Here is a 57671-nt window from a genome sequence, read left to right as displayed (position 1 = left end):
TCCAAAACCGTTCGTCAAGGTTCGAGTCCTTGATCCTCTGCCAAATATAGAAAGGAGCTTTGTTTAAAGTTCCTTTTTTTATTTCTGCATTTTTTCATTTGTATATGAAAAAAGCATTAGCGTTCAGATGCATGTTTTTTTTATAAAAAGGACTTGTCAGCAAGAAAGTTTATCACTAATATACACATCCATTGGGGGCGTGGCGAAATTGGTAGACGCACTGGATTTAGGTTCCAGCGCCGCAAGGTGTAAGAGTTCGAGTCTCTTCGCCCCCACCAAATTTAAAAAGTAAGTATTCTTATTTTTTATGATTAAGTCAGAGATGAATTAATCATGCCGTTATAGAGGATTGGTGTAATGGTAGCATGACGGTCTCCAAAACCGTTCGTCAAGGTTCGAGTCCTTGATCCTCTGCCAAATTAATAAAAAAACCCTTGTATTTACAAGGGTTTTTTTATGTTTGAATTTTTCACCATTATAGTAAATGTATAAAAATAAACTAAATTGCGTCACTAAATAATTGCTAAAGTAAAATATTAAATCTTTGCTGTTAACGATAATTTTTATCATGCAAATGTAGAGGAAATTTCTTTAATTAAAAACAACTAATTTCTGACTAGTTATATCAACTGGTTCATTTAAATTGCTGATTAATTTTTAATATTAGTAATTGCTAATCAAATGTCAATTTTTAAATCATTATTGTCAATATATCCTTTATAAATTTTGTTAGATTAAGCCAAAGAACGTGTTTTTTATCACATTTTTTTATGTAAATGTTAATTTCGTTTAATATTTCAGGTTGTAGCACGACAGCTGATGATGTTGCTGTACGTTTTGCTGCTCATAATCCCGATGGTGCAAATCTTGGATTAACACCTGCATCAACTGCAACGGGTGTTTCGGTTCAATTATTAAGTGGTAGCGCTGGTAGCTCACCGATTGTATTTAACACTGGCATTGCAACTTCAGCTACAGCAACCACATCTGGCGGATCAGCAGCATATAATTTGACTGCTCAATATTATGCGAAAGCTGCTGCTGCTGCGGGGAGTGTAACTGCTGTTACTGATTATGAAGTTATTTACCCATAATAATTTTTATCAGCTATATGCTTGTTTGAACAAGCATATAGCAAATCTTTTTCTTTTAAGGAAATAAAGAAGGAAAATACTGTGGTCATGACTTCAAGATTTTGGACTGGTTTGCTGTATTGGTGTGGTGCATTGTGCAGTGTTCAACTTTCCCATGCTGATGTTGTTATGACGGGAACTCGTGTTATTTTTCCTGCAGAGACGCAGCAAAAAACACTTCAATTTAGTAATAATAGTAATCTAAGTTTTTTGGTTCAGGTTTGGCTAGATAAAGGCAATATTGATTCAACCCCAGAAACAGCAGATGCTCCTTTTAGTGTAAATCCTCAAGTATTTCGTGTTAACTCCAATACTGGGCAAATGGCACGTCTAACCTATATTGGCGATGACAAATTACCAAAAGATCGAGAATCAATTTTTTATTTGAATTTCAAGCAAATTCCAGCGATGGATAAAAAAATGATTGATGAGAATAGGTTGGTATTACTCGTTAAAAATCGTCTCAAAGTTTTTTATCGCCCAAATACGATTGTAGGTAAAGTTCAAGACCTTCCTCAGGAATTGAATTTTAATATATCGAATAATCAGCAAGGTTCATGGCTGGAAATTCAAAATCCAACAGGGTATTACGCTAATTTAACTCGAGCGACAGTCAAAATAGGCCCAAAAGAAATTAAAACGAAAAGTATTTCAATGATTGCGCCGAAATCAAGCGAAAAGTGGTTATTAGAGCAAAATATCTCTGCACCTGATCAAGCGAAAGTGACAGTGCGTTTGGTGAATGATTATGGAGCTTATATTCACTACGATATCAAAGCACAAAAATAATCATAAGCATGGAAAGACGAATATGGCTAAACATATCCATTTGGTACAGCGTTCTTTTTTGTCTGTTATTGTGAGTGGTCTTTTTTTGCAAACAGTGTATGCAGCGCAAACAGAAGTTGTAAATACTAAAACCGAGAAATCAGAAGAGCTTTATACCTTTGATCCTAATTTATTTAAGGGGGGTGGTTTAAGCGCTCGGCTTATTGAGCGTTTTAATCATCCAGATCAGTTAGAGGAAGGATCTTATACTGTTGATATTTATGTGAATGAGCGATTCACTCAACGACAAAGTTTATATTTTTCTAAAAATGAAGATGCCAAAGAAAGTGTACAAGCATGCTTACCAATAAATTTACTTGAAACAGCAGGAATTCTCGGTGATCTTGAGTTTCGACAATTACGTGAGACCAATCCTCAGGCAATTAGCGATATCAAATGCTTAACTTTAGCGCAGGTTGCTAAAGGGAGTAAAAGTGTTTTTGATTTTTCATTATTACGTTTGAACCTTACTGTACCACAGAGTTTGATGAAAAATATTCCGCGTGGTTATGTAAATCCAGCAGAATTGGATGCAGGATCAAGTATTGCCTTTATTAATTATACAGGGAACTACTATCAAACTGAAAATCGGATCAATAATAGTAATTATGAATCTGCATTTATCAGCTTAAATGGTGGGATTAATTTTGGTAAATGGCAGTATCGACAACAATCTAATATTTCGATGAATAATCAGCATGATACAACAGTTGATCATATTCGAAGTTATGTGCAACGCCCGATAGCTTCTCTGCAATCTCAATTGGTCTTAGGGCAACAGTATACTTCTGGTCGGTTCTTATCAGGCTTGTCATTTAAAGGCCTAAGTTTGATGACAGATGAGCGTATGCGCCCTGATTCTATGCGTGGCTATGCACCTGTGATTCGAGGGATGGCTCAAAGTAATGCAAAAGTATCAGTTGAGCAAAATGGTCGAGAGATCTATCAATTGACGGTTGCTCCTGGTCCATTTGAAATCAGTGATTTGTATCCAACAAATTTTGATGGAAACCTGACTGTCATTGTAACTGAGGCGGATGGTTCTAAACATTCAACAGAAGTTCCTTATGCCGCCGTTCCAACGTCACTTCGATCTGGTCTTTCGAACTATAGTATTGCTTTGGGTAGAACCGATCTTGATCGCAGTGAGAATGCTTTTTTCTCTGATTTAAATTATGAACGTGGTCTGAATAACAATATCACCCTCAATGGTGGTCTACGTCTGAGCAATGATTATCAAGCTGTGGCTTTAGGCAGTGTATATGGAAGTAACCTTGGTGCGTTGGGTTCCAACTTGACCTATTCAAGAGCGCGCTTACCGAGTGAAACAGGGCAAGAGACTGTAGACGGATGGATGGCGAACATCACTTATAGTAAAACCATTCAACCAACCAATACCACAATTGCCATCGCTGGTTATCGTTATTCTACGATAGGCTATCGTGAGTTTAGTGATGTCTTGGGTTTACAGTATGCCTCAGAAAATGGAAGTGCATGGACTTCGAATAGTTATCTGCAACAATCACGATTTCAAGTCAATGTCAGTCAACAGTTAGGTCGGTATGGGACGTTTTATCTCGCAGGCGCAACGCAGAGTTATCGTGATGGGCGAGATCGAGATACCTCTTTTCAAGCAGGATATAACAAAAGTTTTGGAGTGGTCAGTTTAAGCCTAAATTATACTCGTCAAAAAACTTATTCACTGAATGGTGGTGAGATTAAAGAGGAGCGTTTTGATAATTTTGGTGGCTTGAGTTTACACATTCCTTTGGGACGTGAACGTAATCCTCGAACTCCGACTCTGAGTGCACATTATAACCGGAGTAATGATAGTGATAATTATCAACTTGCTGTCAACGGAGCATTAGATCGTGACTACAGCCTAAATTATAACCTAGGTGTAGGAGGCAACTTTAATGGTGATCAAACACTTAATGCTGGACTATATAAGCGGTTTTCAAATGTTCAGTTGGGCTTCAATACATCATATAACGATCAATATTGGCAAAACTCTTTCAATGCAGCGGGTGCAATCGCACTTCACTCAGGAGGGGTAACTTTTGGTCCTTATTTGGGTGAAACATTTGCATTAATTGAGGCAAAAGGTGCAAAAGTTGTAAGTTCACCTTATAGCAAGGTTGATCGATTTGGTTATGTCTTAGTACCCAATATTAACCCATTCCGGTTTAATAATCTTGCACTCGATCCATCCAATATGGCGAATAACATTGAGTTAGAGGGTGGAGAGCAACGAATAGCGCCTTATGCAGGTGCGATGGTTAAACTGAATTTTAAAACTCGAAAAGGCTACAGTGTTTTCATTCAAAGTCAGTTAAATAATCAGCAAATTATTCCAATGGGCGCTGATGTACTGAATCAAGACAATGAGGTGATTGGTATGGTTGGACAAGCAGGTCAGGTTTATGTACGTGTTCCTAATCAAGAGGGGATTTTAACCCTGCGGTGGGGAGCTGAAAATGATCAATCTTGCCAATTACCGTATCACATTGAAAACCATCAACTTGAGCAAACGCTGATTAAGTTAAATGCAGAATGCAGAATGGAGAACGAATATGAAACGAATAAATAATTTTCTACAGTTCGGCATTTTTATATTTTCGATTTGTGTTGGAACAGACGCATGGTCAGCATGTCGTTCGGTTCGATATTTTGATGGGCAATATGCTGGAGTGACCATTTCAGGGAGTACGATTACAGAAAGTGCTTCTAATACAAATGGCAGTTGGGGGGATAATAATACCACTCAAACAGAGGATAATAACTCTGCACGTATCCCGATTGGTAATATTCATCTAATGGATGTCGCAATACAACCTGATGGGAGTTCTTTGGCGATAGCGAGCGTTCCGCCAACGGACTATAGAATCCGTAATACCAATGCAGAAAGCTTATTATGGGCATGTTCACCTGCAACTGATATGAGCAAGATCCGTTTTTTAGTTTCTGTAAATGGTGATGATCGGGTTGGTGGATATTTTCCTGTTTCAACTGTGGATGCAGGCGGGGAGCAGAATGTATTTTATACATGGTATAAATATGTAGGTATTCGACAATATATTGATGGTGAAGTCCTTGGACGGCAATATAAAGCTGTTCCGATTCAATATGAAACAGGCTCTGGTACAGCAGGTTGGGCAAAAGATAAGTGCCAACCGGGGTGGCGTTGTATTCGACTGAAGCATCTGCCTACGATGCAATTTGAATTAATACGCGTTGCTGGGCAACCCCCTTTTTCAAGTGCTGCAAATACGTTTTGTAATGGTCTTACCGTACCAGCGGGTGCAACAGGTAATGACCGAGGTATGGGACAATTTGGCAATTACATTTGTAATCAACCGATTTCTTATATTACTTTGGGTGACAGTGAGCATAATGGAGCTGGAAATACAGGAGATCAATATGTGGCTTTTCCACATGATGCGATTGGGGTAACTCATGGTGTTGCTTCGAATACATGGTATTTTTGGGGGGCTGATAATGGTTTTGGGTATACCTTATATAACTCTGTGAATTTAAGTAATAATGCGACAGCATGTAAATTAAATATGGTCACTCCAAATGTGAATTTTGGGACAACAACGATAATAAATCTCAATAATAATGGTATTGTGAGTCAGAATTTTCAAGTGCAAGTTGACTGTAAAAATGGGGTAAATTCAGGAACTGGCAGCGGTCAAATTGCGATAGGAATTCAACCTTCACAAGGTGCATATAATGCAGCAAAAGCATTTTCACCTACATTGGTAAATGCAAATAATGGTGTTTCGGCTTTACTTTCAGATGATTATTTGACCAATATTTTGAGAGCTAAAAATGCAGCAATTTACATTAAATATCAGGGTGCTAGTAGTTATATTAACTTACTCGGTCAACCAGGTGGTAGTGGGACGACTGTTGGAACAACAGGTAACCATAGTGTAACGTGCGGTGCAGCCAATAATCAGCAATGTTATCCTGCGGTGACTTTTCCACAAGGTAATCTAGCAGGTTGGTATCCAATTTTGAATAATGCAACGAATATTGGAACACCATTGACGGGTTATACCCGATATAACATTAATTATACTGCTGATTTGAAGAAAATCGTGGGTGCGCCAGATGTAACAGTTGGGTCTATATACTCTACAGCAACTGTGGTGGTTAAAATTCAATGAGAATTATAATCAAGTTTCTATGTTTATTAATGCTATTGTCACACAATAGCATTATTTATGCAGGGTTTGCGATATCATCAAACCGTGTGATTTATAATGAATCAGAGCGCGAGCATTCATTAATTTTAGCAAATATTAATGAGTACCCAATTGTTGCACAAACATGGGTTGATAATGGTGCTGGATATCCAGATCAGAGTACAGCTCCTTTTGTTGTACTTCCAGCTGTTTTTAAAATGAATCCTAAAGGTATTCAAGTAGTACGTATTATTCATAATGGTAATACCATGCCACAAGATCGAGAATCTGTGTTCTGGCTTAACCTCTATGAAATTCTGGGTAAAACTCAACAGCAATTAAATCTTTCTGAAGAAAGCAGAGTTAGACTAGATTTAGCAATGAATACTCAATTAAAAGTTTTTTATCGTCCTAAATCTTTAAAACCTATGGATATTGAACAAATCTCAGAAAAAATAAAGTTCTTTATTAAGGAGGTGAATGGTAATCAGGTTCTAGTTTGTAATAATCCGACACCTTATCATCTTTCATTTATAAATATTGTTTTAAAACAAAAAGATAGGAATTTTGAAATAGAAAATCAGGTTGATCTAATGGTTGCACCATTTTCGGAGAAGGTTTATGAACTAGATTCATCCCCTGAGTTACCTTACTCATACCAAGTGAACTTCACTTTAATCGATGATCAAGGTTATACTTTTAATAGTTATTTCATGGGTAAATAAGCTTAAGTTGTAGTGCTTTATAAATAGTGGATATTGTTTCAAATGTATCGTTCGCAGTATGTTGGATCTGTTAGTACCTCCTTGTTAATGATGATTGTTGATTTCTGTATGTCTCATAAGTTGAATATTCCTAGGGGATGTTTAATGTATTTAAACAAAAATACACTTCAGCCAAATGATCTTACGGAGCGTATTCCATTTCAAATTTGGAGTGATGTTTTAGAAAATCTCTATGATCAGCATCCTATTGATGGTTTAGGTTTAGAAATTGCAAAACATATTCAGTTAGCTCATGCTGGGATTTTGTCTTATCTAGCATTTTCGAAGTCTAAATTATCAAAAGCTATTCCTGATTTTGTTGAATATAATCGTTTAGTATATGATTTTAATTTAATGCATTTTCATATTGAAAATGATCATGTTGAGTTGAGTTGGGGAGATTGTCGAGGACGTCCAGGTTTATTGGTTGATGAAACTGCAATAGCACTATTTTATAATATTATTAAGCAAGCTGTTTATCCTTTAAAAATTTCCTTAAAATGTTTGAATTTTATCTATTCCATACCAAAAAATATAAAGGTCTATGAAAAATATTTTGAATGCCCTGTTTTTTTTAATGCTCAGTCTACATCCATCACTTTCTCTTTTTCAGAAATTGAAAAAATATATTTGAGCCGAGCTGATCCTATTTTATATCGGCTTTTAAAAAAACAAGCTGATCGATTAATAGGTCAATTGGATGTGTATGATGATTTTGAACAAAGACTATATACAAGTATTCATTATTGTATTAAACAAAAAATTATAAGTTTAAATGCTGTAGCAAAATACATGGGAGTTTCTGACCAAATATTACGTAAAAAACTGCTTGATACAGGAATTAGTTTCAATAAAGTATTAAATAAAGTTAGAGAAAGTTTAGCAAAAAGATATTTGAGTGATCAACGTCTTAATATAGCTGAAATTGCAGATTTGCTAGGGTATTCTGAGCAAAGTGTTTTTCAGCGTGCTTTTAAAAATTGGACTGGAGAAACTCCTTTAAAATTCAGGAATAAAATTAAATGAGTTTAATTTTTAATCGTGATGTGGGATTTATTTAATATTTTTGTCGTTAAGTAAAATACAGGTTGATTTTTTTGCTATATTTAACCTGAAGCTTGGATAAGTAAGTGACTTGAAAAAGAGAAAGACTATAGCCATCAGTTGAGTTACCACAGGCTTTGTTGCACAAACTTATAATTGAAGTCTTATTCAGCAATATCATTTCTCAATGAAGAAGCCAGCACCTAAATTCTATCGTACAATCAATTGGTCTACATATAACTAAGCTCTCATTAATCGTGGGAATATTGCCGTTTGGTTTGATCACCAAACGCAGTGGTACGAGCAGCTACAAAGCAAGCATGGTCGAAATCAAACTTATTCCGACACAGCCATCCAATGCTGTTTAATGATCAAATCCTTATTTCGTCTTTCGTTACGTATGGTCACAGGCTTTGTACAAAGCCTCATTCATCTTTGCGGATTAGATTGGATAGCGCCAGATTATTCCACCATTTGCAGAAGACAAAAGCATATTGATATTCAAATTAACTATGAAAAGAGTTGCAACGGATTACATCTACTCGTCGATTCCACAGGCTTGAAGTTTTTAGGGGAAAGTGAACGGAAACGCAAGAAACATCAACCTGAACATGGTTGCCTATGGTGTAAACTGCATATCGGTATAGATCTAAAACCTAGCAAATACGGGCAAGTTCAACTCACTGCGAACAATGTCAGTGACTCACAAGCCCTTGGGGGTTTACTTGATCAAATCCCGTTAGATGAGCAGATTGATTCAGTGTATACAGATGGGGCTTATGATACAAAACAATGCCATCAGGTCATTGCAGATCGGCAAGCACATGCAATTATTCCACCCACAGAAAAATGCAAAGTCTTGGAAAGATAAAAAGACGAGCTCACGAGAGAGAAATGAATTACTTCTGACAGTTAAGTATTTAGGCAGGACACTATGGAAAAAATGGTTAGGCTATCATCGGCGAAGTTTGGCCGGAACTAAAATGCATTGTATCAAGTTATTAGGAGATAAACTCAGTGCTCGTAATTTTGACAGTTAGGTTAATGGTGTTCATGCTCGCATAGCCGTCTTAAATAAATCTATAGAGTTAAGTAGTCGTCATACCCAAGTTGTCACTTAAGTTGGAATAACCAAGGGAAATCCTATCTTTAAAGGCTTTGTGCAACAAAGCCTAATGGTTATGAAAAAAATATTACAAAGAAAATTGATGAAAATAATTAAAGTTTTGACGAAATGCCAATTGTTCTAATCCTAGATATTTTGTTGAATTAATATTGGTTCTGCAGCTAATTTTTCCGCCAAATATTGAATGAAGACACTCAATTTAGGTGGAATATGTCGTGTTGGTGGGTAGAGCAGCCATGCGCCACCACTGTAATGGGTTTTAAAATGCCAATCAGGTAAGACCTGTACCAAAGAACCTTGTTCTAAGGCATGTCTTGCCACGAAGTAAGGCAAACTTGCAATGCCTAGATGCTGTAAAGCGGCACTGAGACGCACGCCGGTATGATTGGCGGCATAACGACCACGGATTGGTACCGTAATGGATTTCTGTTCTTGCTGGAATTTCCACTTTGAGTCATTAGGTTGTTCACCCAAATAAATACACTGGTGCTGCTTTAAATCATGAGGATGTTGCGGTATGCCATGTTGCTGTAAATATTCTGGTGTGGCACAGATTAAATGATCAATATCAATCAGTTTTCGTCCCATCAAGCCACCCGGTGGCTGTTCGGTAATACGAATCGCCAGATCTACACCATCATCAATCAAGTCAATATAGCGGTCTTCCAATAGCAGTTGAATATCAATTTTTGGATACAGTGCCAAGAATTCGGGTAAATGAGGATGCAGCATAAAATGCCCAACGGCTTTGGGCACACTGATCCGAATAATGCCCTGTGGTTCAATATGAAACTGACCTGAGCTTTCCATTACTGCCTGTGCAGCATTGACCATGTCGACACAGCGTTCATACACCTGTTGACCACTTTCACTTAAGCGCAGTTTACGTGTGGTGCGATGCAATAAGCGTGTACCTAAAGCTCGTTCTAAACGCGCAATGGCACGGCTCACGGCAGACGGGGTTGAACCGAGCTGTCGTGCCGTTTCAGAAAAACTTTCCGTTTCGACAACTTTGACAAAAGTTGCCATTTCATTTAACAGAATCAGACTTTGATTTGTGCTCATCAAGCAAAAGTTATTTGGATTTTGATTGGATTATCGCGATTTAAAAAGCGCAATACAATCTTTTCCTGTAGTCATGATGGAGATAAATCAAATGTGGCAGTTGTATGGACATGAATTTCTTGCCTTGGCATTGATCCATTTTATGGCCGTTGTTTTACCGGGACCTGATTTTATTATTACCGTTAGACAAAGTGTTCGATATGGCTATTTGATTGGTTGTATCACTGCAATCGGCATTGGTGTCGGGATTTCAGTACATGTGTTTTATACCTTGGTCGGGGTGGGGGTATTAATCCAGCAAAGTGTCTGGTTAATGTCTGTATTACGTGTGGCAGGAGCGGCTTATTTGATTTATTTGGGCTGGCAATGTTTACGTAGTCAACCGAATGCCAATCTGGATATTTTAGCTGGCGAGGCAATGGGTAAGCCAAGCTTAATCCAAGCCTTTAATATGGGTTTCTTAACCAATTCACTAAATCCCAAAGCAACCGTTTTCTTTTTAGCAATTTTTACCACCATTGTTAGTCCGACCACACCGTTAAAAGTTCAAATTGGTTATGGCGTCTGGATGTGTCTAGTCAATGCTGTGTGGTTTATTTTGGTCAGCATTATGTTTGCTCAGCCTGTTGTTCGGAAACGCTTTTTAGAGTTTGGGGTATATTTTGAACGGGTGATGGGAATTATTCTTGGGGTCGTTGCAATACGATTGATCTGGAGCGTTGCCTTTGCCTGAACATAAAAAAAGACTGCGCTGAGGCAGTCTTTTTTTATTGGAGAGTGATTAGGCACTGCGTTTGTTTCTGGTCAGTTGATGTAAGACTGATACCAGCAAATCAATTTCTTCAGTGGTGTTATAAAAGGCCAAAGAGGGACGTACGGTCTGTTCCACACCAAAACGACGCAAGATTGGCTGAGCGCAATGATGCCCAGAACGCACTGCAATCCCATGCTGATTCAGTGCTTTACCCACTTGCTCAGTAGAATAACCTTCAAGAGTAAAGGACATCACACTGGCTTTATTTCTGGCTGTACCAATTGGTCTCAAACCTGCGACGCTGCTTAACGCATGCTGGCCATATTCCAGCAAGTCATGTTCATAACGAGCAATATTATGAATACCGAGGCGTTCCACATATTCCAGTGCTGCACCGAGACCCACGGCATCGGCAATATTGCCTGTGCCTGCTTCAAACTTATTGGGCGCGGGTTGGTAAACTACTTGTTCAAAGCTCACATCCTGAATCATATTACCGCCGCCTTCCCACACTGGCATCGTCTCTAGGATTTCGGGCTTGGCATAGACAGCTCCAATCCCTGTCGGCCCAAACACTTTATGTCCAGAGAAGACAAAGAAGTCGGCATCAATTGCTTGGACATCGGTTGGCATATGTGAAACCGATTGAGCACCATCAACCAAGACTCGCACACCTTTGGCATGCGCGATTTTGATGACCTCAGCGACAGGTGTTACCGTACCTAAGGCGTTGGATACTTGGGTAATCGAGATCAGTTTAGTCCGTTCATTGATCAGTTTTGGCAGTTCTTCCAAAATGATTTGACCCGTGTCATCCACAGGAATGATGCGAAGTTTGGCACCGACTTTTTTGGTCAGTTGGAACCAAGGTACGATGTTGGCGTGATGCTCAAGGTGAGACACAATGATTTCATCACCTTCACCAATATTCTGTTCACCCCAGGTCTTGGCAATCAGGTTAATCCCTTCAGTGGTGCCACGAACAAAAATGATCTCTTTGGATGATTTTGCTCCAATAAAACGAGCCACCACATTACGCGCATGTTCATAGGCATCGGTTGCACGTGCTGCCAGTTCATGTGCAGCACGATGAATATTGGAATTTTCATGCTGATAAAAATAGGCAATACGATCAATCACGCTTTGAGGTTTCTGCGTGGTCGCTGCATTATCAAACCAGACCAGAGGACGGCCATTGACGCGTTCTTGCAGAATGGGGAAGTCACGACGGATCGCTTGAATATCCAAAGGTTGGGCTGCGTTGGCTACAAACTGTGGTTGTGAAGGTTGATAATTACCATAACCTGTGTTGCTTTGTGGCAAATCTAAAAAATAGAAACCTGTAGAGGCAGGACTTTGGGGGTGAGCTGAACTAGGATGATCTTGCTGCAACAAGCTTTTTAGCGCATCGCCATGTGGTAATTGAAATGATTGTGCAGTCGCAAAACTGGCAGCATCAAATTCAGAACTTGATGTGCTAGGTGCTGCAAAATCATTTAAAAAATAAAATGGTGAAGCCTCACTTGCAGATGGACGAGAAGGTTCAACCAAAGGCACATTTGGTGCACTATGAATGGCCTGTGGAAAATTCGGTTCAATCGGTGGGCGAGGTAAGTTCGCCCCACCGACTACTGGCGCAGAGGCAATGGCACGACGTTCAGGATAATCGGGATAGTTTGGAATATGCTCAGGATATTCAGGATTTAAACTTTTTTCATAAGCAATATTGGGCACACGTCCACTCAGTGCTGCCAAAGGTTCAGCAGGTTGAGGTTGATGCGGTGGTGTTCCAATCGGTAAGTCCAAATTCAAACCAGACGAATGACCACTACCTGAGCTTGGCAGTGCAGCAAAAAATTCAGAGGCAAGCCTTGAAAGTGTTGCTTCATCTGGGAAGTTGGACGGTGGGCGGCTAACACCGACCACTTCAGAACCTGTTGGACTACCGTTTAGATTACTTGTAGTTAACTGGGTAGTCATGATATTTGTCCACCTCCACATCTTCGAGTACAGCCAACGCATCCTCAGTCAATACCGCCAAAGAGCAGTACAGTGAGATCAGATAAGACGCAATCGCATTGCGATTGATGCCCATGAAGCGTACTGAAAGGCCCGGAGATTGTTCGCCAGCTAAGCTTGGTTGGAATAAACCAACTACCCCCTGACGTTTTTCGCCAACACGTAATAACAGGATTTTGGTTTTACCATCTTCGACTGGAATTTTATTCGAAGGGATCAGTGGAACACCGCGCCATGTGATGAACTGTGAACCAAATAAGCTTACGGTTGGTGGTGGTACACCACGACGGGTACATTCACGGCCGAATGCAGCAATGGCATCTGGATGTGCAAGGAAGAAGCCCGGTTCTTTCCAAACTTTACGTAATAAATCATCAAAATCATCTGGTGTAGGGGGACCACTTAACGTTGAAAGTCTTTGTTCGTCTGCCACGCTCGCCAATAAACCATATTCAGGGTTATTGATCAGCTCACTTTCTTGGCGTTCTTTAATCGTTTCAATGGTTAAGCGTAATTGTTCTTTGATTTGATCATGTGGGCTGCTGTAAAGATCAGCAACACGGGTATGGATATCCAAAACAGTAGAAACACCATTTAAGAAATATTCACGTGGTTGCGCATCATAATCTACAAAGGTTTGTGGCAAAGTTGCTTCATCACGTTGCGTACAAGCGACTTGAATGTCGTCTGTATTACTGACACGGTTGACGCGATAAATACCTGCTTCAACAGGTAACCATTGCAATAAATGTGTGAGCCATCTCGGAGTAATCGTTGAAAGTTGTGGAACAGTCTTGGTCGCATTGGCAAGCTGTCTAGCTGCATGATCTCCAAGTGCAAGTTGGACTTTATCGGTGGTTTTTGCCATGAATAAATTTTCCTATTGTGTTTGGCTTTGTTAATAAAAAGGTTGATTTTATTTCAGTAATATTTAATGATTTATTTAGTTAGACTAGAGAGTATTTATCATTTTTAAAAATATTATTATGAGATAAATAATATTGAATTATTATCTTATTACTCATAAGAATATATTTATAAAAAATAAATATAAGTTGTGAATATACGTTATTTATTTCAGCGCTGATTACTGACTCCATTCCATATTTCATTTGATTAAACTTTGCTGTTATGTATGGATTCACTTGGTGATTGTAAAATTTGACTACCTGCTGCAACGCTGTAGGTCAGCCAGACATTTCCACCAATCACTGAACCTTTACCAATCGTGATACAACCCAATATGGTTGCACCTGCATAGATCACTACATGGTCTTCAACGATTGGATGACGTGCATAATCTTTTTTTAATGCGCCATCCTCATTCAGTTCAAAGCGTTTTGCACCCAACGTGACAGCCTGATAAATGCGGACGAATTCACCAATCACTGAGGTTTCACCGATGACGACACCCGTGCCATGATCGATAAAGAAACCTTTGCCAATTTGTGCACCTGGGTGAATATCAATTCCTGTCGCTGAGTGTGCTAACTCAGAAATAATCCGTGAGAGTAGCGGTACACTGTGATAGAGCTGATGTGCTACGCGATGATGGATAATCGCTAAAATACCTGGATAGCAAAGTAAGACCTCGTCTACACTATGTGCTGCGGGATCACCTTCATAAGCGGCACAGACATCTGCATCCAACAAGCGACGGATATCAGGCAAGGTATTAGCAAAGTCTTGTACGATGGTGTGTGCCAAAGCAATTTGCTGTTCGTACAGCAGACGTTCGTTGCTCGAAACAGGAATGGGTTTGACTCGACTTTTGGCTTCGTAATTTAAAGCCAACTTGACCTGTGCAAACAGTTCATTCAAGACACGATCAAGGGTATAAGCAATATAGTAATCCTCTGTTTCCTGTCGTAGATCACTGGGTCCAAGTCGCATTGGAAATAAAATTCCACATAAATCATCTAGAATTGTTTTGAGCGCTTCTTTAGATGGAAGTTCACGCCCACCGAATTCTTTGACGCGATGTTGGCGTTCTCTCCATTCATGCCGTGCTTGTTGTAAGCCTTCGACGACAGGCTGTATTTTCCATTGGCTCACGCGAGTTCCTTGCAAGACGAGGTCTTAGATAAAAATCGTAAAATGGGTGCTTAAAACAGCATTAATCTTGTAACCAAGGTAACTGATGGGTTCGCCAGCCATTCTGTTGATTCCGTTGTTGCTGTTCATTTAAATCGCCTTCAAAACCTTCCAGTACGTTATAGACTTGAGCAAAACCTGCGCTATATGCAGCTGTTGCGGCGAGGGCCGAACGTTTGCCACTACGACAGAGTAATAAGATGGTTTTATCTTTTCCGACTTTGCTATCGAGTTCTTTTAAAAAGCGAGGATTGCGATTAAATGAGGTTCCCGTCGCCCATGCGACATGAATACTTTCAGGTACATAACCGACAAACTTGCGTTCTTCATTAGTCCGTACATCGACTAAAACCGCATAGCCTTGTTCAACTAAAGACCAAGCTTCTGTTGGCGGAATACTACCTGTAAAATCAAGCTCATTTTCTTCAGCATATTGTTGTGCACGGTGTAAACTTTCTTGTAGATTTTTTGATAGACCGTCCGCAGTCGAATTGGACTCTGCGACTTGAATTGAATCAAATTGAGCATTCATTTTTTAACCTTTAATACATCAGTGAGATGATTTTTTTATCTTATGACTGTTTTTATATGGAGTGAAATAATCAAAATTTATTTATATATCTAATAAAGATAAATAAGCAGGTTTTATTGGCTGATTAGGAATATAACGAATGAGAGGGTGAAATATTAGTAATAAAGCTGCTATTAATCATTAAAATAGCAAAGCATATATTTAAAAGAATGAAGAATGTTGATTTTAAAGCATAGATTCAACAAAAGACTGCTTATTATTAAACATGCTAAAATTAAAATAAATCTAAGCATCTGATTTAAATATAATAAAATTATGGCATCCAATTTGTATTGTGAATAGTGAACGTTTAATTGTGTTTCTAACAACAAATTTGGAGTAAAACATGAGTAGAAAAATTCGGTTAGGTGCCTTTATTCCTGCAACTGGACAGCATGTTGCTGCGTGGCGGCATCCTGAATCTCAGCCAGCAAAAGTGGTTGATTTTGATTTCATTAAAGAACAAGTGCAACTTGCTGAAAAGGGGCTTTTTGACGCTTACTTCTTAGCCGATGGTTTGGCTGTAAATTTTGGTCAGGCTGAAAAAAATGGTTATAGCGATAAAGTCGCAGGTTTTGAACCTGTCACATTATTCGCGGCTTTATCTACTGTGACCAAGCATATTGGCTTTATTGCAACAGCATCTTCCACCTATGAAGAACCCTATTTATTAGCACGTAAATTTGCTTCACTAGATCATATTAGTCATGGTCGAGCAGGTTGGAATGTGGTGACCTCTGCCTCTGAATCTGCGGCTGCCAATTTTGGTTATGAGCAACAAATTCCACACGCTGAGCGTTATGAACGTGCTCAAGAATATGTCGAACTCATTAAAAAGCTTTGGGATAGTTGGGAAGATGATGCCTTTATTCACGATAAAGAATCAGGTGTATTTTACGATCCTGAAAAAGTTCATAACCCAAACCATAAAGGAAAATATTATGCGGTGAAAGGGGCATTAAATGTGCCACGTACTCCGCAAGGCTATCCAGTTATTGTACAGGCGGGACAATCTGGGCCTGGACGTGATTTGGCTGCACGTTATGCAGAGGTGATTTTCACGGCTAATCAGAAGTTAGAAGATGCTCAAGAGTTCTATCGAGATGTCAAAAGCCGTTTAGCTAAGTATGGTCGTTCTGCTGATGAATTGTTAATTTTACCTGGGGTATCTGCATTTGTTGGGCGGACACCTGAAGAAGCACGGGCTAAATATCAACAGTTAACCGATTTAATTCATCCTGAGGCTGGCTTGGCTTTGTTGAGTGGTTTAAGTGGTGGTTTTGATTTTTCTGCTTATGATCTTGATGGACCATTTCCTGAATTAACAGAAGGTCAAGGCATGGTCAGTCGCCCAGCGCTCATTGCCGATATTGCCAAGAAAAATAATTTTACCATTCGTCAACTTTATGAGTGGATTGCGGGCGCACGTGGCCATTGGCAATTGATTGGGACACCTGAACAAATCGTTGACCAATTACAAGAGTGGTTTGAAAATGAAGCTGCGGATGGCTTTAATATTTTGCCGCCAAGTACGCCTGCTGGTTTAAATGATTTTGTGGAATTGGTGGTGCCTGAATTGCAGCGTCGTGGTTTGTTCCGTACTGAATACGAAGGGACAACGTTACGTGAAAACTTAGGTTTAGCACGTCCAGAGAACCAATATGTGTTAGAAAGACAAACAGCCGAAAAAAATAAGGCGAGTTAAACGATTTAATCCTTAAATAAAGCTGATCTAAAGGTAATGGTGGCTGAAAGACGGTCACCATTTTAAGCAAATGATGTACTGAGAGAAATATGCAATATAGAAAATTAGGTCAAACTGATATTGATGTCAGTGTCATTGCTTTAGGTACAATGACATGGGGTGAGCAAAACTCGGAAGAGGAAGCACATGCCCAATTAGATTATGCAATCGAACGTGGTGTGAATCTGATTGATACGGCGGAAATGTATCCTGTTCCGCCTAAGCCAGAGACACAAGGTTTAACTGAGAAATATATTGGTACTTGGCTCAAGCAATCGAAAAAACGTGATCAAGTATTAATCGCAACTAAAGTGGTTGGTCCATCTCGAAAGCTAACACAAGCGACCCATTTTCGTTCAGGGCAAACCAAACTAGATCGAGCGAATATCGAAGCCGCAGTCAATGATAGTTTACAACGATTACAAACGGATTATATTGATTTATATCAACTGCATTGGCCAGACCGAAGCACTAATCACTTTGGGGAACTGGGTTATAGCCATGTTGAAAATGAAGATACCGTACCGATTCAAGAGACCTTAATCGTCTTGGCTGATTTAATCAAAGCAGGCAAGGTTCGTCATATTGGTTTATCAAATGAAACGCCTTGGGGTGTCAGTCAGTTTTTGAAATATTCAGAAAATTTAGGCTTGCCACGTGTGGTTTCCATTCAAAACCCGTATAGCTTATTGAATCGTAGTTTTGAAATTGGCAATGCAGAAGTCGCAATTAGGGAACAGGTCGGTTTGTTGGCTTATTCACCTTTGGCATTTGGCGCTTTGACAGGTAAATATTTGGATGGTGCTCAACCAGCAGGTGCTCGTCTAACGTTATGGGAGCGTTTTGCACGCTACAAAAATCAAGCCTCTGAAGATGCAATTCGCCGTTATGTCGAACTTGCACGACAACACCAATTAGATCCTGCTCAATTGGCATTGGCATATGTGAATAGTCGGCGTTTTGTGACCAGTAATATTATTGGCGCAACCAACTTGGATCAACTAAAAACCAATATTGATAGTATTGATCTCGAACTCGGTGATGAGCTTATTCAAGCGATTGAACAGATACATTTGTCTCATCCGAATCCAGCGCCTTAATTTATACAACCATTTTTTGTTCAGGACAGTTGAGTAAATCCAACTGTCTTTTTTTATTTTAGAGTAAAGGGAATTTTAGTGAATCATATTCCTCATGGTTAACTTCTGATTTATAAAAATATTCAGTTCCTGTATTAAAATTGCCTATGTTAATGTATTTCTCTTTTAAAAATGATTTTCTCTAGGTATAAAAATCAACCATGAGGAATATTATTCCGCAAGATACTACTGCACAGCAGTGGAACGAGGCAACGAGTAGGTAGGGATGGAACTATCCGGCATTGGGGGGAGCTGATCCATACTGGTGCGGCAGTAAACCTGTTTAATAGATATATGTCTAAATAAGGTGGCTCTATATGGTTGAGTTAAAAGTTTCTGCGGATGATGACGTGATGTACCTATTTTAGCGTGTAGTAAAACATCTGCAAGCGTCTTATAGGTACTCCAGTGGTGAGGCTATTCAACTTGTGAATGATTATTTTGCTAGCTTTACTAGCCCGACTTTCTGTGACGAGCATGCTATACCTGTGCAAGATGATGATTTTTTCTGTCATATTGAGGCTTTAGGTATGGCAGATCGTGTTCAGTATTACCAAGGGTTAAAAAACTTACCAGACGAGCGAGCATTTATTGATTGGCAAAGAAGTGTTCGTGCTTAATTTAGATGATTAAATGGTAGTTCTAATAGAAAGATTATAACTGGTTGCCAGGACAGTGAAAATGAACTCAAAAAATATAATTTGTACCCTGTGTGGAAATGAGATTCAGAGCGGTCAGCCTAGATTTTATTTTCCAAGATTACCTCCAAATCATCCGCTTGCTGATGTGCAAGGAATATTGCATGTCTCTTGCTTAAAGGAGGCAGACGGTCCAAGAAAAATAGGAGAGAGTCTTGCGAAAATTGCGAAAGACTTGGCTATCCATTCTCAATCTGTGCCTCTTATTTCTTGGGATGGAAATATAGTTTTACGTGATCATCTAGATGAAAGTAGAATAGAAGTTCTTGATTTTGAAGACTTCTGTGAAATAAGTATTCCACGCTCTATTTTGGGAAAACTTCAAGCTGCAAGACTAGGTGAGTCAATAGTCCTTGGAATGCAGATACTGCATATTACACAAGATGGGACCCTAGAGCTAGAGTCCAAGGCTCCTCCCTTTGTAGTTTGCTTATCTGCACTGGGTTTAAGCCGATTACAGCAGCTTGTAGAATAAGCTCAAGCAAGCGTAGGGCGAATTTATTGCCTCGTTCCACTGTGTATGGTGGGTTCTTGTGGAATAATATTCCTCATGATTGGTTTATGATGTTAACTAAAATTTGTTCAACTCACTCATAAACCTGTTTATCTCACGCTACGATTATTCGGTGGATAAACTTCCCCTTTTGCCGATCTATACCTTAAACGTTCAACAATCATGATACATGCACTCATTTCCCATGAGCTTGACTTTATATCTAAAAATAAGAAATAAAAACCTTTAAATATGATGTTTTGATATAAGCAAGGTGTTGATTTTCCAACACTACATCAACAGATAAAAAGATCTAAAATTTTATTTATATTATAAAAAACAATAACTTGGTTTTTGGCACGACCCTTGCAAAATACTCAGCATGGTAGACACAAATACCGATTAACTTGGCTTAGGAGTGCATGATCGTGATTTTACGTTGTTGTATGAAAACTTAATTCTTTCTCTTTTCTCATTCGAAATTTTACAGCGTGATTGTTTCCCAGTCATGTATGGGATTTTTTTACAAAAATTTTAGCGTTTTAGTTTTAGGGGTTTTATTGGTGAAAAAACATCATCTTTCATTGTCAATTACATTGAGTTTGGCAACACTTTTTGCAAGTGGCGCAGCACAAGCTGCCGAAAATGCGGACACGACATTGGCACAATTGCAAGCGCAATTGACTGCTCTACAGCAACAAGTCAATGTGTTAAAACAAAAAAAACAGGTTTCAGGTGAAGCAGGTGAACAAGAGCAGTTGACCACTCAACAGGATGGCGAGGCACAGGCTGAGGCTGAAAGCACGGAACATAGCTTCGCAACCCAGAGCGAACTGGAAGGTTTCCGAACTGATCTCGAAAACTATAAATATGATGATGCACGTCAATATGAACGTAGCACGGTAAAAGCAACACGTGATACGAATTTGTATGGAACTGTTCAGGTTCGTGCACAGGCACAAAGTACTGATACAACTTCGGGTAATCCAGCACCTAATTCAGCTCGTCGCAATACTTTTGATATTCCAACTGCATTGATTGGTGTACGAGGGAATTTATACAAAGATTATAAGGAAGGGAAAAACTTAGATTATCAACTTTCCTTTAGTTATGGCAAACGCACAGGTACAGCGGGCAGTGCCAGCGACCTGAATCTTGCAGATGCATTCCTCCGTTATAACTTTACTTCGACCAATGGCGGTCCTGAAATTCCACGTTTGAATGTGACTTTAGGTCAACAACTGATTCCATTTGGTTTAGATCCGCAGTCTCCTGAAGATTTACGTCCAACCATTAACGTTGCAACAGGTTTGGCGCAACTGGGTTTATTCAACCGCCAAACAGGTTTGGTTGTTCGCGGTGATGTGAAGCCATTTGTAGATTATTCAGCAAATTATCGTGCGCCATTATTTGAATATGCTTTAGGTGTGATCAACGGTAATGGCACCAATAAAGTCGATGACAATGAGAGTAAAGACTATATCGGTCGTGTTGCTTTTACATTGCCTGTCGATTATGCGAGTTGGTTACGTGAGTTGAAGTTTGGTGCATCTTATTTGAAAGGCAGTAAAAACGTTTCTTCAGGTACCACCGTGCTGGATAAAGATGGTCGCAATGACCGTTTAGGCTTCGATATTTATTATAACCATGCGCCTTTTGGGATTACCTATGAATATGTCAAAGGCTTAACTGACTATGCAACAGCAGCAGGCAATACCTCAGAGGTGAAGTCTGAAGGTCATACAGCAACAGTGTTCTATACCTTAGGTGATCAATTTTATAACAGTGTGAAATCAGCTGCAAAGTTTGATGACTTTTGGCCTAAATCTATTCAAACCTTCTACCGCTATGACACTTATAACCCAAACAAAAGTGCTGATGTTGTCAGTATCGCAGGAAATGGTCTAGGCAAAGTTGATATTCATACCCTTGGTTTCAACCTGTTTTTTGCACAAACCACAAAATTCCAATTTGGGATCAATCGTTGGACTTATGACCATAAAACGGCGACCCAAAAAGACTTTACTGAAGCACAAGCTCAGTTCCAGTACACCTTTTAATTTTTTAGTATGAGTAATAAGACGATGACATTTAAGAAACATTCATTGATCAGTGCGGCGGCTGGCTTATTGGTTGCGACAAGTTTTTCTGCATTTGCCCAAAATCCAACGGAAATTCGTCTTGGTGTGCCAGGTGCAGGGGTAGGTGGTAAACCTAAAGTTGGTTATTCCTTTGTTGCCTCTGCGCATCTACGCGGAGTCGTCGAAGAAGAATTTAAGAAAGATGGCATCAAAGTAAAATGGATATTTTTTCCTGGTGCTGGTCCTGCTTTAAATGAAGCCTTAGCCAATGGAAAAGTAGACTTTGGTGCAGGTAATGGTGATTTACCAGCTATTGTTGCACGTTCGACAGGTTTAAAAACCAAGCTGTTATTTACAGCAGGTCGTTTTGGTCCTGTGTATTTTACGGTTCCAGCAGGTTCAAGTGCTAAAAGCCTTGCTGATTTAAAAGGCAAAACCATTTCAGTATTTAAAGGTACGAACCAACAACTTATTTTAGGTCGTTTGCTGCGTAAATATGGCTTCACGGAAAAAGATTTCCGTGTCATCAGTCAGGATAGCTATTCTGCTCAAACCTCTTTAGCGACTGGCGATATTGATGGAACGATTGCCAGTCCGTGGTCACTTGAAGCGCGTGGTGTAGCCAAACGTGTGCTCGAAATTCGTAAAGATCCAAACTTGAATGGCCCATTACTGTTCTGGGTAACAGACGATTTTGAAAAAAAATATCCAGCAGTCGTACAGCGTGTTGTGACTGCATTGATCAAGCAAGATCAATGGAGCTCGGATGAAAAGAATCGTGATGTGCAATACAAATTATGGTCTCAGAGTGGAACAGCATATTTAGATTGGAAAAAGGATTGGGATGATTACGCACTGAAAGATCGTAATACGCCATTCTTTGATGATTATGCAGTGAACTCTCTCAAGAAATCTGTTCAACAATCCCTTGATTACAAATTGATTCGTCGTCCTGTCGATGTTGATTCATGGATCGAGCCAAAATACCTCAACAATGCAATTCAAGAACTGAAATTAGAAAACTATTGGCCAAAATTTGATGTGAATGGTAACCGCAAAAAATAAGTAGAACTGAGCTAAGGGCGTGTTCCTTAGCTCTAGTTTATCTCGGTATTCATCAAGTTTTAGGAACAAGTACATGAGTCAGGAATCAGTTGCTCCAGTCGAATTAGGTCAATTCCGCTTTGTATTGGGTTTTATTGCATTAGCGTTATGTGCAGGACTGGGAATTGGGATTGCCAAAATTGTGACTTCATTATATGCGGTGCAATTACAAGCAACTGAATTTGAAATGGGATTGATTGCAGCAGTTCAGAGTCTTGGAATTTTATTAATTGGTCTTCCGATTGGATTGTTAGTGCAGCGTTACGGTCCAAAAAGAATGTTCGTGATTGGTAGTTTTTTAGCGGCATTGGTCTATCTCACTGTGCCATTTTACCAAAATGTTTGGTATCTGATCTTATGTACATTCCTTGTTGGTTTATGTATGCCGATGCGATTTGTGTCACTCAACACGGTGTATATGCAGCATCTGAAAACCATTGGTGCTGCAAAAGCAGGTTGGTTTAGAGGGACACATATGATGGGTTTCTTTTTGGTTGGGCCATTACTGGCGGTGAGTTTGGTTGAGGGATCGGGGTTCTCAGGAGCGTACATCAGAAATTGAAATGTATTCAGAAATAGAGGGTCAATAAAATGAGCACTTTAGAGAGTCAGTTAGAAAATGACCAAACGTGGCAATGGACGAGTTTGACGCCATATTTTAAACAAGTGGCAACTTGGTCAGCACGTATTTTACTCGGTTTGGTTTTGCCTACGCTGTTATTGGCTTTTTGGCAATATGTCTATCATAAGCAGTGGTTACCTGAACAAATTTTACCAAGCCCAGCACTGGTTTGGCAGACCACATTGGAGCTCATAGACACACATGAGTTACAAGACAACTTGTTGATTAGCCTAAAACGTGTGGGATGGAGTGTGTTGTTAGGCGGTGGAGCAGGCTTGGCGCTTGGCTTTGCCATCGGTTTATCTCGGATCGCACATAAATTTATTTACCCAACCTTCAATTTAATTGCTCAATTTCCTGTGATTGGCTGGATTCCACTTTTAATGATTTTTCTTGGCATTGAAGAAAGTTTGAAAATTGCCGCGATTTCATTGGCTGTATTTGTTCCTGTTTTAGTCGCAACCTATCGTAGCGTATTGAGTGTGCCAGCACATTTATTAGAAGTATCACGTGTGTATGCGTTCAGCCCTTGGCAAACGTTTCGACGGGTTATTTTACCTTCTGCATTACCCAACATTGTCAGCGGTATTCGTCAAGGGACGATGCAAGCGTGGTTATCCTTAGTTTTTGTAGAGTTATTGGCGAGTAGTGAAGGCATTGGCTATCTGATTGTTTGGGGTCGTCAGTTGATGCAGCCAGATATTATTTTTATGACGGTTATTGTGATTGGCATCGTTGGTTTTAGCTTGGATCACATTTTAGGTTGGATTGAGCGTTTCTTTAGCCAATGGCAACGCAGTGCATTCTAAGGAGGATTGAATATGTCAAATACAACAGCTTTAAAAAGCCAAATTAAAAAAATAGATATTAGTCACTTGCAGTTTTACGGTTTGGTCTTGCCGATTGGTTTTGTCATTCTTTGGGCACTGGCTTCAAAGCTAAATTGGGTCAATCCAAAATTGATTCCTGCACCAATTGAAGTGGTACATATTGGGCTTCAACAGATCCAACAGCAAGAGTTTTGGGTGGGTTTAGCTGCAAGTTTATTCCGTGATGTGACGGGTTTTGTGATCGGTAGTGTACTTGCCATTATTTTTGGCATTGTCGTTGGTGTATCTCGTTGGGCGAATTATTTATTTTTACCAAGTTTTAATGTACTGCGCCAAATCTCCTTATTTGCATGGCTGCCACTCATTACCACATTTTTAGACTATGGCAACGTCGCAAAGATTTTATTCATTGTCCTTTCGGTTTTTTATCCCGTGGCGTTGCATACCATTGATGGTGTGAGACGTATTCCGTTGAATCAATATGAAGTAGCGAAAGTCTATCAATTCAATGCTTGGCAAACACTCAGCAAATTGATTTTACCTGCCGCAGCACCGCAAATCTTCTTAGGTTTACAACTTGGTCTTATTTTCGCTTGGGTCGCAACCATCGGTGCTGAATTCCTGTTAGGGAGTTATGGCGTTGGACTCGGCAACATTGTGATTCGTGGGCGTGCCGCTTTGGATGTTGGTTTGATCATATTCGGTTTAATTGTGATTGGCTTTATTGGTGTGACTTGGAACAGTTTAGCCAATGCTGCTGAACGTCGCATTCTTGTCTGGCGACGTTAGGAGGTATTCAAATGAAAAAAATACAAGGTCTTGGGCAATATTTAAACCGTCATTTTAAACGGGTTGGGCAGCTTAGTTTATTTGGTCTGTTGACTGTGACTTTATTGGCATGCAGTAAAAATCCAGAGCCTCAAGCAAATGGCATCCATGAACTGCGTTATCAGTCATTAACAGGTGTGGTGACATTGCCTGAACTGGCTGAGGATTTGGGCTATTTAGGCGACGTTAGACTTAAATATGTAGGTAGTGTTCAGGGTGGGCCACAGGATTTACAAGCTTTGACGACGGGTGATGTTGATGTCGCAACCGCCTTTGATGGTGCGATCATTAAGTTGGCTGCGGCTGGAATTAAAATCAAGTCGGTGGTTGCATCCTATGGCAGCGATGATAAAAGTTGGGTGGGCTATTTTGTACAGGAAAATAGCCCAATTCACTCAGCACGAGATTTAATCGGTAAAAAAGTCGCAGTGAATACTTTAGGTGCGCATTATCAATTTGTTCTAAAAGACTATTTGGCACGTGAAGGTTTGACTGATGATGAGATTAAACAAGTCGAATTTGTTGTCTTACCCCCAGCCAATACAGAGCAGGCATTACGTGCAGGACAGATTGATGCAGCGGCTCTAGTTTCTATTTTTCAGGACAAAGCTTTAGAACGTGGTGGTTTGAGAAAGTTAATTTCAGACACGGATTTGTATGGCAGTTTTACCGCTGGAAGCTATGTCTTTACTGAAAAATTTATTAAAGAACATCCTGAAGTCGTCAAACAGTATGTCACTGGTGTCGCCAAAGCAGTGGAGTGGACGAAACAAACACCTCGTGAGCAGGTACTTGCACGTTTCAAAAGCATTATTGAAAAAAGAAAGCGCAATGAAAGCGATGCACTCATGCAGTACTGGCATAGCTATGGTGTGGTGAGCAAAGGTGGCCTGTTAAATGCAAAACAATACCAACGCTGGATTGATCTATTTGTAAAACAAGGGCAATTCAAACCCAATCAAATCAATGCAGATAGCCTATTCACCAATCAATTTAACCCTTATTCAAACGAAAAAGCACAGTAATGAATAAGTAAAACTGACAGGAGATTTCGGATGACAACTAAATTAAAACTTGAAAATGTTTATAAATCATTTGCAGCAAAAAAAGTAAAAGGCGCGAAAACTCAAGCCGAAGAGTTTGTTGCTGTTGAAAACTTATCTTTAGATGTAAAAGCAGGTGAGTTTGTTGCCATTGTTGGTCCAAGTGGTTGTGGTAAATCAACGTTATTAGACCTATTGGCAGGTTTGACCACCCCCACTTCAGGACAAATCACTATTGATGGGCAAGCAATCAAAAAACCGGGATTGGATCGCGGTATTGTCTTTCAGCAATATGCTTTATTCCCTTGGCTGACAGCATTGCAAAATATTGAATTTGGCTTAGATGCCAAAGGTATCGCCAAAGATGAACGTTATGTGATTGCAAAGTATTTTCTGAACTTAGTCGGGCTTTCTGAGTTCGAGCATCATTATCCAAATGAACTCTCTGGTGGCATGAAACAGCGCGTTGCAATTGCTAGAAGTTTAGCTTATGACCCAGATATTTTATTGATGGATGAGCCTTTTGCTGCACTAGATGCGCAAACGCGTGAAACCTTACAGGCTGAATTGGTCAAAATCTGGCAGCAGACAAAAAAAACCATCATCTTTATTACCCATAGTATTGATGAAGCGATTTATCTAGGACAACGGATTGCCATTATGACCTCTCGTCCTGGGCGTATAAAGCAGGTGATTGAAGTTCCAGCAGAATTAAGAAGTGATCAAGACGATGTACGTTCAAGCCCTGAATTTAGTCAGCTTCGTCATCATATCTGGACTTTATTGCGTGAAGAAGTCTTGAGAGCACAGGAACAAGAAAAGCAAAATCAATTGGTTGCCTAACTTAGCGTTTTAAAGCATTGAAAAGAATCAGAGGTTATTATGTCGAGTTCAAAAGATACATTCGCATTTCCAAAAACGATACCGCCAGCGGTGGCGAATCCATCCAAAAAGTGGAATGCTTTTTGGGCTGAATTAAACCTAACGTGGTTATCCACGACGTTTAAGCGTTCAGCAGCTATTTTAGTCTTTTTGGCGATTTGGGAAATTGTGCCACGGATCGGTTTAGTTGACCCTGCATTTCTACCCGCATTTTCCACGGTTTTGGTGAGTGGTTGGAATTTAATTCAAAATGGTCAATTGCTGACACATTTACAAGCCAGTTTAATTCGTTCATTTAGTGGTTTTGTCTTAGCTATTCTGGTGGCGATTCCGTTAGGTCTTGCAATCGGTTGGTATACACGCTTTTCAGAATTTCTAAGCCCTTTATTGGAAGTGTTTAGAAATACTGCCGCTTTAGCTTTACTTCCAGTTTTTATTTTATTTCTAGGCATTGGCGAAAGTTCAAAAATCGCTTTAGTCACTTATGCCTGCACATGGCCAATCTTATTAAATACGATTAGTGGCGTGCGTAATGTTGATCCACTATTGATCAAATCTGCACGAACGATGGGTCTTAACTCGATTCAACTATTCCGTAAGGTCATTTTACCTGCTGCCATTCCAACGATCTTTGTAGGTGTTCGTTTAGCGGGTTCTTTCTCGGTATTGATGTTGATTGCCGCAGAAATGGTCGGTGCAAAAGCAGGTTTAGGTTATCTGATCAACTATGCACAATACAATTTCCAAATCCCAGAAATGTTCTTTGGCATCATCAGTATCACGACAGTTGGGCTGTTATTTAACTATAGCTTGTTGTTCATTGAAAAGCGTTTAACCGCTTGGAAATCTGATCGATAGGGAGCGTATATTGATGCAACATCACAACTGGAAAAAGAATTTAGTTCATTTCAGTGCAATCGTCGCTCTTCCTGTACTTTTACTTGCATGTACAAAACCATTACCCGAGTCCAAATTGCCAAGGGCGGATGGTTTAGAGTCTTTGGAATTTAAATATCTAGGTTCACCGGGTGTGGTGACACCTTTGGAACTTGCTGAGGATTTAGGTTATCTAGCACCGATAAAGTTAAGCTATCAAGGCGTATCTACGGGTGGACCACAAGGAATCCAATCGGCTTTATCAGGGGATAGTGATATTAGTAGTCCCAGTTTTGCGGGTTCAGCTGTGAAAATGGTGGCAAGCGGTGTACCGGGAACAGTCGTCATCGCATCATATGGCACTTTTGACGATCCTTTTGCTGGTTATTATGTCCAAGAAAATAGTCCAATTCACTCGGCACGAGATTTAATTGGCAAGAAAATTGGGACAAATATTCTTGGTGCTCAGGTTGACTATATGCTCAAAGCGTATCTTAAACAGGGTGGACTAACTCAGGAGGAAATCAATCAAGTGACATTGGTTGTGCTGCCTCCGGGCTCGTCTGAGCAAGCTTTACGCAGTGGACATGTGGACTTAGCACCTTTAGGCGGCCCAGCAATTGAACGTGGTGGTGTACGCCGCCTTTATCGAGATTATGAAATTGTAGGCGATCTCACCACAGGCACGTATGTGATGGCAAATCGTTATATTGCTGAGCATCCAAATACAACGCGTAAAGTAGTGACAGGAATTGCTAAAGCGATTGAATGGTCCAGACAAAGAAATCGAGATGAAGTGATTGCACGCTTTGAACAGATATTGGAAAAGCGTAAACGCCCAGAGAATAATGCAATGCTGAAATATTGGACGAATTGGGGCATTCCAAGTCAAGGCGGACAATTTCAAAATCATGATTTTAAGATTTGGGTCGATAATCTCATTGCTGAAGGACAATTAAAATCGAATCAGATTGATTATAAAAAAATATATACCAATCAATATAATGAATATAGTCCGAATTAAAACCCTTTTTAGGCTGAATTGATTTAATTTGATTGCTATTTTAATAAATAGAAATAGCAAAGGTATTTTTTTGATTTCTATTTCATAAAATACTCATGCAAGATGGCTTCTTATTTAGAAAATAGGGGAGTAAATGCATGTCATTCATTACTTATCCACAAAATCATACTTTGACGCGTACAGAACGTGCAACAGCGATGGTCTTTGAAGATTCAAAATCTAGAGAATTATTGGATCGTATTGCACAAATTGCACCGAGTGAAGCGAGTGTCCTGATTATTGGTAATACAGGCACTGGAAAAGAGCTTGTTGCACGTCAAGTCCATATGATGAGTCAGCGTGCTCAAGGTCCTTTTGTGGCGGTAAACTGTGGTGCATTTACTGAATCATTGGCTGAAAGTGAATTATTCGGACATGAAAAAGGAGCATTTACGGGGGCAATCAACAGCAAGGCTGGCTGGTTTGAAGCTGCCAATCATGGCACTTTATTCTTAGATGAAGTGGGAGATTTATCACCTGCAATGCAAGTTAAGCTTTTGCGTGTATTGCAGGAGCGAGAAATCGTTCGGGTAGGGTCATTAAAACCGATCAAACTTAATGTCCGTGTTATTGCGGCAACCAATGTTCATTTAGATGAAGCAGTGCAAGCTGGCAAGTTTAGAGAAGATTTATTCTATCGTTTGAATGTTGCTTTGCTTAGAGTCGTACCACTTTCTGAACGTCCAGGGGACATTCTTCCTCTGGCGAATTATTTTATTGCCCAATATTGCAAGCGTCTAGGTTATCCACTGGCGAGTTTAAGCCCAAGCGCGGTGCAGAAACTATTGACCTATAGTTATCCAGGGAACATCCGAGAGTTGGAAAATGCAATTCATCATGCGCTATTAGTATGTAAAAATCATCAAATACAACCCACCGATTTTTGCTTTGCTTCCTTGTCGAATAATTTGAATTTACGACAAATCTCAGACTTAGAGAAAAGTACACAAACGATTCCACGGACAGATTTATTACCAAAACAAATGCTACAGCATGCTTTACTGAATCTCTTTGAATCTTCGCATGCGTTAAAAAATGAAAATTTAGATCGGATGATTGAAGAAGCGACCATTCGGATTGCCTATGAATATTGTCATCGTAATCAAGTGCAGACCGCAAAATTATTGGGGGTGAGCCGTAATATTGTTCGGGCACGTTTAGTCAAATATGGTTTGGTGGGTAGCGATAAAGTCGTCAATATTATGTTAGAAGAGTTATTGAATTGATCGAGTAAAATAAATGGGTGACTTTAAGTCACCTTTTTATTTAACGACATTTACTTTGCTTAAAAATGAATAATAAATGATTTAAAATAAATATAGTTTTTTAATAAAAAAATATCAAAAAATAATAGTTCTAAATATTTACCCATTACTTAATATGAGTGTATTCAATTTAATTTCAAAAGTGGTCAGTGGTGAAGTATGAGTATTCCTCAAATTAATGTGCGTAATCAATTCCGTGGTGTTGTAAAAGAAATTATTGAAGGGAGTGTTGTATCTGAAGTTGATGTGGAAACACCAGCAGGTGTATTTACTTCTGTGATCACAACACGATCTGTTAAAAATCTAAATCTTGAGTTGGGTAGTGAAGTGATTGTTTTGATTAAATCAACAGAAGTTGCACTGGCAAAATTATAGAAAATATATAATTCAAATATAATAAATAGTGAATTTATTATATTTGGATGTTCTGTGTTTAGGGGCTAAATATGACATCTATAAATGTCGGATCTGTAAAAATAAATCACTTAAATAAATCCTATGATCATCATAAGGAACATTCACTCAAAGTTTTGGATGATATTTCCTTAGATATTAAAGCGGGTGAATTTATCAGTATTGTAGGAAGTAGTGGTTGTGGTAAATCAACATTATTGCGATTGTTGGTAGGTTTGGATGATCAATTTGAAGGAAAGATCTTGGTTGATGGTCAAGCAATTGATGGAACGAGTTTAGAACGTGGCATCGTGTTCCAAGATCATCGATTGTTTCCTTGGTTAAATGTGATAGACAACATCCGCGTAGCTTTATTGAATAGTCAGTTAACGTTGGAAGAGCAAAACAAACTGATTGATGAACATATTGAGTTAGTTGGTTTAACTAAATTCAAAGAAGCTTTTCCTGCACAACTTTCAGGCGGGATGAGTCAACGTGTTGCGATTGCGCGAAGCCTGATCAATCGACCTAAAATTCTATTGCTGGATGAACCATTTGGGGCACTAGATGCACTCACTCGTGCCAATCTACAAAAGGAATTACAGCGCATTTGGCAAACCGAAAAAATCACCATGATTATCGTGACTCATGATGTTGAAGAAGCCGTTTTTCTGGGTGATCGGGTCGTCGTGATGCAACCAAATCCAGGACGAATTAAACGGATTGTACCTGTGAGTTTACCGCATCCACGTGTACGTGAAGATGTTCGACTTTCTGCAATTCGTAATGATATTTTGACTGATTTTAGTCACACCTTAGAAGATCATTTAGTGATTCCTACAATAAAAGATTTTAATCAATTTCAGTTTGCTTGGTAATACCAAGTAAACTATTTTTATAATCATAAAAAAGACTAAATTAATATCAAAAACTTGGTTTTAATTTTCTTAAAAACAAATATATTTAAATAAATCATCTTGAATAGGTGAGTCGAATTTATTTAATAGAGACCAACTCTTTTAAAAATTTAATTAATTTATTTTATTGGGAATTAAAATGACAGCTCTTACTCAACTTTCTGCTGCAATCGAAAATGCCCCACGTTGGCATGAATATAAAAAACATACTTTAGATACCGTAAAAATCACTCCAATTGAGGGCGCACTTGGGGCGGTTGTAACAGGTTTGGATGCTAGTAAACCATTGAGTGGGGAGGTAATCTTAAAGCTTAAAAAAGCATTATATGAACATCTGATTCTTGTTTTTAAAGCACAAGACCTTGAAGATAACGACTTACTCGCATTTGCGAGTTATTTTGGTGGTATTTTCCGCCCACCAACAGATGTTCCTGTACTTGCAACGCGTAATGATACCAATTCACCACCTGATATTGTGCCAGTATCAAATGCTGTGGGAGAAGGCGATTATACGGGGCATGGTGAACTCACTCCACATAGTGATCATCACTGGACACCGCAGCCTTCTAGTGGTTCATTGTTATATGCGCTTGAAATACCTAAAGATAGTGGGGAAACCAGTTGGTATAACACGGTACAAGCTTATGAAGATTTAGATCAGCAAACCAAAGATGAAATCGAAGGATTACAGTTGATTACCTATAATCCTTTTCTACGTTTAAAAGATAAAAGTCCAATTCCTAAATATCGTTTTTCTGATCAACCCATTTTGGGTGCAGCTTTTCCACATCCTTTGGTGCGGACTCATTCTGAAAGTGGAAGACGTGGTATCTATTTGGATGCACAGACTGAAGTTGAAGTGGTCGGTTATGATGACCAAAAAGGTGCTGCACTCATCGAACATTTGAGAGCGCATATTGTGCAACCTAAATATCGTTATGAGCATCAATGGGAAGTGGGTGATATTGTGTACTGGGACAATCAGTTGACTTTACACTCACGTACCGCCTTTCCTGCCGAACAGCGTCGTTTATTAAAGCGTGTAAGTTTGGCTGGTGCTCGACCATTTTAATGTCCGTAAATTTTTAAAATTAATCTGATGAGTATATATTCATCAGATTAATCATGATGATTTAAACTTTGAATAGATTGAAAAAAGAAGATGAAATATAAATTTTTTATTCAATCACTCAGGTTTAATAGAGATAAGCTAAACTCATTTTTTAAATTGATTTTCTGTTTGTTTTTTTAGTTGAATTTTGAATATTAAGTCATAAATTAAGCTATTTATGCCTTGAATAATAAAAGCTTTAGATTTATATAAAACTCGTATTTTGTTCAATTGATTTCTATTGTTGTTTATTATAAAAACATGATTTTTTTAGTGTATTCGTTTTGTGTTGATGCAATTCTGTAATGATTAGTAGCCAATTAAAAAAATATCAATCTGATCTGTAGAATAAAAATTCACGCTTTTTTCACTTATTTCCATCTAAGTTCAAACATGAAGTCATTCAAATAAATCATTTTTCTCAGTTCAAGTTGAAGGCAAAGGAGTAACTATGATTCTCGTATTGATATTGCTTAGCTTGTTGATTCAGTTTGTTGTGTTATGGGCTGTATTTTATTTCGAACTCAATCGAACAATCGGTAGTATTGTTGCTATCGCCACAGCTATTCTCTGCGCGATTTTTATTACGCCGTGGAGTTTAGTGGTTGGTATTCCCATCATTTTAATGAGTATCATTTTACTTGTTGCACCATTACGTGAAGCTTTAATTGCTAAACCTGCATTTAATATTCTTTCTAAAGCGATGCCTAGCATGAGCATTACAGAAAGAGAGGCTTTGGAAGCAGGTACGAGCTGGTGGGAAAAAGAATTATTTATGGGAGCACCTGATTGGCGAAAGTTCAATCAATATCCTTATCCAAAACTTTCTGTAGAAGAATAATCCTTTCTAGATAATGAAGTTCAACAACTTTGCGCTATGCTTGATGAATGGAAAATTCAGCACAAAGATAAAAATTTACCTCCTGAAGTTTGGCAGTTCATTAAATATAAAGGCTTTTTAGGACTAATCATTCCAAAATCATTTGGAGGGAAAGAGTTTTCACCATTTGCTCAAAGCCGCATTATGAGCAAGATAGCATCGCGTTCATTGACTGCTGCAGTGAGTTGTATGGTGCCCAACTCGCTTGGTCCGGGTGAACTATTACTCCATTACGGTACAACTGCACAGAAGCAACGTTATTTACCCGGCTTAGCGAATGGTACAGAAATTCCTTGCTTTGGCTTAACTAGTCCAGAAGCTGGTTCTGATGCAGGCGCGATTCCAGATACAGGTATAGTCTGTTATGGGGCTTATCAAGGACAAGAAGTTCTTGGTCTAAAAATGAATTTTTCTAAACGATGGATTACGCTTGCACCGATTGCAACGGTAATTGGTTTGGCATTTAAGTTGTACGATCCAAATGGTCTATTAGGTGATAAAAGTAAAAGCGAATATGGCATTACCTGTGCACTAATACCTGCAAGTCATGAAGGGATAAAAATAGGTGCGCGCCATAATCCTGGTGCGCCATTTATGAATGGAACCGTGGAAGGAACAGACATTTTTATTCCAATCGACTGGATTATTGGTGGTCAACAAAATGCAGGTAAAGGTTGGCGCATGTTGATGGAATGCCTTGGCGTTGGTCGTGGTATTTCTTTACCAGCATTGGCGACTGCTGCGGGTGAGATGAGTTACCTTTTAGTGGGTGCATTTGCTAGCGTTCGACAACAGTTTAAAGTGTCAGTTGGGCATTTTGAAGGTGTGCAAGAGGCAACCAGTGATATTGCCAGTGATGCCTATATGCTTGAGGCATTTAGATATATGGTGACTTGTGGTTTAAATCAGGGCGGGACTCCAGCTGTCATGACAGCTATGGCAAAATACTATGCGACTGAAACCATGAGAAAAGTGATTAATCATGGTATGGATGTTGTTGGTGGGCGTGCAATTCAGCTAGGGCCACGTAATTTTCTGGCTTTAACTTACCAATCTATACCTGTTGCAATTACGGTAGAAGGGGCAAATATTCTTACGCGTTCTTTGATGATTTTCGGTCAAGGTTCCATGAGATGCCATCCGTATTTATTTGAAGAACTGCAATTATTGCAATCAGATGATAAAACGAGTGCACTAAAAAAATTCAATACCTTGTTATTTAAACATCTTGCTTATACTTTTAATCGTGCTGCCAAAGCGCTTGCATTTGGTCTTACAGGGGGCAGTAAACAGGGCTCTTCAGCAGCTGATGATTTCTCAAAACCATATTATGCAATTATCAATCGGATGAGTGCTGATTTTGCTTTGACGGCAGACATGGCATTGGGAATATTGGCTGGAGATTTAAAACGTAAGGAAATGCTTTCAGGTCGTTTAGCGGATATTCATGCCTATTTATTTATTGCAACAGCGATTCTTAATTATTATGAGCATGGACAAAGAACTGAGTCAGATCAAAAACATGCAGAATTAGCATTAACTAAGGCTCTCTATAATGCTCAGGAAGCATTCTTTGGATTCTATGAAAATTTCCCTGTGAAAATTGCTGCGACATTGGTGAAATTAATCAGTTTCCCGTTTGGTCGACCAGTCACAAAGCCATCGGATGAACTTAAACAACAAGTTGCTCAATTACTGCTAAAAGAAAATTCTTTTAGAGCGGAATTGAAAAAACATGTTTATTACACAACCGATGAAACAGATGTGATGGGGCGCATGGAATCAACCTTCCAAATGTTGCTAACATTGCAACCGCTTTGGGATAAGTTTAAAAAAGCTGAATCGAAAGATCAGTTTAAGGGGCTGACTTTTGAGGAACATATTACAGATGCCGTTGCAGTGGGTTTTATTACTGCAAACGAAGCGGAACAGCTTTTAAAATATAACGCTAAACGCTACGACAGTATGCTGACTGATATATTTGATGAGCATTTAGAAAATGACTTGCCTCTTGAAAACCCTCATTTGAAAAGTTAGATAAGGTGATCAATAAAAAAAGCGAGATGTCCAAGTCTCGCTTTTTTATTTTTTATAAATTAAATTTTTTACGATAGCGCCAAAGCGTGGTTCGGCTAATATTGAGTGCTTTTGCTGCCAGTGAAAGATCATTTTGGTATTGAATTAATGTTTTCCGTATCATTTCTTTATTGATTTTATCCGAGATCAGTAATGGTTCATCTTCAATGATTGAGTTTGAAGGGGAGATATGTTGCTTATCAATGATTTCATCAGGCAAATCGCAAACATCAATCTCAGATTTTTCATTTGCCATCGTCAGTGCATAGAGTAGGGTATTTTTCAGTTCACGAACATTACCAGGCCAATCATAATCAATCAGCTTCTGTAAGGCTGCATCAGAGAGTTTTGGAGAAGCTCCAAAAACATTTTGTTGCTCAGTTAAAATATAATTGGCAATCAAAGGAATATCTTCTTTGCGATCACGGAGTGGTGGAACAAAAATTGGAATCACACGGAGTCGATATAATAAATCCTGACGAAAGCGTCCAAGACGAGCTTCTTCTCGTAACGCTCGATGAGTCGCCGTGATAATGCGGACATTGGCTTTAATTGATTTTTCGCCGCCTAGTGGCGTAAATTCACCAGTCTCAAGGACTCGTAATAACTTTGCTTGAAGTTCTAACGGAATTTCAGCGATTTCATCTAAAAAGAGTGTTCCCCCCGCAGCACGTTCAAAGACACCTTTGTGTTCTCGAATCGCCCCTGTAAATGCACCTTTGACATGACCAAATAACTCACTTTCAAGAATATTCGCATTTAATGCCGCACAGTTAATCGCAATAAATACGTTATTTTTTCGCTGACTATGATCATGAAGAGCCTGTGCAACCAGTTCTTTTCCACTGCCAGACTCGCCTCGGACTAAGACAGGAAATTCTGTAATTGCAACACGTTGAATAATGGAAAACATGCGTTGCATTTCGGCAGATTGGCTATGAAAGGTTTGTTCCAAACTGACAATGTTTTGGTCTTGTTTCAATCTTTGTAAGGGCTGAGGGGAGTGTAATAGATAGAGCGTTCCCTCAAAGTTTTGATCAGCAATGTGGATACTGTGACTATGGCATAGCAGTTCAATCGATTTGCTTGCATCTTTTATAATGTGTCGTCCAATTGTAAGCTCATTTGCTCGTACTTTCTGTTTAAGTGTTTGAAATAAGGTGTGATTAAAATTCTGTGCTTTAAATTCATATACAAAACGCTGCTGAGCTTGATCTAAGATAAGGATAGAACTTCCTGCTATTAAGGTTTGTAGTTTAAACAAGAAGTTTTCTAAATCAGCTTGAGTATAAAAATCAATCGCTTGGCGCATGATGTTTCATCATATGTTTTTCATTTGAAACAATTGAAACATAAAACGAAACATTATTGAAATGATTGTTTTGTCCAAAATAAAATATTATTAATTAATATATTGTTTTATCTGAATATAATTTATTTTGCATAAAGTTGGCACTTAGTTTGCAAAATAAGAATATAACCAAGCATATCGAGACCAATTCAAATGATACTTCATCAGTTTTTTGAAAAAGAAAGTTCAACTTACACATATTTGGTTGCATCTGAACAAACGCGTGAAGCGGTACTGATTGATCCCGTTGCTTCAGAAATTGAAAGCTATGCACACATGTTGAAACAGCTCAATCTCAAATTAGTGTATAGCCTAGATACACATGTTCATGCAGATCATGTTACGGCTGCGAATTTACTCAGAACGCGTTTTGGCTGTAAAACGGTTTTGCATCGTAACTCGGGCGTGGATTGTGGCGATATTTTTATCACTGACCGCAGTGCGATACGTGTAGGTGAATTTTTAATAGAAGCACGTTATACCCCTGGACATACCAATGCTTGTACCAGCTATGTAATCGACACTATGGTATTTACAGGTGATGCATTACTGATAGATGGTTGTGGTCGTACTGATTTCCAAGAGGGAAATGCTGAAACCTTATATGACAGCATCCATCAACAGATTTTCACTTTACCTGACGACACGATTGTTTATCCGGGACATGATTATAAAGGTCGTTTGTCTTCAACAGTCGGTCATGAACGTGAATCGAACTCTCGTTTAGGTCAGGGACGTAGTAAACAAGATTTCGTTGAAATTATGAAAAATCTTGATCTCCCATACCCTAAAAAGATTGATATTGCTTTGCCTGCAAATAAAGCGTGTGGGAAATAAGGGGAAAACTGTGAGTGAATTAAAACAAGTTAACCCTGAATTTTGGGTATCTGCTCAGATCAACCAATCTGATTTGGTTGAAATTGCAGCCAAGGGAATCAAAACGATTATTTGCAATCGTCCTGATGGTGAAGGCATCGATCAGCCGAATATTATTGAGATCCAAGAAGCTGCAATACGACATGGGATTCAATTGGAATATTTGCCTGTGGTCAGTGGGCGGGTGACGGATGAGCAAGCGATTGAGTTCAAATTACTCTATCAAAAATCACAGAAGCCCGTATTGGCATTTTGTCGTTCGGGAACTCGCTCAATCACCTTATGGGCATTGTCTCAAGTGGCTGAACTTACCATTGACCAGATGTTATTGCAGTCAAAATCACTAGGCTATGATTTACAGGGTTTAGTCCCTCGAATTTTGAAGCAAAATCCAACTCAGTTAAACAATATACCGACTTTTTCTGTGGTGATTGTGGGTGGGGGTGCGGCGGGTATTTCAGTAGCATCGAGTTTGTTAGCTCGTCAGCCCAATTTAGATATTGCCGTGATTGATCCTGCTGAAATTCATTACTACCAACCGGGGTGGACGATGGTCGGCGGTGGGATATTCGCTCCTGAAAAAACGGTAAGAACAATGGCGAGTCTGATTCCTAAGCAAGTTCATTGGATTAAGGCAGCTGTTGCAGCTTTTGATCTTGATAATAAACAAGTTTTATTAGAGGGATGTAAGCCGATTAACTATGAAGTATTGGTCGTCTGCCCAGGCTTAAAACTAAATTGGCATGGAATTGAAGGTTTAGTAGAAACGCTAGGTAAAAATGGTGTGACTTCAAACTATCGTTATGACCTTGCACCCTATACGTGGGACTTGGTTCGTAATATGAAACAGGGTAAAGCTGTTTTTACACAGCCACCAATGCCAATTAAATGTGCTGGTGCTCCGCAAAAAGCAATGTATTTGTCAGCTGATTATTGGCAAAAACAAGGTGTATTAAAAGATATTGAAATTGATTTTTATAATACAGGTGCGGTGTTATTTGGCGTACAAGCTTATGTTCCAGCTTTGATGGAATATATTAAACGTTACAATGCCAATTTAAACTTTAATCATCAATTGATTAAAGTCGATGGAAGCCAAAAGCGAGCTTGGTTTAAGGTCAGTGAAGGGGGAAATACCTCAGTGATTGAAACTGATTTCGACATGATTCATGTTGTTCCACCACAGCAAGCACCTGATTTTATCCGAGCGAGTAACTTGGTGGATACAGCAGGTTGGGTCAGTGTTGATCAGCATACCTTACAGCATAGCAAGTATCCTTACATCTTTGCTTTGGGTGATGTCACTAATGCACCAAATGCGAAAACGGCTGCCGCAGCACGAAAGCAAGCCCCGATTGTTGCAGTCAATGTATTGCAGTACTTAAAAGGCAATCAACATTTTGCGCAATATGATGGTTATGGGTCATGTCCGCTCACAGTTGAGCGTGGAAAGATTGTGTTGGCAGAATTTGGTTATGGCGGAAAATTATTGCCGAGTTTCCCCAAGTGGTTGCTCGATGGTCAAAAACCATCACGCATGGCTTGGTTGTTAAAAGAGCAAATCCTACCACCAATGTATTGGGATGGTATGTTGAAAGGTCGTGAATGGATGGTTAAACCAAGTCTTTAACTTATTTAGTTCTAATTTAAATCAATTGCTTAGCTTTAATTTTGAGCTAGGTTAGATTTTTATTTTCTGCAAAAACTGTTCATCCTTGTACGAGGTCATTGCATATCATGTGGTTATTAGTCTTAGAAGGTCTTGCGATCGGATGTTTACTTGGATTGACAGGCGCAGGTGGCGGTATTTTGGCTGTACCAGCATTAATGGCGAGTCAAGGATGGACAGTGTCTCAAGCTGCACCAGTAGGTTTGTTGGCAGTAACACTTTCTGCATTTGTTGGTATGGTTCAAGGCTTATTCAAGAAAATTGTGCGTTATCGTGCGGCAATCTGGATTGCCTTGATCAGTCTGCCATCGGCACGTTACGGGATTCATCTTGCGAGTATTATTTCTCCAGTTTGGTTAAGCCTTGGATTCAGTGTTGTGATGATGATTGTGGCTTATCGCATTTTCTTCAATAAAGTCAATGATTTTGAAGATCCACCGTGTAAGGTGAATCAATCAACAGGGCAATTGATTTGGAATGTTAAAACAGCTTCAGTCCTCGGTTTTATTGGTATTATTGCTGGGTTATTAACAGGTCTGTTGGGTGTTGGCGGTGGTTTTGTAATTGTGCCTGCATTACGTAAAGTCACTGATTTGGATATGCGGAGTATCGTTGCAACTTCATTGATGATCATTTTTTTAATTGGTGGCGTAAGTATTTCTATTCACATCATTGATGGTTTTCAATATCCAATCGCTGTAACCACTAGCTTTGTCGTGGCTTGTATTATCGGGATGTTAATTGGTAGACGATTAATCAACCTGATTGATATAAAAACGGTACAAAAGGTATTCGCTGTGGTGGTGATTTGTGTTGCCATTTACTTGGTGATTACAAGCTTGATGAAAATTTTACCTATGCTTTCTCTTTAATTTGAATACATATTGATTCGATAAAAATGTTTTTTAAATACGCTTAGGCTTAAGCCAATTGGTTTTGAGTCTAAGCTAAAAAATAATATAAATTCATGTTTAGTGTGTCTTTTCATATTATGATGTGAGGCATGCTCTGGTGCGTACGATGTTGAGCTTCACATAAACTTCATATGATTTCTATTAAGATTATAAATATAAAAAGAGATTGGGTCAGGAAGAATCAATGTTTAAATTTTTTCTGCGATGGGTCGATAGTTGGTCACTGACTGATACTTTAGATAAACAGCAGCCTCAGTTTAAAGAAAGCACAAAAGATACTAAGATTCAGTGGTTTCGGATTTTACCATTCATTTTGCTGCATATTGCTTGCTTTGCCGTGTTTTGGGTTGGAGTATCTTGGTTTGCTGTTATTTTTATGCTGATTTTTTATTTTGTGAGAATGTTTGCCATCACGGCATTTTTTCATCGTTATCTTTCGCATAAAACCTTTCAAACATCACGCCCAGTACAATTCTTTTTTGTCTTGATTGGAACAATGAGCGCACAGCGGGGGCCTCTATGGTGGGCAGCGCATCATCGTTATCATCATCGTTTTACCGATACCGAACATGATCCACATTCATCGACACATGGTTTTTGGTATAGCCATGTGGGTTGGTTCTTGAATAAGCAGAATTTTTTGATACGCAAAGAAGTCGTTAAAGATTGGCTAAAATTTCCTGAAATTGTTTGGTTAGATCGTTTTAGTTTACCTGTGGTCTTGTTCACTGCTTTTGCAATTTATTGTTTAGGTGAGTGGTTGGCTATTGCTTATCCGAGTTTAGGTACGTCAGGTTTACAGCTATTGGTCTGGGGTTTTGTCATTTCGACAGTTTTATTGATTCATGCAACGTTGTGTATCAATTCGCTTGCGCATCTATATGGAAGTCGGGACTTTGAGACCAAAGACAACAGTCGAAATAATTTCTTTTTATCCATGATTACATTAGGTGAGGGTTGGCATAACAATCATCATTATTATGCAGGCAGCACTCGACAAGGTTTCTTTTGGTGGCAAATCGACATCACTTATTACATTTTAAAAATCATGTCTTTTTTGGGGTTGATTTGGGGAATTAAACCTGTACCACAACGTATTTATGATACCCATAAAAGTCATCAATTAAATCTCAAAATAAACGCGAGTAAAATTCAAAGCGAGGAGTCTTGATGAAGATTGCAATCGTAGGCTCTGGTATTTCGGGTATGTATGCAGCGTGGAAATTATCCAAGCAGCATCAAGTCACTATTTTTGAAAAAGAGCATTATTTTGGTGGTCATACGGATACGCATGAATTATTGATTGATCAGCACTATCTTGCTGTAGATAGTGGTTTTATTGTTTTTAATGCACATAACTATCCACTCTTTAGCGCAATGATTGCTGAATTAGGTGTAGAAGCACAAAATAGCGATATGAGCTTTTCGGTCAATAATCAGGTAACAGGGCTTCAGTACAATCCATCAAAAAAATGGTCATTATTAACGCGACCACAAAACTTTTTAAAGAAGAACTTTCGAGTGATGTTGTCTGATCTAATTCGGTTTTATCAAGCCAATAAAGACATTTCTGTCGAGGCATGTGATTTTGAATTAACCATTGATGATTATTTGAATCAAAATGATTATTCACAAGTGTTTAGAGATGAACATTTGTATCCGATGTGTGGCGCGCTATGGTCAAGTCCTGTCGAACAGGTGGGACAGATTCCATATAAGTTTGTCGTGAGTTTTTTTCAGCATCATCGTATGTTGCAATTAAAAGACCGTCCACAGTGGCAGACGGTGAAAGGTGGTTCAGCATCTTATATTCAAGCGATTCAAGCGGCTTGTCCTTCGATACAATGGAAACACGCCCATGTTCAAGAGGTAATACGAACGGAACACGCCGTCAGGATCGTTACAGATCAAGATCAAGAGCAATTTGATTGGGTGGTTTTTGCGAGTCATGCTGATGACACATTGGGGTTGATAAAAGATGCTTCAGAAAAGGAGCGAGAAATCTTAGGTAGTTTTGATTATCAAGATAATTTGATGGTGGTACACAGTGATACATCAATTATGCCAAAGCGTAAATCGCAATGGGCAAGTTGGCATGTACATGTCACTGCTGAGAAGATGGATATGCAAAAGCGATTAGATTCAAGCAATACTCATTATGGGTTCACTTATTGGATGAACACGCTACAAAATTTGCCCTGTAAGACGCAGGTCTTTTCAACCTTAAATCCAAATTTTCCGATTGCAAAAAAATCCATTTGGGTCGAGCGTCATTATCGACATCCAGTATTTGATCAAAAAGCGATTGCGGCACAATCCCGTTGGCAAGAAATTAATGGAAACAATCGTAGTTCATTTTGTGGTGCATATTGGGGATGGGGCTTTCATGAAGATGGAGCACGTAGCGCAGCGCGTGTCGTTGATCAATTTGCATCTCTGAGCAACTGATGGAGATGGTGTTATGTTGAATACGGCACTTGCGACTGCATCCGCAACAATCCATCATCGACGTTATGTACCTAAAGTGCATCAGTTTGAGTCAAATTTAACTTACTTATGGTTTGACCCCGATCAATTGGATTCATTTGTAAAAAAATCGTATTTATGGTCAGCAACGGGTTGGAACTTTTTAACTATTGATCCCAATGATTTTTTAAAAGGCTATCAGGGAAGTTTACGAGAAAGAATTAAAAAGATTTTATTGCAACAAGCAGATACGATTTTATCGGCTCAATTAAATATTCGTATATTAGCGTTGCCGCGAACTTTAGGTTTTAGATTTAATTCGGTGGTTTTTTATTTCATTTTGGATGCTGAACAGCAGCCTATCTTCATATTAAGCGAGATTACTAACACGCCGTGGAATGAACGCAAAGTTTATGTTCACGATTGTCGAGGGAAAGGGCAAAACCAAGCTCATTATCGAAGTTTTGAGTTTAATTTTGAAAAATCATTTCATGTTTCCCCATTTATGCCGATGGAGATTGAATATAAATGGAAATTCAATTTTTCTGATGCCAAGCATGTAATTTACATGCAGCTTTATCAAAATCAACAGTTCGTATTTGATGTCAGTATGCATTTTCAGCTTGAAAGCATCACACTTCCTTCACAACAACATCGCTATGCTATTCATCATATCTTTGAACCTTTCAAGATGTTCGCTTCAATTTATATTCAAGCTTTTCATCTATGGCGAAAGAAAGTTCCATTTTATCGGCACCCTAAAAAAGATAAGGATTTAAAACAAAATGATGAAAACGCTTATTTTCGGTGAACAAGATTCACTTCCTTTGGTTTTGCGAAGTCTATTGAAACTTCGTCATGGTCAAATTCATTTTCGTGGAGAATGGAACGGTACTGTAGGTGAGGTTTCGGATTTAGCAGCAACCATAGATATTCATAACAAAGTATTAATTGATCTTATTTTTAAAAATGGTGTGCTTGGTGCAGCTGAAGGCTATATTCGTGGCTATTGGAGTACTGAACATCTGGTCGAGGTGATTCAGATTTTGGCTCGAAACCGCCATGTTTTGGATAAAATCAATCAGAATTTCATTTCACAAGCCAGTCAGTTGGTTTTAAAAACTTGGTATAAAACTCGTAAAAATTCATTATCAGGCAGCCGTAAAAATATTGCAGAGCATTACGACCTGAGTAATGATTTTTTTAAACTCTTTCTTGATTCTTCAATGATGTATTCCAGTGCAGTGTATAAGTACAAAGATATGACTTTAGAAGAAGCATCGGATTATAAAAAAGAACTGATTTGTCAGAAGTTACAACTCAAACCTATGGATCACTTGGTTGAGATTGGGAGCGGTTGGGGCGGTTTTGCGATCTACGCTGCTCAGCATTATGGCTGTAAAGTCACCACGATTACCATTTCACAAGCGCAATATGATGAAGCCACCAAACGTATCGCAGATGCGGGCCTTAGTCATCGTGTCAATGTTCAACTCAAGGATTACCGATTATTAGAAGGTAAATTTGACAAATTGGTTTCGATTGAAATGATTGAAGCTGTTGGTGAACAGTACTTATCCACCTATTTTAATAAATGTCGTGCTTTATTAAAACCAAATGGTTTGGGATTGATTCAAGCCATCACCATCGAAGATGCGCGTTATAAAAAAGCCTTGAACACAGTGGATTATATTAAACGCTATATTTTCCCCGGTAGTTTTATTCCATGTATCAGTGTATTGACCCAAGCTGCATCGGAACAACAGTTACGTTTAAAACATCTTGAAGATATTGGCTTGAGCTATGCGGAAACGATTCATCAATGGCGTGAGCGTTTTTTAAATGCCAAAGCACAAGTCCTAGCTCTAGGTTTTGATGAAAATTTCATTCGGATGTGGGATTTCTATCTGTGTTATTGCGAGGGTGGTTTCAAAGAAGGGGTGATCAGTGACGTACACCTTTTATTTGAAGCAAGTGCTTATTAATCATCAACCGATCTGAGGTAGCAGGGAGGCAGTGATGTGGTGGCAGTTATTTTTACTTGATGTCTTTGTCATGGCGATGTGTTGGTTATGGGCAACTTATAATCATCGTGCAGGCATTGTCGATGTGGCATGGAGTTTTTGTATTGCTCTGAATATTGTTATTACAGCATTATTTGTTGATATCGCACCGTTGAATGTCAGACTGTTTATTGGAATATTGAGTTCAATTTGGTTTTTACGCTTAAGTTTTCATTTATTTCGCCGTTACCTCGCCGAACATGAAGAAGATAGACGATACGCCAATATGCGTAGCGCAATGGGAAAATATCAACACTTCGGTTTTTTCACTTTCTTTATGTTTCAAGCTGGATTAGCCATTTTATTTAGCATTCCGATGTGGAGCTTACTGCATGTTCCAAGTTCTGTATGGGGGATTGAAACCAACGATTATTTGATTATCGCAGGTATGATCATGGTAATTGCATTTATAGGTGAAGTGATTGCCGATCAGCAATTGTATCGTTTCAAGCAGAAGATGAATCATCATGGCAAAACTATGGATCAAGGTCTGTGGCGATATTCGCGGCATCCGAATTATTTTTTTGAATGGATTCATTGGTTCGCCTATCCAATTTTAGGACTCGCAGCAGGATTGTATAGTTTATGGATTTATCCCGTGTTGATGTGGTTGTTTTTGTACTACATCACAGGAATTCCATTTAGTGAACAACAAGCATTAAAAAATCGAGGTCAAAATTATCTCGATTATCAAAACCGAACTTCTATGTTTATTCCGTGGAAACCCAAAGAGTAGGTACGCACATGGACTTTATTATTCAAAAATCATTAAAACTCGTTGAAAGCGGTTTAGTACCTGATCAAGCGATTCGTGCAGCCATTCGTGCATTGAGTAAAAAGCGTTTGATTCAAGAAGGGCGCTACGATCCTGAACAGGGTGCGCAACGTTATATGGATGTGCTTCACATGTTAAAGCACAGTGAAATCGCGATTGAAACTGACAAAGCCAATGAGCAACATTATGAATTGCCTACCGCTTTTTTTCAGGCGGTTTTAGGAAAACGTCTTAAATATAGTGCCTGTTTTTTTCCGCATGCTCGAACCTCATTAGATGAGGCTGAAGAATTTGCACTACAGATTTATAGTGATCGCGCTCAATTAACTGATGGTCAACATATTTTGGAACTGGGTTGTGGTTGGGGATCATTTACATTATGGATGGCGGAACGTTATCCAAATGCAAAAATTACGGGAGTTTCAAATTCGGCAACGCAACGTCAATATATTTTGGCGGAAGCTGAGCAGCGTGGTTTAAATAATGTCGAAATCATAACCTGTGATGTCAATGTACTCGAATTAAAACAGGGTTCATTTGATCGTGTAGTTTCGGTGGAAATGTTTGAACATGTCCGAAACTATCAAAAACTGTTTGAGAAAATTCAATCTTGGCTCAAGGTCGATGGGCTGTTGTGGTGTCATATTTTTTGTCATCGGTTCTTGCATTATCCATTTGAAATCCAAAGTGAATATGACTGGATGTCGAGATACTTTTTTACAGGTGGTTTGATGCCTGCCAGTTCAACATTTTTACATTTTCAAGAGCATTTAGAACTATCGAAACATTGGCAATGGTCGGGTACACATTATGAAAAAACGGCGAATGCTTGGTTAGAAAATATGGATCGCAACGCTGAACAATTAAAACCACTGTTTGAACAGGTTTATATGCAAGATGCTGATGCATGGTGGCAACGTTGGCGAATTTTCTTTATGGCATGTGCAGAATTATTTGGATTTGAGCAAGGGCAAGAATGGGTCGTGGGTCACTTCTTGTTCAAAAAGAAAGTCGTATAATCAAATATGATTCTGTAAGTAGATCAGCCTATGTTTAGATCAAAAAAAAATGATGGAACTAATCATCCATTGAGTGAGATATTTAATCGCTACTATTGGTTGCAAATTGGGCTGATCGCGCTTTCGATTATTATCGGTATTGCCTGTAGTGCGTGGGTGATCAAAGGATCATTGCTCAAAACTGCACTTGAACAGGAAATGGAACATTATTGGATCCGTGTCGAACGCAATCCGAAGGCGGATCTTCCTGATACTAAGAATTTATATGGCTATCGTTGGTCGTCGAATATGCCACCGCAACCTTTTCGTGATATGACCTTGCAACAGGGCGTGCATCGGATCTATGTGGATGGTAAAGATCGCATGACGGTGTATGGTGAACGAGATGGTCAGCATGTGTTGTTGGTGTTTGGTGAAAGTAATGTCAACAAAATTGTCTGGATGTTTGGCTTAGCGCCGTTAATGTTTAGCTTAATTATCTTGTATAGCATTTTATGGTGGTCAAACCGTCGAGCGCGTCGTTATTTCTCACCGATTACCCGTTTAGCCAATGCCTTAGAACAGATAGATTGGGCACATCAAAATAAGGAAGCCTCACCATTTCAAGATATTAGTACCAATGGCAATATGGAAGCGGAGTATTTAAAACAGGCATTAGAACAGTATCATCAAGTACTGACAGAATTTATCCATCGTGAACGTGAGTTTACAGGGGATGTCAGTCATGAATTACGCACACCTTTGACCATTTTGAAAGGCAATGTCCAAATTTGCCAAGCGCGGTATGGAAATGATAAATCATTGAATCGTATTGCAAATACGATTGAGGATATGCAATTGTTGGTAGATACGCTACTCGCAATTGCAAGAAATACCACCAACACTTTGACTGCTGAGCAGATGCAATTATCTACTATTATTACGGATTTGGTTCATGATTTAGATACGGTCAGCCAAAGCAAAGGGATTGATATTCTTGTTCAATATGACGATTCAGAATTGACTCGCTTACTTTATCCATCCATGACTAAGATGGTTCTCAGCAATATTTTGCGTAATGCTTTAAATTATTCTCAAGGTTCAAATATTCATATTATTCAACGCAAAAATAGCATTATTATCGCTGATAATGGCATTGGCGTGAGTCTTCCAAACGAATCTAAAGTTCAAGAGTTAAGTCGTTCACAACTCAAACTCAACCCTAAAGGGCATGGTATTGGTTTGCAGCTTGTGCAAAAACTATGTACACAATTGGGTTGGAGAGTTGAACTATTTGATCGACAATATTATTTGAATACACATATTGAGTTAGCGTTGCAAAACACAACAGGTTTAATTGTTGTGGTGTATATGAATTAAGCATTGGTATCTTCAAGTGCGATTTTTAAACCGACACCTGAGATGGTATGAATAAGTTTTTGTGTAAAAGGTTTATCGACCATTTTGCGTAAGTTATAAATATGACTGCGTAACGCATCACTCTCAGGTTCTTCATCGCCCCATAACTCAATCATAATTTCTTGCTTGGTAATCACTCGAGGTGAATTTCTCATTAAAATTTTAAGCAATTTAAATTGAATTCGAGGTAACTCAATATGTTGACCTGCCCGAATAATGGTTTGGGTCGAACTGTCTAAGATTAAGTCATGAATCTGAATTTTACTCTTTGAAACTTCACCTAATGAACGTTTAATTAATGCCCGAATACGCATCACCAATTCATTAAAATCAAAGGGTTTAACTAAATAATCATCTGTGCCAGCAACAAAACCTTTTAATTTGTCATCCAACGTATCACGGGCAGTGAGCATGAGCACAGGAATATTCATCCCTTGATCTACTCGTAGCCATTCACAGAGTTCGTAGCCAGATCCATCAGGTAAATTGATGTCTAATAAAAGCAAATGATAGGCTTGTGTCTTCAAAAAATTACGTGCTGCATCTAGATTACGGGCATGATCAATAACGAAGCCATGTTCTTCTAAAAATTCGCAGACGGTTGCGGCGAGTTCATAATGATCCTCGACCATAAGAATAAATTGATTGTTCATAATGAGATGATCAAGTTATTGATGGAGTAATTGTTGCTTTAATTTAGCATTAAATGGAACACTGCCAAACCAAATTTTAAAATACTGGTTTGCGCTTTGATCCGTAATAGAACCTAAACTTTTTTGATTTAAAGACAAGGTGAGTGTTTTGGTATTTTGTTTATAGTTGAGGCTATATAGATCCCCTTTTTTTACAGGTCGATATAATTCAGTAATGCTATTGAGTGGCGAGCGATCAGAGAAGTTTGCAATATTTTTTTCGAGATAATGCGTTGCAGCACGTTTAAATGCCCATTCAGGAATATCATGGTGATATGCAAAATCTAATCTTATATCCTGTGTTTCCCAATTTTCTTTACAATCATTGGCTGAGTAGGTAACCGATCCCACGGTTTTTGCCATGACGACGAGTGGGGCATTGTGGCAGCTTTGGAGTGCCGCATTTACGAGGTGTACACTTGTGATGAGGTTGATGGTGCAAAATAAAAATATTTTTCTCTTCCAATTGCTATGCATAGTTAGCTCCATTTAGGTGATAAGCTTTTATTTTAAAAGCGGATCAACTTAGAAATATTTTAATAAGCATAAAAGTTGAGATGACGTTCAAGTCGTTGTATTTCATGATGTGCATACGCGAGATTGCTATGGTCACGATCTAAAATTACATATAGAAAAAGACTGTGATTACTTTCGAGTGGGTGAATAATGTGATATTGGTTTTTCATACTGATTAAAATCCCCTCAACATAATCTGTTTTATTGAGTTGTTTGATTAACTTTTTCTGATGTTTGAATATTGCTGAACCCTCTAGTGCGAATATATCAATATTTAAATCATCATCACCGATAGAGTCTAAAACAGAGCCATCGTAGTAATCCACTAAAGCCAGTACAATTAAACCGTCTATATGGCTGAATTGTTTTAAGAAAATATGATCATTCATAATCTATTCTATATGTTGAGTGGCTGAATTTTAGACTATCTTTTGAAGGGTAGAATCAAAGAATAGGCTTTCCCGAGATAAGGTAAAGAACGATATAACCCATTGGCAGGGTCCCAATAATCTTGTTGAAAAATAATTTGGTTTGATGCATTAATTTTGATTTCGCTGATGCCGTATGACGCCATGGTTTTGCGACGACCAAACATTTTAAAGTCATACGCCATATACCAATGAATATATGCAGAATCATTGTGGTAGGTTGCACTGATCAACTTCACATTGACATGACTAACATGCTCATTCATTCCTGAAAAATGTTTGATTAAGTCTTGTTTGTTTGAAAATTGAGATAGGGTATCGTTGATGTATAAGTCATCAGCATAAAGTTGGCTTGCATTTTGGATAAAACTTGCAGTTCCTAGTGTATTGAATGCCGTAGTGAAACGCACACCAATTGCTGTGGCTTGTTCTTGAGTTTGGGGGATTCCTGATATTGTTTTATTCGCTTTAGCATAGTCCGATGAATAGCTAGGGATACTTTTACAAGAGACTAAGGAAAATAAAGCCAGTGTTGAAACGGCTAAAGTTCTGAGAAAAGCCATATCTATAAACTCATTTCATTTTATTAATAGCTTAAAATGAGTGGTGTGAATCCGATGTGAACTCGCTGATTTAAGCATCAAAAAATAAAGCCACGATCATGTGGCTTTATGTAGAGCAGGAGGATTGCTTGAAGCAGAGATTCTTACTTTTTCGATTTTTTGGATTTCAGATATTCTTGGTAAGCATCATCAGCAAAACGTCTTAAAGAATCACCAATTGCAGCATATTGAAATTCATTTAAATTGGCCAACGATGCACGTGCAGACGGATGTTGTACACCAAAGCCAGAGCCAGGCAGCAGTACCACACCTGTTTCATCTGCGACACGGAAGAGTAATTCGGTTGGATTTTTATTTTTCATCACCCAATCTGCAAATTCATCACCATAGAGTATGCGTGAGGTATTTTCTAAGTCTACCAATGTATAGTAATCCACCGCATTTGGATCTTGAGGAACACCAACACCCAGTTGTCGATAGAGTGCGGCATCACGATCACGAACCACAGATTTAACCGCTTTCTTATAGCTTTGACGTGAATCCATCAGATTGAATAATGCAAATAACACCATCTGAACTTGTTGTGGTGTGGATAGACCAGCTGTGTGATTTAATGCGACATTACGACTGTCAGCCACCAAACGATCAATAAATTTAATATTCGTTGGATCCGTTGTTAATGAAGAATAACGTTCCTCAAGCTCTTTCTTATCTTTTTTAGAGAGTGCAGCCAGTTTCTTATCCAATATATTATTGTTGCTTAGCGCAATCACGCCGAGTCGCCAACCTGTTGCACCGAAATATTTTGAGAATGAATACACAAGAATCGTATTATCAGTGCAGATTGCAAACAATGATTTAAAGTTATCAGCAAAGGTTCCGTATACATCATCAGTCAGAATAATCAAATCAGGGCGTTTTTTAACGATATCTGCCAAAATCGCTAGACCCTCATCGCTTAGTTTAACCGAAGGAGGGTTACTTGGATTGACAAGAAAGAAAGCTTTAATTGATGGGTCTTCTAATTTACGTAGTTCAGATTCAGGATATTGCCACCCAAGATTGGGGTCAGCCTCAATCAAGACTTCTTCAAGTTGGTAATCATTCAGTTTTGGAATTTCGAGGTAAGGTGTAAAGATGGGGGTACCGATCGCAATGCGATCGCCATTGGCAATTATTTTATTTTCTTTAAGTGAGTTAAATATATAGGCCATTGCAGCAGTTCCGCCTTCTACTGCAAATAAATCTAATCCTTCTTTAGGCATACCTTGTACACCCATTTCGCGTAACACATATTCTTTAATGATGGTTTCACTTAACCGTAACATGCGATCTGGAACGGGATAATTACAACCTAAAATACCTTCGACCATTTCAAGTAAGAATGCATCGGGATCTAAACCTAACTGATCTCTAACATAAGAAATTGCTTTTCCTAAGAATACTACGCCTGGTTTATCTTGATTTTGCATCACAAAATTATCAAAGCGAGATTGCAAACCGACAGGACGTGGAAAACCACCTAAACCTTCTGGCATGAAAGAAAAGGAAAACTCAGATTCTGTGGCTGAAAATAAACCTAGTTGGAAAAATGCTCGACGAGGAAGCGTTGCTAAAAAGTTAGGATTGCCTCGACCTGCATTGAGCATCAGCCGATCTGTTCTACTTTGCGCTAATTCAATAAGATTATCTTTCAATTCAAATGGGCTAAGTTTTGCGTATTTAGAGTAATCAATATTCCCCATGGGGAGTCTCCTTAATTTATAGTGAGGCTGATGATTTATTGTATATCATCAATTTATTTAAGCTAAACCCACGATCAGTGGACCCAGCAAGGTCAGAAAAACATTTGCCAATGCATAGGTAATTGCAAATGGAACAGTCGGAATGGAGTTGCCTGCTTTATCTAAAACGCCACCAAATGCAGGATTGGCACTACGTGAACCAGACAAAGCACCAGCCATGACTGCGACATTGTCATAACGAAGGACATAACGAGCGAAAAGCATTGAAAGAATAAGTGGGACGAGCGTCACCACCACACCAATCATAAACAGAGATAGACCACTTTCTTTAATGGTTTGAATGGCTTGTAAACCTGATTGCAACCCAACTGCAGCAACAAAACCTGCGAGACCTAAGTCTTTCAGCAGTTGTGATGCAGCCAATGGCATATTGCCGTGAACTTGATTTCGACTACGTAACCAACCAAATAAAAGACCAGACAGTAGGGCACCACCACCTGCGCCGAGTGTTAGAGGAACATCACCAATACGGATCACGAATAAACCAATCAGTAGACCAACGACCAAGCCTGCACCGTGAAAAATCCAGTCGGTTTTTAAGCTTTCAGGTAAGGCTTTACCTGCTTCTTTAACTAAACGTTCAAGATCACTTTTCGTCCCATAAACGGTCACGACATCGCCTTGGCGCAAGATGGTGTCATCACTTAATATTTGTATTTCATCGTTGTGTTTAATGCCAAGTATATAAATGCCATGTTTTAGATAATCAGGTGTATTTGTTTTGATATCGCCCAGTGTACGATTGATATATTTAGAGTTTCTGAGAATGACATCGGTGGTATCCATGATCATTTCCATTCCTTGAGAGGATTGGAGTTCTGAACCGACCTGCTCAGCAATTGAAACGACACTGGCTCTGCGACCAACAATAAGAACGACATCATCCGTCTGTAAAATAATTTCGGGAGATACATCAATAAATCTGTCTTTGCGCTTTAGTCTTTCAATCGTAATACTTGGTTTTTGAGCTTCGAATTCAGCAATGGTTTGACCACTGGCTTGTTGAACTTTATAAATTCGTCCCACGATCTCAGGCATCGCCAATTCTTGACCAGGAGCAAGTTCAAAAGCACCCTTTAAACGTTCAGATTGAGCTTTTAATGCATCATCATGAATTTCACGACCCATAAATTTGGGTAAGATATTCACACAAATAATAATGGCGCCAAGAGAGCCAAAAATATAAGTAACCGCATAACCAATTGCGACATTGGCTTGGAGTTTTTGGATTTCGGCTAATGGAAGATCAAGGCGAGATAAAGCATCGCCAGCAGTCCCAATAATTGCAGATTGAGTCATCCCACCAGCCGCCAGACCTGCGGCTAAACCTTTATCAAGATGGAAGATTTTAGCCATGATTAATACAGTAATTAAGCCACTGACAGCCATAAATACTGCCAGTAAAATTTCTTTAATGGACTGTGGGCCAAGAGATTTAAAAAACTGTGGACCACTTTCAAAACCAACGGCATAAATAAATAGTGCAAAAAGAATTGCTTTGACACCATTATCGACGGGAACACCAATTAAACTGAGTACAACTGCAACAAGAAGAGAGCCAGCAACACCGCCAAACTGGAACTTTCCGAATTGAAATTGACCAATCCAAAATCCTATCGCTAAGGATAAGAAGAGCAGTATTTCAGGGCTATGCTTTAATTCATTCTGTAACCATTCAATCATTTTATGATCTCACTTTTATTATTTGATCTACCTTTAGGTTTAAAATTTATTTATTTTTCATGTTTTTAAAATACTATGTGAATTTGATGTGTGCAATTACGATGGTTTTAGTGTTTTAAATTGATAGGTATTTAAATGGTTGTAATTAATTAATTTTTAAATTTTAGGTGGTTGTTGTTAAGTTTTAATTTTAACGAAAGTTAAAATAAAATTACTTAAAGATACAAATTTTTATCTATAAATTATAGAATTTTGATAATCAATAACATCTTTCATTATTATGAATTGATTTTGAGATTACACAAAAAATAAGAATTAATCTAAGTTGGTAATATTTAAAAAAAGCATTTTCTATATTCAGGAAATGCTTTTTTATAAATTAAATCACTTGACGTAAATCTCGAGCAGTTTCTTGTAATAACGGTAAGATATGGGTAATCAAATAATCTTTGGTTGTACGCATGGTTGGAGAAACAATATTTAACGCTGCAACAACATCTGCATTTGAGTCATAAATGGGTACAGCGACCGCATGTACACCTAACTCATGTTCTTCACACGAATAGCACCAATCTTGCTCTTTAATTTCATGTAGTAGCGTAAGGAAAACTTCGCTATCGGTATGCGTATATTTGGTTAAACGCTTTAAAGGATATTTTTCTAACCACTGTTTCTGTTCTTCTAAATTTAAATGGGCGAGGAGAATTTTACCTGCTGAGGTGGCATGAGCAGGTAGGCGATTACCTAAATGTAATCCGTAAGGATTGACTCGATCGGTTTGTTGATGTGCGGCACTACGCGCAATGGTAATCGCTTCATAACCATCTAAGACCATAACAGAATAAATCAGAGAGGTTTGATTAGTGAGTAAATTTAATAGGGGTTGGCAGATTTTAGGTAATGGCGAAGCATCTAGATAAGCACCTGAAAATTTGAGGATTTTAGGTGTTAAATAGTAATAATGACCATCAAAATCTAAATAGCCTAAGTATTCTAAAGTCATTAAATGGCGGCGAGCAGCAGCGCGAGTCATACCTGTTTTTTCAGCTGCAGTACTCATATTTAAACGATGGCGTTCTGGTCCAAAGCACTCCAAAATACTTAAACCTTTGGCCATTCCTGCAATATAGTCCTCATGCCGAATCGTTTTTTTATTTTCAGTATGGTGAATTAAGCGCAGACTTTTTTCTTGGCAATTTTCCATAATTCCGAGTTTCATCCAAAATCTATTTTCTAAAAATTATTCTAATCGAAAGGAGACTATTTTACTTGGATAATGTTCGATCATCGAACATAAAAAATAATGATCGAACAAAATACACCTTAGAGCATAGCGCTCAGTGAATAATTTATCAAAAATAAAGATAAGAAATCCGAACAAAACACTCAGCTTCGTTTCATCGGTTTTCAGGATGAAAATTGAGTGGTTCATAGTACAGGAAGTAGTCAGATGATTGATAAAAGTTCAAGCTCATTAACTGAAGCACTCAGCCAAATTAGGGATGGTTCCACCATCATGATTGGTGGCTTCGGAACTGCAGGACAACCCGCAGAACTCATCGATGGTCTGATTGAACTCGGTATCAAAGACCTTGTTATTGTGAATAACAATGCAGGCAATGGTGACTATGGTCTTGCCAAACTCCTAAAAACAGGTGCAGTCCGTAAAATCATATGTTCTTTCCCTCGTCAATCTGATTCATGGGTGTTCGATGAACTTTACCATGCAGGCAAGATTGAATTAGAACTCGTGCCACAAGGCAATCTCGCTTGCCGTATCCAAGCCGCAGGTATGGGCTTAGGTGCTGTATTTACGCCGACAGGCTTTGGAACATTATTGGCAGAAGGCAAAGAAACCCGTCATATCGAGGGGAAAGACTATGTGCTTGAATACCCAATTAAGGCTGACTTTGCCTTGATCAAAGCCTACAAAGGCGATCGTTGGGGCAATCTGGTTTTCAATAAATCGGCACGTAACTTTGGACCTATTATGGCGATGGCTGCTGATGTCACGATTGCTCAAGTTTCTGAAGTGGTTGAACTCGGTCAGCTTGATCCTGAACACATTATTACCCCAGGGATTTTTGTTCAGCATGTGGTTGCTGTTGAAGCAGCATCACCTGTCACTGCGCAATAAGGAGAATAACAATGAGCTATCAAAAACTCAGCCGTGACCAAATTGCAGAACGTGTTGCACAAGATATTCCTGATGGTGCCTATGTCAATTTAGGCATTGGTTTACCCACCAAGATTTCGAACTACTTACCTGCGGATAAAGATGTCTTTCTACATTCTGAAAATGGTTTATTGGCATTTGGCCCAGCACCAGCCAAAGGTGAAGAAGACCCTGAACTGATTAATGCAGGTAAAGAATATGTGACCATGCTCACAGGTGGAAGCTTTTTCCATCACGGTGATTCCTTTGCCATGATGCGTGGTGGTCATTTAGATATTGCAGTTTTAGGCGCTTTCCAAGTCGCAGCCAACGGTGACCTTGCCAATTGGCATACAGGTGCTGCCGATGCGATTCCTGCTGTGGGTGGTGCAATGGATTTGGCCGTGGGTGCAAAGAAAGTCTTTATCACCACCGACCATGTCACCAAACAAGGCGAACCAAAGATTGTTGAAGCGCTTTCTTATCCAGCAACCGGTTTGAAATGTGTCGATCGTATCTATACCGATCTGTGTGTGATTGATGTGACCAAAGACGGTTTAACAGTGATTGAGAAAGTAGATGGTCTGAGTTTTGAAGAACTACAGGCGTTGACGGGTGCTCAATTGATTGATGCGACACAAGGATAATGAATCTCCCCTAACCCCTCTTTAAAAAGAGGGGAACTCCTCCCTTTATTAAAGGGAGGTTGGGAGGGATTTTAGATAAAGGGAAAAATATGAAAAACGCTTATATCATTGATGCGATTCGCACTCCATTCGGACGTTATGCAGGTGGTTTAGCCCCTGTACGTGCGGATGACCTTGGGGCAGTTCCGATTCAAGCCTTAATACAACGAAATCCAACCGTGGATTGGCAACAAGTGGATGATGTGATCTATGGTTGTGCCAATCAAGCAGGTGAAGACAATCGTAATGTCGGTCGTATGTCCGCTCTACTCGCAGGCTTGCCATATCAAGTCCCTGCAACCACAGTGAACCGTCTTTGTGGTTCATCCTTAGATGCGATTGCGATGGCAGCGCGTGCGATTAAAGCAGGTGAAGCAAATCTGATCATTGCAGGTGGTGTCGAGAGTATGAGCCGTGCGCCCTATGTCATGGGTAAGTCTGACAGTGCTTTTGGTCGTAGCCAAAAAATTGAAGACACCACCATGGGTTGGCGTTTTATCAATCCAAAGCTGAAAGAACTGTATGGTGTAGAGACCATGCCACAGACTGCGGAGAACGTGGCAGAGCAATTTAATATCAATCGTATTGATCAAGACCAGTTTGCCTTGGTGAGCCAACAACGGACAGCAGCAGCGCAAGCCAAAGGCTTTTTTAAACACGAAATCGTTGCTGTCAGCATTCCACAACATAAAGGTGACGCGATCGTTGTAGATACGGATGAACATCCACGTGCATCCACCACCATTGAAGCATTAACGAAACTCAAAGGTGTTGTGAAGGCAGAAGGTACGGTCACAGCAGGCAATGCCTCAGGCATTAACGATGGTGCGGCAGCGCTATTGATCGCTTCAGATGAAGCAGTTGCTCAATACCAACTGAAGCCACGTGCCAAAATTATTGCGGCAACCACGGTGGGTGTTGAACCACGCATTATGGGTTTTGCACCTGCGCCTGCAATCAAAAAGTTACTGAAACA

The 57671-nt window shown here is 39.0% G+C and carries 48 protein-coding genes, 3 tRNA genes and 4 pseudogenes (1 of these 55 running past the window's edge); 42 read left to right on the top strand and 13 right to left on the bottom strand.

What is annotated here, in order from left to right; genetic code table 11:
* The 10 genes and pseudogenes from C502_RS0108985 to C502_RS18215 form a co-directional block, all read left to right on the top strand.
* A tRNA-Trp gene (locus C502_RS0108985) sits at nt 1-43 on the top strand; it begins 31 nt to the left of the window's first position.
* A gap of 150 nt (nt 44-193) precedes the next feature.
* Nucleotides 194-278: transfer RNA gene (locus C502_RS0108980), tRNA-Leu, on the top strand.
* Nucleotides 279-343: 65 nt separating this feature from the next.
* Nucleotides 344-417 (top strand) — tRNA-Trp (locus C502_RS0108975).
* 368 nt (nt 418-785) lie between these two features.
* Nucleotides 786-1094 (top strand): annotated as a pseudogene (locus C502_RS18220) (fimbrial protein); the annotation flags it as partial.
* An 87-nt stretch (nt 1095-1181) separates the two neighbouring features.
* Nucleotides 1182-1922 carry a fimbrial biogenesis chaperone gene (locus tag C502_RS0108965; protein ID WP_018678500.1) on the top strand — a complete coding sequence of 247 codons (741 nt, stop codon included), beginning with the start codon at nt 1182-1184 and terminating at the stop codon, nt 1920-1922.
* Nucleotides 1923-1944: 22 nt separating this feature from the next.
* Nucleotides 1945-4551 carry a fimbria/pilus outer membrane usher protein gene (locus tag C502_RS0108960; RefSeq protein ID WP_018678499.1) on the top strand — a complete coding sequence of 869 codons (2607 nt, stop codon included), beginning with the start codon at nt 1945-1947 and terminating at the stop codon, nt 4549-4551.
* The gene (locus C502_RS0108955) at nt 4535-6136 is read left to right on the top strand and encodes a fimbrial protein (RefSeq protein WP_018678498.1); all 1602 of its coding nucleotides are present in this window, start codon (nt 4535-4537) and stop codon (nt 6134-6136) included. Before C502_RS0108960 ends, C502_RS0108955 begins: the two co-directional genes overlap by 17 nt.
* Entirely contained in the window at nt 6133-6879 is a 747-nt protein-coding gene (locus C502_RS0108950; protein WP_023274664.1) for a fimbrial biogenesis chaperone, read from the top strand. Before C502_RS0108955 ends, C502_RS0108950 begins: the two co-directional genes overlap by 4 nt.
* Nucleotides 6880-7023: 144 nt before the next feature.
* Nucleotides 7024-7944 carry a helix-turn-helix transcriptional regulator gene (locus tag C502_RS0108945; RefSeq protein ID WP_018678496.1) on the top strand — a complete coding sequence of 307 codons (921 nt, stop codon included), beginning with the start codon at nt 7024-7026 and terminating at the stop codon, nt 7942-7944.
* 205 nt (nt 7945-8149) lie between these two features.
* Nucleotides 8150-9083 (top strand): annotated as a pseudogene (locus C502_RS18215) (IS5 family transposase).
* A 131-nt stretch (nt 9084-9214) separates the two neighbouring features.
* On the opposite strand, the gene C502_RS0108935 reads toward C502_RS18215, so the two are convergent.
* A complete protein-coding gene (locus C502_RS0108935) occupies nt 9215-10153 on the bottom strand; it encodes a LysR family transcriptional regulator (RefSeq protein WP_018678495.1) in 939 nt (312 codons plus the stop codon).
* A 91-nt stretch (nt 10154-10244) separates the two neighbouring features.
* Here C502_RS0108935 and C502_RS0108930 point away from each other — a divergent pair, with 91 nt between their 5' ends.
* Nucleotides 10245-10886, top strand: a complete 642-nt coding sequence (locus C502_RS0108930) for a LysE family translocator (RefSeq protein ID WP_018678494.1) — start codon at nt 10245-10247, stop codon at nt 10884-10886.
* Nucleotides 10887-10934: 48 nt separating this feature from the next.
* Here the strand turns inward: C502_RS0108930 and C502_RS0108925 are convergent, their stop codons facing one another.
* The 4 genes from C502_RS0108925 to C502_RS0108910 all read right to left on the bottom strand — a co-directional run bounded on the left by C502_RS0108925 (nt 10935) and on the right by C502_RS0108910 (nt 15552).
* The gene (locus C502_RS0108925; protein WP_018678493.1) at nt 10935-12887 is read right to left on the bottom strand and encodes a family 2A encapsulin nanocompartment cargo protein cysteine desulfurase; all 1953 of its coding nucleotides are present in this window, start codon (nt 12885-12887) and stop codon (nt 10935-10937) included.
* The gene (locus tag C502_RS0108920) at nt 12862-13794 is read right to left on the bottom strand and encodes a family 2A encapsulin nanocompartment shell protein (protein ID WP_018678492.1); all 933 of its coding nucleotides are present in this window, start codon (nt 13792-13794) and stop codon (nt 12862-12864) included. Before C502_RS0108920 ends, C502_RS0108925 begins: the two co-directional genes overlap by 26 nt.
* 248 nt (nt 13795-14042) lie before the next feature.
* Nucleotides 14043-14981 (bottom strand): serine O-acetyltransferase EpsC, encoded by a 939-nt coding sequence (epsC, locus tag C502_RS0108915; protein WP_018678491.1) that lies wholly within the window; start codon nt 14979-14981, stop codon nt 14043-14045.
* Between the two features lie 61 nt (nt 14982-15042).
* Entirely contained in the window at nt 15043-15552 is a 510-nt protein-coding gene (locus C502_RS0108910) for a rhodanese-like domain-containing protein (RefSeq protein WP_018678490.1), read from the bottom strand.
* A 385-nt stretch (nt 15553-15937) separates the two neighbouring features.
* On the opposite strand from C502_RS0108910, the gene C502_RS0108905 reads away from it, so the two are divergent.
* The 18 genes and pseudogenes from C502_RS0108905 (at nt 15938) to C502_RS18205 (ending at nt 35597) form a co-directional block, all read left to right on the top strand.
* Nucleotides 15938-17296: an LLM class flavin-dependent oxidoreductase gene (locus C502_RS0108905; RefSeq protein ID WP_018678489.1), complete on the top strand. Its 1359-nt coding sequence runs from the start codon at nt 15938-15940 to the stop codon at nt 17294-17296.
* 89 nt (nt 17297-17385) lie between these two features.
* Nucleotides 17386-18435, top strand: a complete 1050-nt coding sequence (locus C502_RS0108900) for an NADP(H)-dependent aldo-keto reductase (protein ID WP_018678488.1) — start codon at nt 17386-17388, stop codon at nt 18433-18435.
* Nucleotides 18436-18902: 467 nt separating this feature from the next.
* Nucleotides 18903-19094 carry a hypothetical protein gene (locus C502_RS0108895; RefSeq protein WP_018678487.1) on the top strand — a complete coding sequence of 64 codons (192 nt, stop codon included), beginning with the start codon at nt 18903-18905 and terminating at the stop codon, nt 19092-19094.
* A 61-nt stretch (nt 19095-19155) separates the two neighbouring features.
* Entirely contained in the window at nt 19156-19647 is a 492-nt protein-coding gene (locus C502_RS0108890; protein ID WP_018678486.1) for a hypothetical protein, read from the top strand.
* A 530-nt stretch (nt 19648-20177) separates the two neighbouring features.
* The gene (locus C502_RS0108885; protein WP_018678485.1) at nt 20178-21725 is read left to right on the top strand and encodes a porin family protein; all 1548 of its coding nucleotides are present in this window, start codon (nt 20178-20180) and stop codon (nt 21723-21725) included.
* 24 nt (nt 21726-21749) lie between these two features.
* Nucleotides 21750-22811, top strand: coding sequence for an ABC transporter substrate-binding protein (locus C502_RS0108880; protein ID WP_018678484.1), 1062 nt, complete (start codon nt 21750-21752; stop codon nt 22809-22811).
* Nucleotides 22812-22884: 73 nt separating this feature from the next.
* Nucleotides 22885-23400 (top strand): annotated as a pseudogene (locus tag C502_RS18210) (MFS transporter); the annotation flags it as partial.
* Between the two features lie 41 nt (nt 23401-23441).
* On the top strand, nt 23442-24281 hold the full coding sequence (locus C502_RS0108870; protein ID WP_018678482.1) for an ABC transporter permease: 840 nt from the start codon (nt 23442-23444) through the stop codon (nt 24279-24281).
* 12 nt (nt 24282-24293) lie between these two features.
* On the top strand, nt 24294-25091 hold the full coding sequence (locus tag C502_RS0108865; RefSeq protein ID WP_018678481.1) for an ABC transporter permease: 798 nt from the start codon (nt 24294-24296) through the stop codon (nt 25089-25091).
* A gap of 11 nt (nt 25092-25102) precedes the next feature.
* On the top strand, nt 25103-26155 hold the full coding sequence (locus C502_RS0108860) for an ABC transporter substrate-binding protein (protein ID WP_018678480.1): 1053 nt from the start codon (nt 25103-25105) through the stop codon (nt 26153-26155).
* 30 nt (nt 26156-26185) lie between these two features.
* Complete coding sequence (locus C502_RS0108855) at nt 26186-27016, top strand: ABC transporter ATP-binding protein (RefSeq protein WP_018678479.1); 831 nt, start codon at nt 26186-26188, stop codon at nt 27014-27016.
* A 39-nt stretch (nt 27017-27055) separates the two neighbouring features.
* A complete protein-coding gene (locus C502_RS0108850; RefSeq protein ID WP_018678478.1) occupies nt 27056-27913 on the top strand; it encodes an ABC transporter permease in 858 nt (285 codons plus the stop codon).
* A gap of 13 nt (nt 27914-27926) precedes the next feature.
* On the top strand, nt 27927-28955 hold the full coding sequence (locus tag C502_RS0108845) for an ABC transporter substrate-binding protein (RefSeq protein ID WP_018678477.1): 1029 nt from the start codon (nt 27927-27929) through the stop codon (nt 28953-28955).
* 137 nt (nt 28956-29092) lie between these two features.
* Entirely contained in the window at nt 29093-30220 is a 1128-nt protein-coding gene (locus C502_RS0108840) for a sigma-54 interaction domain-containing protein (RefSeq protein WP_018678476.1), read from the top strand.
* A 198-nt stretch (nt 30221-30418) separates the two neighbouring features.
* A complete protein-coding gene (locus tag C502_RS0108835) occupies nt 30419-30634 on the top strand; it encodes a TOBE domain-containing protein (RefSeq protein ID WP_004654121.1) in 216 nt (71 codons plus the stop codon).
* Nucleotides 30635-30705: 71 nt separating this feature from the next.
* On the top strand, nt 30706-31530 hold the full coding sequence (locus tag C502_RS0108830) for an ABC transporter ATP-binding protein (RefSeq protein WP_018678475.1): 825 nt from the start codon (nt 30706-30708) through the stop codon (nt 31528-31530).
* Between the two features lie 178 nt (nt 31531-31708).
* Nucleotides 31709-32641 (top strand): TauD/TfdA dioxygenase family protein, encoded by a 933-nt coding sequence (locus C502_RS0108825; RefSeq protein ID WP_018678474.1) that lies wholly within the window; start codon nt 31709-31711, stop codon nt 32639-32641.
* A 490-nt stretch (nt 32642-33131) separates the two neighbouring features.
* Nucleotides 33132-35597, top strand: a pseudogene (locus C502_RS18205) (acyl-CoA dehydrogenase).
* 52 nt (nt 35598-35649) lie between these two features.
* Here C502_RS18205 and C502_RS0108815 read toward each other — a convergent pair.
* Entirely contained in the window at nt 35650-36948 is a 1299-nt protein-coding gene (locus C502_RS0108815; protein WP_018678471.1) for a sigma-54 interaction domain-containing protein, read from the bottom strand.
* A gap of 192 nt (nt 36949-37140) precedes the next feature.
* Between C502_RS0108815 and C502_RS0108810 the strand changes: the two genes are divergently transcribed.
* The 10 genes from C502_RS0108810 (at nt 37141) to C502_RS0108765 (ending at nt 48128) form a co-directional block, all read left to right on the top strand.
* Nucleotides 37141-37824 carry an MBL fold metallo-hydrolase gene (locus tag C502_RS0108810; protein WP_018678470.1) on the top strand — a complete coding sequence of 228 codons (684 nt, stop codon included), beginning with the start codon at nt 37141-37143 and terminating at the stop codon, nt 37822-37824.
* A 10-nt stretch (nt 37825-37834) separates the two neighbouring features.
* A complete protein-coding gene (locus C502_RS0108805; RefSeq protein WP_018678469.1) occupies nt 37835-39493 on the top strand; it encodes a bifunctional protein tyrosine phosphatase family protein/NAD(P)/FAD-dependent oxidoreductase in 1659 nt (552 codons plus the stop codon).
* 107 nt (nt 39494-39600) lie between these two features.
* Nucleotides 39601-40404 (top strand): sulfite exporter TauE/SafE family protein, encoded by an 804-nt coding sequence (locus C502_RS0108800; protein ID WP_018678468.1) that lies wholly within the window; start codon nt 39601-39603, stop codon nt 40402-40404.
* Between the two features lie 226 nt (nt 40405-40630).
* Nucleotides 40631-41617: an acyl-CoA desaturase gene (locus tag C502_RS0108795; protein ID WP_018678467.1), complete on the top strand. Its 987-nt coding sequence runs from the start codon at nt 40631-40633 to the stop codon at nt 41615-41617.
* Nucleotides 41617-42894 (top strand): NAD(P)/FAD-dependent oxidoreductase, encoded by a 1278-nt coding sequence (locus tag C502_RS0108790; RefSeq protein ID WP_018678466.1) that lies wholly within the window; start codon nt 41617-41619, stop codon nt 42892-42894. The genes C502_RS0108795 and C502_RS0108790 overlap by 1 nt, the downstream gene beginning before the upstream one ends.
* Nucleotides 42895-42907: 13 nt before the next feature.
* On the top strand, nt 42908-43723 hold the full coding sequence (locus C502_RS0108785; RefSeq protein ID WP_018678465.1) for a DUF1365 domain-containing protein: 816 nt from the start codon (nt 42908-42910) through the stop codon (nt 43721-43723).
* Nucleotides 43698-44897 carry an SAM-dependent methyltransferase gene (locus C502_RS0108780; protein WP_018678464.1) on the top strand — a complete coding sequence of 400 codons (1200 nt, stop codon included), beginning with the start codon at nt 43698-43700 and terminating at the stop codon, nt 44895-44897. Before C502_RS0108785 ends, C502_RS0108780 begins: the two co-directional genes overlap by 26 nt.
* 34 nt (nt 44898-44931) lie before the next feature.
* Nucleotides 44932-45711, top strand: a complete 780-nt coding sequence (locus tag C502_RS0108775) for a DUF1295 domain-containing protein (protein WP_018678463.1) — start codon at nt 44932-44934, stop codon at nt 45709-45711.
* Nucleotides 45712-45719: 8 nt separating this feature from the next.
* Nucleotides 45720-46769, top strand: a complete 1050-nt coding sequence (locus C502_RS0108770) for an SAM-dependent methyltransferase (protein ID WP_018678462.1) — start codon at nt 45720-45722, stop codon at nt 46767-46769.
* Between the two features lie 30 nt (nt 46770-46799).
* Nucleotides 46800-48128, top strand: a complete 1329-nt coding sequence (locus C502_RS0108765) for a sensor histidine kinase (protein WP_018678461.1) — start codon at nt 46800-46802, stop codon at nt 48126-48128.
* Here C502_RS0108765 and C502_RS0108760 read toward each other — a convergent pair.
* The 7 genes from C502_RS0108760 to pcaU form a co-directional block, all read right to left on the bottom strand.
* Complete coding sequence (locus C502_RS0108760; protein ID WP_018678460.1) at nt 48125-48820, bottom strand: response regulator transcription factor; 696 nt, start codon at nt 48818-48820, stop codon at nt 48125-48127. The two genes, C502_RS0108765 and C502_RS0108760, sit on opposite strands and share 4 nt — an antisense overlap.
* Nucleotides 48821-48835: 15 nt before the next feature.
* Nucleotides 48836-49336 (bottom strand): chalcone isomerase family protein, encoded by a 501-nt coding sequence (locus C502_RS0108755; RefSeq protein WP_018678459.1) that lies wholly within the window; start codon nt 49334-49336, stop codon nt 48836-48838.
* Nucleotides 49337-49395: 59 nt separating this feature from the next.
* On the bottom strand, nt 49396-49764 hold the full coding sequence (locus C502_RS0108750) for a hypothetical protein (protein ID WP_018678458.1): 369 nt from the start codon (nt 49762-49764) through the stop codon (nt 49396-49398).
* 35 nt (nt 49765-49799) lie between these two features.
* Complete coding sequence (locus C502_RS0108745; protein WP_018678457.1) at nt 49800-50366, bottom strand: nuclear transport factor 2 family protein; 567 nt, start codon at nt 50364-50366, stop codon at nt 49800-49802.
* A 143-nt stretch (nt 50367-50509) separates the two neighbouring features.
* On the bottom strand, nt 50510-52111 hold the full coding sequence (locus C502_RS0108740; protein ID WP_018678456.1) for a bifunctional aspartate transaminase/aspartate 4-decarboxylase: 1602 nt from the start codon (nt 52109-52111) through the stop codon (nt 50510-50512).
* Nucleotides 52112-52168: 57 nt separating this feature from the next.
* Complete coding sequence (gene aspT, locus C502_RS0108735; protein ID WP_018678455.1) at nt 52169-53854, bottom strand: aspartate-alanine antiporter; 1686 nt, start codon at nt 53852-53854, stop codon at nt 52169-52171.
* 379 nt (nt 53855-54233) lie between these two features.
* Complete coding sequence (gene pcaU / locus C502_RS0108730; RefSeq protein ID WP_018678454.1) at nt 54234-55058, bottom strand: IclR family transcriptional regulator PcaU; 825 nt, start codon at nt 55056-55058, stop codon at nt 54234-54236.
* 246 nt (nt 55059-55304) lie between these two features.
* On the opposite strand from pcaU, the gene C502_RS0108725 reads away from it, so the two are divergent.
* The 3 genes from C502_RS0108725 to C502_RS0108715 all read left to right on the top strand — a co-directional run.
* Nucleotides 55305-55991: a 3-oxoacid CoA-transferase subunit A gene (locus C502_RS0108725; protein ID WP_018678453.1), complete on the top strand. Its 687-nt coding sequence runs from the start codon at nt 55305-55307 to the stop codon at nt 55989-55991.
* A gap of 11 nt (nt 55992-56002) precedes the next feature.
* Nucleotides 56003-56656, top strand: coding sequence for a 3-oxoacid CoA-transferase subunit B (locus tag C502_RS0108720; RefSeq protein WP_018678162.1), 654 nt, complete (start codon nt 56003-56005; stop codon nt 56654-56656).
* An 89-nt stretch (nt 56657-56745) separates the two neighbouring features.
* Nucleotides 56746-57671, top strand: a 926-nt coding sequence (locus tag C502_RS0108715) for an acetyl-CoA C-acyltransferase (RefSeq protein WP_018678163.1), incomplete at its 3' end; no start/stop codon positions are given.

The sequence above is a fragment of the Acinetobacter tjernbergiae DSM 14971 = CIP 107465 genome (assembly GCF_000374425.1).
GTDB lineage: Bacteria > Pseudomonadota > Gammaproteobacteria > Pseudomonadales > Moraxellaceae > Acinetobacter > Acinetobacter tjernbergiae.
The sequence above is the reverse complement of the archived record's forward strand: the minus strand, read 5'-3'. Positions and strand labels throughout refer to the sequence as shown.

Excerpts from the sequence above, each read along its gene's own strand:
- C502_RS0108965 (WP_018678500.1), top strand. The coding sequence starts at position 1,182 with ATGACTTCAAGATTTTGGACTGGTTTGCTGTATTGGTGTGGTGCATTG.
- C502_RS0108960 (WP_018678499.1), top strand. The coding sequence starts at position 1,945 with ATGGCTAAACATATCCATTTGGTACAGCGTTCTTTTTTGTCTGTTATT.
- C502_RS0108955 (WP_018678498.1), top strand. The coding sequence starts at position 4,535 with ATGAAACGAATAAATAATTTTCTACAGTTCGGCATTTTTATATTTTCG.
- C502_RS0108950 (WP_023274664.1), top strand. The coding sequence starts at position 6,133 with ATGAGAATTATAATCAAGTTTCTATGTTTATTAATGCTATTGTCACAC.
- C502_RS0108945 (WP_018678496.1), top strand. The coding sequence starts at position 7,024 with ATGTATTTAAACAAAAATACACTTCAGCCAAATGATCTTACGGAGCGT.
- C502_RS0108935 (WP_018678495.1), bottom strand. The coding sequence starts at position 10,153 with ATGAGCACAAATCAAAGTCTGATTCTGTTAAATGAAATGGCAACTTTT.
- C502_RS0108930 (WP_018678494.1), top strand. The coding sequence starts at position 10,245 with ATGTGGCAGTTGTATGGACATGAATTTCTTGCCTTGGCATTGATCCAT.
- C502_RS0108925 (WP_018678493.1), bottom strand. The coding sequence starts at position 12,887 with ATGACTACCCAGTTAACTACAAGTAATCTAAACGGTAGTCCAACAGGT.
- C502_RS0108920 (WP_018678492.1), bottom strand. The coding sequence starts at position 13,794 with ATGGCAAAAACCACCGATAAAGTCCAACTTGCACTTGGAGATCATGCA.
- C502_RS0108910 (WP_018678490.1), bottom strand. The coding sequence starts at position 15,552 with ATGAATGCTCAATTTGATTCAATTCAAGTCGCAGAGTCCAATTCGACT.
- C502_RS0108905 (WP_018678489.1), top strand. The coding sequence starts at position 15,938 with ATGAGTAGAAAAATTCGGTTAGGTGCCTTTATTCCTGCAACTGGACAG.
- C502_RS0108900 (WP_018678488.1), top strand. The coding sequence starts at position 17,386 with ATGCAATATAGAAAATTAGGTCAAACTGATATTGATGTCAGTGTCATT.
- C502_RS0108890 (WP_018678486.1), top strand. The coding sequence starts at position 19,156 with ATGAACTCAAAAAATATAATTTGTACCCTGTGTGGAAATGAGATTCAG.
- C502_RS0108885 (WP_018678485.1), top strand. The coding sequence starts at position 20,178 with ATGGGATTTTTTTACAAAAATTTTAGCGTTTTAGTTTTAGGGGTTTTA.
- C502_RS0108880 (WP_018678484.1), top strand. The coding sequence starts at position 21,750 with ATGACATTTAAGAAACATTCATTGATCAGTGCGGCGGCTGGCTTATTG.
- C502_RS0108870 (WP_018678482.1), top strand. The coding sequence starts at position 23,442 with ATGAGCACTTTAGAGAGTCAGTTAGAAAATGACCAAACGTGGCAATGG.
- C502_RS0108865 (WP_018678481.1), top strand. The coding sequence starts at position 24,294 with ATGTCAAATACAACAGCTTTAAAAAGCCAAATTAAAAAAATAGATATT.
- C502_RS0108860 (WP_018678480.1), top strand. The coding sequence starts at position 25,103 with ATGAAAAAAATACAAGGTCTTGGGCAATATTTAAACCGTCATTTTAAA.
- C502_RS0108855 (WP_018678479.1), top strand. The coding sequence starts at position 26,186 with ATGACAACTAAATTAAAACTTGAAAATGTTTATAAATCATTTGCAGCA.
- C502_RS0108850 (WP_018678478.1), top strand. The coding sequence starts at position 27,056 with ATGTCGAGTTCAAAAGATACATTCGCATTTCCAAAAACGATACCGCCA.
- C502_RS0108845 (WP_018678477.1), top strand. The coding sequence starts at position 27,927 with ATGCAACATCACAACTGGAAAAAGAATTTAGTTCATTTCAGTGCAATC.
- C502_RS0108840 (WP_018678476.1), top strand. The coding sequence starts at position 29,093 with ATGTCATTCATTACTTATCCACAAAATCATACTTTGACGCGTACAGAA.
- C502_RS0108835 (WP_004654121.1), top strand. The coding sequence starts at position 30,419 with ATGAGTATTCCTCAAATTAATGTGCGTAATCAATTCCGTGGTGTTGTA.
- C502_RS0108830 (WP_018678475.1), top strand. The coding sequence starts at position 30,706 with ATGACATCTATAAATGTCGGATCTGTAAAAATAAATCACTTAAATAAA.
- C502_RS0108825 (WP_018678474.1), top strand. The coding sequence starts at position 31,709 with ATGACAGCTCTTACTCAACTTTCTGCTGCAATCGAAAATGCCCCACGT.
- C502_RS0108815 (WP_018678471.1), bottom strand. The coding sequence starts at position 36,948 with ATGCGCCAAGCGATTGATTTTTATACTCAAGCTGATTTAGAAAACTTC.
- C502_RS0108810 (WP_018678470.1), top strand. The coding sequence starts at position 37,141 with ATGATACTTCATCAGTTTTTTGAAAAAGAAAGTTCAACTTACACATAT.
- C502_RS0108800 (WP_018678468.1), top strand. The coding sequence starts at position 39,601 with ATGTGGTTATTAGTCTTAGAAGGTCTTGCGATCGGATGTTTACTTGGA.
- C502_RS0108795 (WP_018678467.1), top strand. The coding sequence starts at position 40,631 with ATGTTTAAATTTTTTCTGCGATGGGTCGATAGTTGGTCACTGACTGAT.
- C502_RS0108790 (WP_018678466.1), top strand. The coding sequence starts at position 41,617 with ATGAAGATTGCAATCGTAGGCTCTGGTATTTCGGGTATGTATGCAGCG.
- C502_RS0108785 (WP_018678465.1), top strand. The coding sequence starts at position 42,908 with ATGTTGAATACGGCACTTGCGACTGCATCCGCAACAATCCATCATCGA.
- C502_RS0108780 (WP_018678464.1), top strand. The coding sequence starts at position 43,698 with ATGATGAAAACGCTTATTTTCGGTGAACAAGATTCACTTCCTTTGGTT.
- C502_RS0108775 (WP_018678463.1), top strand. The coding sequence starts at position 44,932 with ATGTGGTGGCAGTTATTTTTACTTGATGTCTTTGTCATGGCGATGTGT.
- C502_RS0108770 (WP_018678462.1), top strand. The coding sequence starts at position 45,720 with ATGGACTTTATTATTCAAAAATCATTAAAACTCGTTGAAAGCGGTTTA.
- C502_RS0108765 (WP_018678461.1), top strand. The coding sequence starts at position 46,800 with ATGTTTAGATCAAAAAAAAATGATGGAACTAATCATCCATTGAGTGAG.
- C502_RS0108760 (WP_018678460.1), bottom strand. The coding sequence starts at position 48,820 with ATGAACAATCAATTTATTCTTATGGTCGAGGATCATTATGAACTCGCC.
- C502_RS0108755 (WP_018678459.1), bottom strand. The coding sequence starts at position 49,336 with ATGCATAGCAATTGGAAGAGAAAAATATTTTTATTTTGCACCATCAAC.
- C502_RS0108750 (WP_018678458.1), bottom strand. The coding sequence starts at position 49,764 with ATGAATGATCATATTTTCTTAAAACAATTCAGCCATATAGACGGTTTA.
- C502_RS0108745 (WP_018678457.1), bottom strand. The coding sequence starts at position 50,366 with ATGGCTTTTCTCAGAACTTTAGCCGTTTCAACACTGGCTTTATTTTCC.
- C502_RS0108740 (WP_018678456.1), bottom strand. The coding sequence starts at position 52,111 with ATGGGGAATATTGATTACTCTAAATACGCAAAACTTAGCCCATTTGAA.
- aspT (WP_018678455.1), bottom strand. The coding sequence starts at position 53,854 with ATGATTGAATGGTTACAGAATGAATTAAAGCATAGCCCTGAAATACTG.
- pcaU (WP_018678454.1), bottom strand. The coding sequence starts at position 55,058 with ATGGAAAATTGCCAAGAAAAAAGTCTGCGCTTAATTCACCATACTGAA.
- C502_RS0108725 (WP_018678453.1), top strand. The coding sequence starts at position 55,305 with ATGATTGATAAAAGTTCAAGCTCATTAACTGAAGCACTCAGCCAAATT.
- C502_RS0108720 (WP_018678162.1), top strand. The coding sequence starts at position 56,003 with ATGAGCTATCAAAAACTCAGCCGTGACCAAATTGCAGAACGTGTTGCA.